At 71.0% G+C, this 52,985-nt stretch carries 66 protein-coding genes and 5 pseudogenes; 42 read left to right on the top strand and 29 right to left on the bottom strand.

All coding sequences use genetic code 11. The features are described 5' to 3' along the window. Positions 1 to 406: 406 nt before the first annotated feature. Positions 407 to 1,108, bottom strand: a pseudogene (locus tag OHA72_RS27390) (alpha/beta fold hydrolase); the annotation flags it as partial. A 265-nt stretch (positions 1,109 to 1,373) separates the two neighbouring features. On the opposite strand from OHA72_RS27390, the gene OHA72_RS27395 reads away from it, so the two are divergent. The 6 genes from OHA72_RS27395 (at position 1,374) to OHA72_RS27420 (ending at position 7,351) form a co-directional block, all read left to right on the top strand. After that, positions 1,374 to 2,657: a cation:proton antiporter gene (locus OHA72_RS27395; RefSeq protein WP_327010668.1), complete on the top strand. Its 1,284-nt coding sequence runs from the start codon at positions 1,374 to 1,376 to the stop codon at positions 2,655 to 2,657. A gap of 166 nt (positions 2,658 to 2,823) precedes the next feature. After that, the gene (nhaA, locus tag OHA72_RS27400; protein ID WP_327010669.1) at positions 2,824 to 4,116 is read left to right on the top strand and encodes a Na+/H+ antiporter NhaA; all 1,293 of its coding nucleotides are present in this window, start codon (positions 2,824 to 2,826) and stop codon (positions 4,114 to 4,116) included. A gap of 2 nt (positions 4,117 to 4,118) precedes the next feature. Next, positions 4,119 to 4,631, top strand: a complete 513-nt coding sequence (locus OHA72_RS27405) for a hypothetical protein (RefSeq protein WP_327010670.1) — start codon at positions 4,119 to 4,121, stop codon at positions 4,629 to 4,631. Positions 4,632 to 4,687: 56 nt separating this feature from the next. Next, positions 4,688 to 5,083 carry a hypothetical protein gene (locus tag OHA72_RS27410; protein ID WP_327010671.1) on the top strand — a complete coding sequence of 132 codons (396 nt, stop codon included), beginning with the start codon at positions 4,688 to 4,690 and terminating at the stop codon, positions 5,081 to 5,083. A gap of 505 nt (positions 5,084 to 5,588) precedes the next feature. After that, a complete protein-coding gene (locus OHA72_RS27415) occupies positions 5,589 to 6,059 on the top strand; it encodes a CBS domain-containing protein (RefSeq protein ID WP_327010672.1) in 471 nt (156 codons plus the stop codon). Beyond that, positions 6,056 to 7,351 (top strand): ArsB/NhaD family transporter, encoded by a 1,296-nt coding sequence (locus tag OHA72_RS27420; protein ID WP_327010673.1) that lies wholly within the window; start codon positions 6,056 to 6,058, stop codon positions 7,349 to 7,351. The genes OHA72_RS27415 and OHA72_RS27420 overlap by 4 nt, the downstream gene beginning before the upstream one ends. Here OHA72_RS27420 and OHA72_RS27425 read toward each other — a convergent pair. Beyond that, the gene (locus OHA72_RS27425) at positions 7,299 to 7,637 is read right to left on the bottom strand and encodes a hypothetical protein (RefSeq protein WP_327010674.1); all 339 of its coding nucleotides are present in this window, start codon (positions 7,635 to 7,637) and stop codon (positions 7,299 to 7,301) included. The genes OHA72_RS27420 and OHA72_RS27425 overlap by 53 nt on opposite strands. A gap of 250 nt (positions 7,638 to 7,887) precedes the next feature. On the opposite strand from OHA72_RS27425, the gene OHA72_RS27430 reads away from it, so the two are divergent. The 6 genes from OHA72_RS27430 to OHA72_RS27455 all read left to right on the top strand — a co-directional run bounded on the left by OHA72_RS27430 (position 7,888) and on the right by OHA72_RS27455 (position 10,872). Further along, positions 7,888 to 8,577 (top strand): IS6 family transposase, encoded by a 690-nt coding sequence (locus OHA72_RS27430; RefSeq protein WP_327011672.1) that lies wholly within the window; start codon positions 7,888 to 7,890, stop codon positions 8,575 to 8,577. Between the two features lie 89 nt (positions 8,578 to 8,666). Further along, complete coding sequence (locus tag OHA72_RS27435; protein ID WP_327010675.1) at positions 8,667 to 9,161, top strand: rhodanese-like domain-containing protein; 495 nt, start codon at positions 8,667 to 8,669, stop codon at positions 9,159 to 9,161. A gap of 1 nt (position 9,162) precedes the next feature. Next, positions 9,163 to 9,609, top strand: coding sequence for a MerR family transcriptional regulator (locus OHA72_RS27440; protein ID WP_327010676.1), 447 nt, complete (start codon positions 9,163 to 9,165; stop codon positions 9,607 to 9,609). A 136-nt stretch (positions 9,610 to 9,745) separates the two neighbouring features. Then, positions 9,746 to 9,946, top strand: a complete 201-nt coding sequence (locus tag OHA72_RS27445) for a hypothetical protein (protein WP_327010677.1) — start codon at positions 9,746 to 9,748, stop codon at positions 9,944 to 9,946. Positions 9,947 to 10,023: 77 nt separating this feature from the next. Then, a complete protein-coding gene (locus OHA72_RS27450; protein WP_327010678.1) occupies positions 10,024 to 10,356 on the top strand; it encodes a YnfA family protein in 333 nt (110 codons plus the stop codon). A gap of 339 nt (positions 10,357 to 10,695) precedes the next feature. Then, entirely contained in the window at positions 10,696 to 10,872 is a 177-nt protein-coding gene (locus tag OHA72_RS27455; RefSeq protein ID WP_327010679.1) for a hypothetical protein, read from the top strand. A gap of 187 nt (positions 10,873 to 11,059) precedes the next feature. On the opposite strand, the gene OHA72_RS27460 is transcribed toward OHA72_RS27455, so the two are convergent. Both OHA72_RS27460 and eno read right to left on the bottom strand, forming a co-directional pair. Beyond that, positions 11,060 to 11,347, bottom strand: a complete 288-nt coding sequence (locus OHA72_RS27460; RefSeq protein WP_327010680.1) for a hypothetical protein — start codon at positions 11,345 to 11,347, stop codon at positions 11,060 to 11,062. Between the two features lie 316 nt (positions 11,348 to 11,663). Then, complete coding sequence (gene eno, locus OHA72_RS27465) at positions 11,664 to 12,923, bottom strand: phosphopyruvate hydratase (RefSeq protein WP_327010681.1); 1,260 nt, start codon at positions 12,921 to 12,923, stop codon at positions 11,664 to 11,666. Positions 12,924 to 13,392: 469 nt separating this feature from the next. Here eno and OHA72_RS27470 point away from each other — a divergent pair, with 469 nt between their 5' ends. After that, a complete protein-coding gene (locus tag OHA72_RS27470) occupies positions 13,393 to 14,058 on the top strand; it encodes a hypothetical protein (protein WP_327010682.1) in 666 nt (221 codons plus the stop codon). Positions 14,059 to 14,079: 21 nt separating this feature from the next. Here the strand turns inward: OHA72_RS27470 and OHA72_RS27475 are convergent, their stop codons facing one another. Genes OHA72_RS27475 through OHA72_RS27490 form a run of 4 tightly spaced genes read right to left on the bottom strand, consistent with a single transcriptional unit; the run spans position 14,080 to position 15,694 of the window. Continuing rightward, entirely contained in the window at positions 14,080 to 14,493 is a 414-nt protein-coding gene (locus OHA72_RS27475; protein WP_327010683.1) for a TSUP family transporter, read from the bottom strand. 6 nt (positions 14,494 to 14,499) lie between these two features. Then, positions 14,500 to 14,862 (bottom strand): fluoride efflux transporter CrcB, encoded by a 363-nt coding sequence (crcB, locus tag OHA72_RS27480; protein WP_327010684.1) that lies wholly within the window; start codon positions 14,860 to 14,862, stop codon positions 14,500 to 14,502. Further along, positions 14,859 to 15,206: a DUF190 domain-containing protein gene (locus OHA72_RS27485; protein ID WP_327010685.1), complete on the bottom strand. Its 348-nt coding sequence runs from the start codon at positions 15,204 to 15,206 to the stop codon at positions 14,859 to 14,861. Before OHA72_RS27485 ends, crcB begins: the two co-directional genes overlap by 4 nt. A gap of 5 nt (positions 15,207 to 15,211) precedes the next feature. Then, entirely contained in the window at positions 15,212 to 15,694 is a 483-nt protein-coding gene (locus OHA72_RS27490) for a fluoride efflux transporter FluC (RefSeq protein ID WP_327010686.1), read from the bottom strand. Positions 15,695 to 16,110: 416 nt separating this feature from the next. Here OHA72_RS27490 and OHA72_RS27495 point away from each other — a divergent pair, with 416 nt between their 5' ends. From OHA72_RS27495 to OHA72_RS64905, 4 genes and pseudogenes are all read left to right on the top strand, one after another. Beyond that, positions 16,111 to 16,407, top strand: a complete 297-nt coding sequence (locus OHA72_RS27495) for an ArsR/SmtB family transcription factor (RefSeq protein ID WP_327010687.1) — start codon at positions 16,111 to 16,113, stop codon at positions 16,405 to 16,407. Next, a complete protein-coding gene (locus OHA72_RS27500) occupies positions 16,404 to 17,468 on the top strand; it encodes a permease (RefSeq protein WP_327010688.1) in 1,065 nt (354 codons plus the stop codon). The genes OHA72_RS27495 and OHA72_RS27500 overlap by 4 nt, the downstream gene beginning before the upstream one ends. Positions 17,469 to 17,479: 11 nt before the next feature. Next, positions 17,480 to 17,569, top strand: a pseudogene (locus OHA72_RS64900) (thioredoxin family protein); the annotation flags it as partial. Positions 17,570 to 17,642: 73 nt separating this feature from the next. Next, positions 17,643 to 17,717 carry a thioredoxin domain-containing protein gene (locus OHA72_RS64905; RefSeq protein WP_442788746.1) on the top strand — a complete coding sequence of 25 codons (75 nt, stop codon included), beginning with the start codon at positions 17,643 to 17,645 and terminating at the stop codon, positions 17,715 to 17,717. Positions 17,718 to 17,742: 25 nt separating this feature from the next. Here OHA72_RS64905 and OHA72_RS27505 read toward each other — a convergent pair whose 3' ends face one another. Next, the gene (locus OHA72_RS27505) at positions 17,743 to 18,954 is read right to left on the bottom strand and encodes an NAD(P)/FAD-dependent oxidoreductase (RefSeq protein WP_327010689.1); all 1,212 of its coding nucleotides are present in this window, start codon (positions 18,952 to 18,954) and stop codon (positions 17,743 to 17,745) included. A gap of 147 nt (positions 18,955 to 19,101) precedes the next feature. Beyond that, positions 19,102 to 20,487 carry an MBL fold metallo-hydrolase gene (locus OHA72_RS27510; protein WP_327010690.1) on the bottom strand — a complete coding sequence of 462 codons (1,386 nt, stop codon included), beginning with the start codon at positions 20,485 to 20,487 and terminating at the stop codon, positions 19,102 to 19,104. Between the two features lie 269 nt (positions 20,488 to 20,756). Here OHA72_RS27510 and OHA72_RS27515 point away from each other — a divergent pair, with 269 nt between their 5' ends. Next, positions 20,757 to 21,482, top strand: coding sequence for an SLAC1 anion channel family protein (locus OHA72_RS27515; protein ID WP_327010691.1), 726 nt, complete (start codon positions 20,757 to 20,759; stop codon positions 21,480 to 21,482). A gap of 245 nt (positions 21,483 to 21,727) precedes the next feature. On the opposite strand, the gene OHA72_RS27520 is transcribed toward OHA72_RS27515, so the two are convergent. Further along, positions 21,728 to 22,339: a TetR/AcrR family transcriptional regulator gene (locus OHA72_RS27520; protein ID WP_327010692.1), complete on the bottom strand. Its 612-nt coding sequence runs from the start codon at positions 22,337 to 22,339 to the stop codon at positions 21,728 to 21,730. 66 nt (positions 22,340 to 22,405) lie between these two features. Between OHA72_RS27520 and OHA72_RS27525 the strand changes: the two genes are divergently transcribed. After that, complete coding sequence (locus OHA72_RS27525) at positions 22,406 to 22,825, top strand: hypothetical protein (RefSeq protein WP_327010693.1); 420 nt, start codon at positions 22,406 to 22,408, stop codon at positions 22,823 to 22,825. Between the two features lie 104 nt (positions 22,826 to 22,929). On the opposite strand, the gene OHA72_RS27530 is transcribed toward OHA72_RS27525, so the two are convergent. The 5 genes and pseudogenes from OHA72_RS27530 to OHA72_RS27550 form a co-directional block, all read right to left on the bottom strand. Continuing rightward, positions 22,930 to 23,628, bottom strand: a complete 699-nt coding sequence (locus OHA72_RS27530) for a peroxiredoxin (RefSeq protein ID WP_327010694.1) — start codon at positions 23,626 to 23,628, stop codon at positions 22,930 to 22,932. Between the two features lie 98 nt (positions 23,629 to 23,726). Continuing rightward, positions 23,727 to 24,614 (bottom strand): annotated as a pseudogene (locus OHA72_RS27535) (sulfite exporter TauE/SafE family protein); the annotation flags it as partial. Then, a complete protein-coding gene (locus OHA72_RS27540) occupies positions 24,611 to 25,216 on the bottom strand; it encodes a rhodanese-like domain-containing protein (RefSeq protein WP_327010695.1) in 606 nt (201 codons plus the stop codon). The pseudogene OHA72_RS27535 and the gene OHA72_RS27540, both read right to left, overlap by 4 nt. A gap of 89 nt (positions 25,217 to 25,305) precedes the next feature. Continuing rightward, complete coding sequence (locus OHA72_RS27545; protein ID WP_442788683.1) at positions 25,306 to 26,688, bottom strand: rhodanese-like domain-containing protein; 1,383 nt, start codon at positions 26,686 to 26,688, stop codon at positions 25,306 to 25,308. Between the two features lie 37 nt (positions 26,689 to 26,725). Continuing rightward, positions 26,726 to 27,046, bottom strand: a complete 321-nt coding sequence (locus OHA72_RS27550) for a rhodanese-like domain-containing protein (RefSeq protein WP_327010696.1) — start codon at positions 27,044 to 27,046, stop codon at positions 26,726 to 26,728. Between the two features lie 202 nt (positions 27,047 to 27,248). Here OHA72_RS27550 and trxA point away from each other — a divergent pair, with 202 nt between their 5' ends. The 3 genes from trxA (at position 27,249) to OHA72_RS27565 (ending at position 28,558) form a co-directional block, all read left to right on the top strand. Beyond that, positions 27,249 to 27,614: a thioredoxin gene (gene trxA / locus OHA72_RS27555; RefSeq protein WP_327010697.1), complete on the top strand. Its 366-nt coding sequence runs from the start codon at positions 27,249 to 27,251 to the stop codon at positions 27,612 to 27,614. Positions 27,615 to 27,717: 103 nt separating this feature from the next. Next, entirely contained in the window at positions 27,718 to 27,987 is a 270-nt protein-coding gene (locus OHA72_RS27560; RefSeq protein WP_327010698.1) for a metal-sensitive transcriptional regulator, read from the top strand. A gap of 88 nt (positions 27,988 to 28,075) precedes the next feature. After that, a complete protein-coding gene (locus tag OHA72_RS27565; RefSeq protein ID WP_327010699.1) occupies positions 28,076 to 28,558 on the top strand; it encodes a methyltransferase family protein in 483 nt (160 codons plus the stop codon). A gap of 17 nt (positions 28,559 to 28,575) precedes the next feature. Here the strand turns inward: OHA72_RS27565 and OHA72_RS27570 are convergent, their stop codons facing one another. The 5 genes from OHA72_RS27570 to OHA72_RS27590 all read right to left on the bottom strand — a co-directional run bounded on the left by OHA72_RS27570 (position 28,576) and on the right by OHA72_RS27590 (position 32,294). Then, complete coding sequence (locus tag OHA72_RS27570; protein WP_327010700.1) at positions 28,576 to 28,911, bottom strand: DUF202 domain-containing protein; 336 nt, start codon at positions 28,909 to 28,911, stop codon at positions 28,576 to 28,578. A gap of 1 nt (position 28,912) precedes the next feature. After that, positions 28,913 to 29,341 carry a YidH family protein gene (locus OHA72_RS27575; protein ID WP_327010701.1) on the bottom strand — a complete coding sequence of 143 codons (429 nt, stop codon included), beginning with the start codon at positions 29,339 to 29,341 and terminating at the stop codon, positions 28,913 to 28,915. Positions 29,342 to 29,429: 88 nt separating this feature from the next. Further along, positions 29,430 to 30,803, bottom strand: a complete 1,374-nt coding sequence (locus OHA72_RS27580; RefSeq protein WP_327010702.1) for a HAMP domain-containing sensor histidine kinase — start codon at positions 30,801 to 30,803, stop codon at positions 29,430 to 29,432. Next, positions 30,793 to 31,485 (bottom strand): response regulator transcription factor, encoded by a 693-nt coding sequence (locus OHA72_RS27585; protein WP_327010703.1) that lies wholly within the window; start codon positions 31,483 to 31,485, stop codon positions 30,793 to 30,795. Before OHA72_RS27585 ends, OHA72_RS27580 begins: the two co-directional genes overlap by 11 nt. Before the next feature lie 143 nt (positions 31,486 to 31,628). Beyond that, positions 31,629 to 32,294 carry a DUF2202 domain-containing protein gene (locus OHA72_RS27590; RefSeq protein ID WP_327010704.1) on the bottom strand — a complete coding sequence of 222 codons (666 nt, stop codon included), beginning with the start codon at positions 32,292 to 32,294 and terminating at the stop codon, positions 31,629 to 31,631. 306 nt (positions 32,295 to 32,600) lie between these two features. Here OHA72_RS27590 and lgt point away from each other — a divergent pair. The 3 genes and pseudogenes from lgt to OHA72_RS27600 all read left to right on the top strand — a co-directional run. Continuing rightward, positions 32,601 to 33,383: pseudogene (gene lgt, locus OHA72_RS27595) on the top strand (prolipoprotein diacylglyceryl transferase); the annotation flags it as partial. Between the two features lie 227 nt (positions 33,384 to 33,610). Beyond that, positions 33,611 to 33,961, top strand: a complete 351-nt coding sequence (locus tag OHA72_RS64910) for a Wadjet anti-phage system protein JetD domain-containing protein (RefSeq protein ID WP_442788747.1) — start codon at positions 33,611 to 33,613, stop codon at positions 33,959 to 33,961. Next, positions 33,958 to 35,586 carry an FAD-dependent oxidoreductase gene (locus OHA72_RS27600; protein WP_327010705.1) on the top strand — a complete coding sequence of 543 codons (1,629 nt, stop codon included), beginning with the start codon at positions 33,958 to 33,960 and terminating at the stop codon, positions 35,584 to 35,586. The genes OHA72_RS64910 and OHA72_RS27600 overlap by 4 nt, the downstream gene beginning before the upstream one ends. A 496-nt stretch (positions 35,587 to 36,082) precedes the next feature. On the opposite strand, the gene OHA72_RS27605 is transcribed toward OHA72_RS27600, so the two are convergent. Continuing rightward, a complete protein-coding gene (locus OHA72_RS27605) occupies positions 36,083 to 36,391 on the bottom strand; it encodes a hypothetical protein (protein WP_327011998.1) in 309 nt (102 codons plus the stop codon). 169 nt (positions 36,392 to 36,560) lie between these two features. Here OHA72_RS27605 and OHA72_RS27610 point away from each other — a divergent pair, with 169 nt between their 5' ends. The 4 genes from OHA72_RS27610 to arsM all read left to right on the top strand — a co-directional run bounded on the left by OHA72_RS27610 (position 36,561) and on the right by arsM (position 39,130). Next, positions 36,561 to 36,926 carry an ArsR/SmtB family transcription factor gene (locus OHA72_RS27610; RefSeq protein WP_327010706.1) on the top strand — a complete coding sequence of 122 codons (366 nt, stop codon included), beginning with the start codon at positions 36,561 to 36,563 and terminating at the stop codon, positions 36,924 to 36,926. A gap of 92 nt (positions 36,927 to 37,018) precedes the next feature. Beyond that, positions 37,019 to 38,071 (top strand): ACR3 family arsenite efflux transporter, encoded by a 1,053-nt coding sequence (gene arsB / locus OHA72_RS27615; protein ID WP_442788684.1) that lies wholly within the window; start codon positions 37,019 to 37,021, stop codon positions 38,069 to 38,071. Continuing rightward, positions 38,068 to 38,331 carry a DUF2180 family protein gene (locus OHA72_RS27620; RefSeq protein ID WP_327010708.1) on the top strand — a complete coding sequence of 88 codons (264 nt, stop codon included), beginning with the start codon at positions 38,068 to 38,070 and terminating at the stop codon, positions 38,329 to 38,331. Before arsB ends, OHA72_RS27620 begins: the two co-directional genes overlap by 4 nt. A 31-nt stretch (positions 38,332 to 38,362) precedes the next feature. Beyond that, the gene (arsM, locus tag OHA72_RS27625; RefSeq protein ID WP_327010709.1) at positions 38,363 to 39,130 is read left to right on the top strand and encodes an arsenite methyltransferase; all 768 of its coding nucleotides are present in this window, start codon (positions 38,363 to 38,365) and stop codon (positions 39,128 to 39,130) included. A gap of 182 nt (positions 39,131 to 39,312) precedes the next feature. On the opposite strand, the gene OHA72_RS27630 is transcribed toward arsM, so the two are convergent. Further along, the gene (locus OHA72_RS27630) at positions 39,313 to 39,498 is read right to left on the bottom strand and encodes a hypothetical protein (protein ID WP_327010710.1); all 186 of its coding nucleotides are present in this window, start codon (positions 39,496 to 39,498) and stop codon (positions 39,313 to 39,315) included. Positions 39,499 to 39,516: 18 nt separating this feature from the next. Between OHA72_RS27630 and OHA72_RS27635 the strand changes: the two genes are divergently transcribed. From OHA72_RS27635 to OHA72_RS27650, 4 genes are read left to right on the top strand one after another with little or no spacing between them, the layout of a single operon-like run. Next, the gene (locus OHA72_RS27635) at positions 39,517 to 40,230 is read left to right on the top strand and encodes an arsenate reductase/protein-tyrosine-phosphatase family protein (RefSeq protein ID WP_327010711.1); all 714 of its coding nucleotides are present in this window, start codon (positions 39,517 to 39,519) and stop codon (positions 40,228 to 40,230) included. Next, entirely contained in the window at positions 40,223 to 40,882 is a 660-nt protein-coding gene (locus OHA72_RS27640) for an arsenate reductase ArsC (RefSeq protein ID WP_327010712.1), read from the top strand. The genes OHA72_RS27635 and OHA72_RS27640 overlap by 8 nt, the downstream gene beginning before the upstream one ends. Positions 40,883 to 40,922: 40 nt before the next feature. After that, positions 40,923 to 41,666 carry an aquaporin gene (locus tag OHA72_RS27645; protein WP_327010713.1) on the top strand — a complete coding sequence of 248 codons (744 nt, stop codon included), beginning with the start codon at positions 40,923 to 40,925 and terminating at the stop codon, positions 41,664 to 41,666. 54 nt (positions 41,667 to 41,720) lie between these two features. Further along, entirely contained in the window at positions 41,721 to 42,131 is a 411-nt protein-coding gene (locus OHA72_RS27650; RefSeq protein WP_327010714.1) for an arsenate reductase ArsC, read from the top strand. A gap of 334 nt (positions 42,132 to 42,465) precedes the next feature. Here OHA72_RS27650 and OHA72_RS27655 read toward each other — a convergent pair whose 3' ends face one another. Beyond that, on the bottom strand, positions 42,466 to 43,041 hold the full coding sequence (locus tag OHA72_RS27655; protein ID WP_327010715.1) for a hypothetical protein: 576 nt from the start codon (positions 43,039 to 43,041) through the stop codon (positions 42,466 to 42,468). After that, a complete protein-coding gene (locus OHA72_RS27660; protein WP_327010716.1) occupies positions 43,023 to 43,367 on the bottom strand; it encodes a PadR family transcriptional regulator in 345 nt (114 codons plus the stop codon). The genes OHA72_RS27655 and OHA72_RS27660 overlap by 19 nt, the downstream gene beginning before the upstream one ends. A gap of 125 nt (positions 43,368 to 43,492) precedes the next feature. Here OHA72_RS27660 and OHA72_RS27665 point away from each other — a divergent pair, with 125 nt between their 5' ends. After that, complete coding sequence (locus OHA72_RS27665) at positions 43,493 to 44,035, top strand: hypothetical protein (RefSeq protein WP_327010717.1); 543 nt, start codon at positions 43,493 to 43,495, stop codon at positions 44,033 to 44,035. A gap of 22 nt (positions 44,036 to 44,057) precedes the next feature. Here the strand turns inward: OHA72_RS27665 and OHA72_RS27670 are convergent, their stop codons facing one another. Further along, positions 44,058 to 44,438 (bottom strand): ArsR/SmtB family transcription factor, encoded by a 381-nt coding sequence (locus tag OHA72_RS27670; protein WP_327010718.1) that lies wholly within the window; start codon positions 44,436 to 44,438, stop codon positions 44,058 to 44,060. 90 nt (positions 44,439 to 44,528) lie between these two features. Between OHA72_RS27670 and OHA72_RS27675 the strand changes: the two genes are divergently transcribed. The 7 genes and pseudogenes from OHA72_RS27675 to OHA72_RS27705 all read left to right on the top strand — a co-directional run bounded on the left by OHA72_RS27675 (position 44,529) and on the right by OHA72_RS27705 (position 49,896). Further along, positions 44,529 to 44,675, top strand: a complete 147-nt coding sequence (locus OHA72_RS27675; protein ID WP_327010719.1) for a hypothetical protein — start codon at positions 44,529 to 44,531, stop codon at positions 44,673 to 44,675. A 64-nt stretch (positions 44,676 to 44,739) separates the two neighbouring features. Next, positions 44,740 to 44,988 carry a hypothetical protein gene (locus OHA72_RS27680; RefSeq protein ID WP_327010720.1) on the top strand — a complete coding sequence of 83 codons (249 nt, stop codon included), beginning with the start codon at positions 44,740 to 44,742 and terminating at the stop codon, positions 44,986 to 44,988. Continuing rightward, a complete protein-coding gene (locus tag OHA72_RS27685) occupies positions 44,985 to 46,238 on the top strand; it encodes a M28 family metallopeptidase (protein ID WP_327010721.1) in 1,254 nt (417 codons plus the stop codon). Before OHA72_RS27680 ends, OHA72_RS27685 begins: the two co-directional genes overlap by 4 nt. Positions 46,239 to 46,247: 9 nt before the next feature. Continuing rightward, entirely contained in the window at positions 46,248 to 46,580 is a 333-nt protein-coding gene (locus tag OHA72_RS27690; protein WP_327010722.1) for an ArsR/SmtB family transcription factor, read from the top strand. Continuing rightward, the gene (locus OHA72_RS27695) at positions 46,577 to 47,083 is read left to right on the top strand and encodes a GNAT family N-acetyltransferase (protein ID WP_327010723.1); all 507 of its coding nucleotides are present in this window, start codon (positions 46,577 to 46,579) and stop codon (positions 47,081 to 47,083) included. Before OHA72_RS27690 ends, OHA72_RS27695 begins: the two co-directional genes overlap by 4 nt. A 74-nt stretch (positions 47,084 to 47,157) precedes the next feature. Beyond that, positions 47,158 to 48,582 (top strand): FAD-dependent oxidoreductase, encoded by a 1,425-nt coding sequence (locus OHA72_RS27700; protein ID WP_327010724.1) that lies wholly within the window; start codon positions 47,158 to 47,160, stop codon positions 48,580 to 48,582. Positions 48,583 to 48,736: 154 nt separating this feature from the next. Continuing rightward, a pseudogene (locus tag OHA72_RS27705) lies at positions 48,737 to 49,896 on the top strand (MFS transporter). Here the strand turns inward: OHA72_RS27705 and OHA72_RS27710 are convergent. From OHA72_RS27710 to OHA72_RS27720, 3 genes are read right to left on the bottom strand one after another with little or no spacing between them, the layout of a single operon-like run. Then, positions 49,836 to 50,645, bottom strand: coding sequence for a hypothetical protein (locus OHA72_RS27710; protein ID WP_327010725.1), 810 nt, complete (start codon positions 50,643 to 50,645; stop codon positions 49,836 to 49,838). The pseudogene OHA72_RS27705 and the gene OHA72_RS27710 sit on opposite strands and share 61 nt — an antisense overlap. Then, positions 50,642 to 51,019: an NAD(P)/FAD-dependent oxidoreductase gene (locus OHA72_RS27715; protein ID WP_327010726.1), complete on the bottom strand. Its 378-nt coding sequence runs from the start codon at positions 51,017 to 51,019 to the stop codon at positions 50,642 to 50,644. The genes OHA72_RS27710 and OHA72_RS27715 overlap by 4 nt, the downstream gene beginning before the upstream one ends. Then, a complete protein-coding gene (locus OHA72_RS27720) occupies positions 51,010 to 52,476 on the bottom strand; it encodes an NB-ARC domain-containing protein (RefSeq protein WP_327010727.1) in 1,467 nt (488 codons plus the stop codon). Before OHA72_RS27720 ends, OHA72_RS27715 begins: the two co-directional genes overlap by 10 nt. Before the next feature lie 226 nt (positions 52,477 to 52,702). Here OHA72_RS27720 and OHA72_RS27725 point away from each other — a divergent pair, with 226 nt between their 5' ends. Next, a complete protein-coding gene (locus OHA72_RS27725) occupies positions 52,703 to 52,846 on the top strand; it encodes a hypothetical protein (protein ID WP_327010728.1) in 144 nt (47 codons plus the stop codon). Positions 52,847 to 52,985 lie beyond the last annotated feature (139 nt).

Raw genomic sequence — 52,985 nt, forward strand, 5'->3', positions numbered from 1 at the left:
CGCCGTAACTTCCGTCCGGCCGGCAGCGGACATCGCCGTCGCTCATGGGGTGCCGGCCAGCACCGCGCACCGTTGGGTGAAGGAAGCTCGACGGCGTGGCCTGCTCCCGCCAGGGCACCCGGGCCGCAGCGGGTAACTGACCGCAACTCTGTGGAGGCCGCTCGGCAACGGGCAGCGAGTCACAGTCCGCTCGTGGAATTGCCTGGCGACGCGACGCCTGGGCATCGGGTGACGGACCGGCGGGGACGGGCGGAGCGGCGCGGAGAAAGGTCTCGACTCGCCCCGCGATGGTCGGCCAGTCGGCGGCGAGCCAGACGAAGTGGCTGTGGGCGCGGCTTTCGATGAGGTTGGCGTGGACGATGGCGGCGGCGAGTGCCTCGGCGTGGACGAACGGGACACCGGCGTCGGTGCGGGAGGCGATCACGAGGGTCGGCTGGCCGATCCGGGCGGTGACGTCGGGCGTGGAGCGCAGGTCGTTGAGGAATCCTCCGCCGGAACGCATCTGTGTGAAGAGGGCGAGCAGGAAATCACGGTCCTGCGCGTGCAATGCGGCGACGACCTCGTCGACCGGCACGGTGGACAGGCTGCGCAGCATGAGTCGAAGACATACGTCGGGTGCCCGGCGCGCCAGCGTATGCACCAATGCCCAGGTCAGGCGTTCGGTCCTGCTATTGAATGCGAGGTGCGTGCCGAGCCGGGTCCAGCGTCCGGGGTAGGGCAGCCATCCGACGGCGCTGATGAGGATCAGACGTTCGATGAGGTCGGTGTGGCGCGCCGCGAGGGTGGCGGCGGTGGGTCCGCCGCCGGAGATGCCGACGGCAGCGGCGACCCGGGTGATGCCCAGATGGGCGCATAACTGGCGGATCACGTGGGCGAACCCTTCGACCGAGGTGCCGGTCGACAGCGGGGTCCGGCCGTAACCGGGCCGTGACGGCACGAGGACCGTGTGCCCGGCGGCGGCGAAGACCTCCTCGCCCAGAGCGAGCCCGGCCCGTACATGCCCGCCGTGGCACAGGATGACGACCGTGTCGCCGCGGCGGTCCAGCCGGTATTCGACCTGCCCCGCCGGCAGGCAGGCCACCGCCGTCGGCCGAACGAGTTCGAGCATCCGCCCGCCTCCAGACAACGGGCCGGGCCCGTTGCCCCTGTTATAGCAGTCCGACGGGCTCGCCACGTCGCCGTTGCCGCCGCCCCCTGGTAGCGGCGCGCCGGCCACGCCCCGGTAGGCATGTCGCCCCCAGACAGTCCGGCAGCAGCCTGTCCATGATCGTCAACGTGGCGGCAGTGCGGTAGAGTGCTGGCCGGTGTGCCGGGAAGTCTGGTCGGCGGTCCCTTGACCACGCCCTCGCCGGGCCCACCGACAGGACACCGCGTTGACGCTACTGCTCGTATTCGCCGCTGTGCTGCTGCTGGCGGTGCTGCTGTCCGCCCTTGCCCACCGCACCGTGCTGTCCACCGCGGTCGTGTTCCTCCTCGCCGGTTTCCTCGTCGGCGACGGCGTCTTCGGAGTCGTGCACGTCACCGCCCAGTCGCCGGTGGTGTCGTCATTGGCCGAACTGGCGTTGTTCGCGGTGCTGTTCACCGACGGCATGCGGGTCGGCTGGGCAGACCTTCGCATCGCGTGGAAGCTGCCAGGCCGGGCCCTGGGTCTCGGGCTGCCGCTCACGCTGCTGGTCACCGCGGTCCTGGCGCATTACGTCGCCGGCCTCGGCTGGGTCGAGTCGCTGCTCATCGGTGCGATCCTCGCCCCGACCGACCCGGTCTTCGCCGCAGCGCTCGTCGGCAACGACAAGGTCCCCGGCCGGCTCCGGCACCTGCTCAACGTCGAGTCCGGCGTCAACGACGGCCTCGCCCTGCCGTTCGTGGTGGTGCTCCTCGCGGTCGTCGCCCACGAGGACGACCTGCACCTGGCAACGATCGGCTGGGAACTGCTGCTCGGCATCGCCATCGGCATCGCCGTGCCGTGGATCGCGATCCGGCTCGAGCGCACCCGCTGGTTCGCCGTCTCGGCGCAGTACGCACCGCTCAACGCCGTCGCGATCGGCCTGCTGGTCCTCGCACTCGGCAAAGCCACACATGGCAACTTGTTCCTGGCAGCGTTCGCCGCCGGGATCACCGTGGCCACCATCGGACACAAGGAACGCGATGCGTTCGAACACTTCGGCGAGCTGATCGCCGAGATTTTCAAACTTGCCGCCCTGCTGGTGTTCGGCGCGCTGCTCACCCCACGGTTCTTCGGCGACATCGGCTGGACCGGCTGGATCTTCGCCATCCTCGCCCTTGTCGTGGCCCGTCCGGTCGCGCTGTGGCTGTCGTTCCTCCGCTCGAAACTCGGCACCCGCGAACAGCTCGCCGCCATGTGGTTCGGACCCAAAGGTTTCGCCTCTGTCGTCTACGGCCTGCTCGTCATCGCCTCCGGCATCCCGGCTGCCGGCAACATCTTCACGCTGGTCGCGCTCACCATCGTGCTCAGCATCGTGCTGCACTCCTCCACCGACATCGTCGTTGCCCGAGGGTTCGACCCGAACCTCATGCCCGCCTGGCAACAACGCCTCGAAAGCCGCGGTCGGCGCATGCTGCGCCTGCCCGGCGCGCACGCTCCGCGGGGACCGTCAACACCACAGCCTGCCGACATCGAGGACCGGCCGGCCGAATAGCGGGCATCCCCTCACCGTCGCTTTGCGTCACGTCGCCAAGCAGGTGTGACCAGCACGCACGTGGCCAGCGGCGGACCGGTCAGGCGGTGCACGTGGCGTAGGGTGGTAGCTGGTGTGCCGGGAAGGCTGGTCGGCGACGTTGCCGTCGACCCCTCCGGAGGTTCCTGTGAGCACCAAATCCCCGCCCGGCCTGTTCGCCCGCGGAAGTTGGACGGAAGCCAGGCGCATCGGCGACGTGCTGCGCACCGAGACGACCGGCGGCGTGTTGCTGCTGGGTGCGGCCGTGCTGGCGCTCGTCTGGGCGAACTCGCCGTGGTCGGGCACGTATCACGACCTGTCGTCGGTGCGGGTCGGTCCGGCCTCGTGGCATCTGGATCTGACGCTGGCCGGGTGGGCGGCCGACGGACTGCTGGCGGTGTTCTTCTTCATCGCCGGCTTGGAACTCAAACGCGAGTTCGTCGCCGGTGACCTCCGCGACCCCAGACGTGCCGCGCTGCCGGTGGCGGCCGCGGTCGGCGGGATGGCGATTCCGGCGGTGGTGTACGTCGCGGTCAACGCCGGCGGCGCACACGGCTCGCTGGCGGGCTGGGCGGTTCCCACCGCTACTGACATAGCGTTCGCGCTTGCGGTGCTCGCGGTGATCAGCACGCATCTGCCGGTGGCGCTGCGGACGTTCCTGCTGGCTCTCGCGGTGGTCGACGACCTCCTCGCCATCGTCGTCATCGCGGTGTTCTACACGGCGTCGCTGTCGCTGGTGCCGTTGCTGATCGCGGTGCTGCCGCTGGCGGCGTTCGGGGTCCTGGTGCAGCGGCGGGTGCGGTCCTGGTGGCTGTTGCTGCCCCTCGCGGCCGCGACGTGGGTGCTGGTGCACGCGTCGGGGGTTCATGCGACGGTCGCCGGTGTGCTGCTGGCGTTCGCGGTGCCGGTGCTTCGCCGCACGGCTGGACCGGGGCCCGGGCTGGCGGAGCACTTCGAGCACCGGTGGCGACCACTGTCCGCGGCGTTCGCTGTGCCGGTGTTCGCGTTCTTCGCCGCCGGGGTGTCGGTGACCGGTGGCGGGACCGCAGCGCTGCGGGACTCGGTGACGATCGGGATCGTTGCTGGTCTGGTCCTGGGCAAGCCGGTCGGGATCATCGCCGCGACGTGGCTGGTGCAGCGGGTCACCAGGGCCCGGCTCGCCGATGGATTGAGCTGGTGGGACGTGTCCGGGCTGGGGTTGCTGGCCGGCGTCGGTTTCACGGTGTCGCTGCTGATCGGCGAGCTGGCGTTCGGGATGGGCAGCGTCCGCGACGGCAATGCCAAGGTGGGCATCCTGCTCGGTTCGGTGATCGCGGCGGTCCTGGCGGCGGTCGTGCTGCGGGTGCGCAACGCGCACTATCGGCGGCTGTGCGCAGAGGAGTCGGTGGACGCCGACGCCGACGGCGTACCCGATGTGTACCAGCGGCGAGGCGGTGTGTAACCATGCCGGGCCGACGGCTGCGGGACTGGCGGCAGTTGCCGTATGCCGGGCGTGCGGCGACGGTTGGCCTGCCGGTGGTGATGTGGGACCTTGGTGCGCAGGTGTTGCTGGACGAGGCCGCCGATTCTCACGGTCCGCTGTGGCTGGTGTACGGCGACTGTCTCGGCCGGGGTCATCCCATGCTGGACACGGCGATGGTGTTGTGCCTCACGGATGCCGTGCGCATTCCGGATGACGGACTGCTGCAGGTACAGGGGGTGATGACCTCCGGCCGTCGGGCGCTGCAGGTCGAGGCATCGGACGCTGCACCGGCGATCGTGGCGGTGCTGCTCGCGATCCGCGCTCGTACCGGGTTGATACCGCATCTGTCGTGTGCATGGCGAGGCCGACATCCCGTCCTCGAGCTGACCGACGCCATCTTGGGTCTCCGGTCCGGTTCCGCGCAGCGGATACGATGGCTGGTGCGCCGGGTCGAACCCGACCGCGCCCGCCGGCCCACCGTGCACGTCTGGTAGAGCCCAGACGTGCCGGTTTACGCATGCCCCCGCGTGTCCTGGCTGCCGTGCCGTCAATGCCGCTGAGCGAAGGGAAACTACCGATGCCCGGGCTCCACCAGCCCACATGGTTGTGGTGGGGGCTGCACGCGTCCTACGGCGGTTACCTGCTCGTGACGGTCGCTGTCGTCGATGGCACGATCCTGGCCCCCGATCATGTGGTCGTGCAGATGCTGACCATGGCCGTAACTGTCGGAGTATGCGCCGCACGGATAGCCGACCCTCGAGAGGTCGTCGCAGTTTCCCTGGCCGGACTGGTCGTGACGGCGGCGCTGCTGGTCACCCGGGATGCGGTGACCGGTGGAGCGGTCATCGGGTGGCTGGTACCGGTGGGTTTCAGCGCGCTGCTCGGCCGTGGCCAGCGGTGGATGCGGGATCCCGACCCCGAGACCTGTGACCCTTGGCCCCCGTGACACGGCAACGGCGTATCCAAGACAGTGTTGTCGCCGCGGTCGGGACACCCCATGCAGCGGCTGGCTGCAGCACCGTGGCAATGCCCGCGGCCGCGACGGCCAGAGCCAACACGCGCACGAACCGCATTGGGGTCCTCCATTCGTCGGGTGCCCCTGAGGATGCGGTCCGGGCGCTGCAGGCCGGGTCGAGGATGGGTGCGGTCGGGTTGCGCCAACCGCCGCCCTCGGTCGCCGACGGCCGTGCCATCGGCGCGGGTCCGCTGGGCGGCGGTGTTCGAGGTTCGCGGACCTTCGTCCGGGCGTCACCGGCCTTCAGATTCCGGAAAACGCCTCGGACGCATCCTGCGCCGCCGCGACGAGCACCGACCCGGCGCGGGGCTGTCCGCAGCCGGACTGCCGGCTGTGAACGACCGGCAGAATAGGGGCGCCGCGTTCCTTCCCGGATGCGGGTGCGCTACGTTGATCAGCAGGTGTGCCGGGAAGTCTGGTCGGCGACAGCTTCGCCATGACCAACTTGAGGAGCCGCACCGTGCGCGCCGGAGATCTCGCAGCGCCCTACCCCACTGTCCAGCTCGACACACCGGCGATCGAGGCCGCCCGTCTCCTCGCCGGGCAGGACCTTCCGGGACTCATCGTCCTGGACGCCAAGGGCTACCCGTTCACCGTCCTGGCCGGCACCCAGGTGCTGCGGATGGCGATCCCGCAGTACTGCCAGGACGACCCCGCCCTCGCCCGGGTCATCGACGAACAGGCCGCCGACCTGTTCCTGCGCGAACTCGGGGACCGGACCGTCGCGCAGACCCTGCCCGGCCACAACCGCGACCTCGCCGTCGTCGCCTCCGACGCCACGGCGCTGGAGATGGCGGCGCTGATGGCCCGTACCGGTGTCCCGCTCGTCGCCGTCGTCGACAAGCTCAAGACCCTGGTCGGTGCGGTCACCCTCGACGCGCTGCTGGATCGGCTGCTCGCCGAATGACCGCGACCGCCTGGATCGCGGTGGCCGTGTTCACAGTCGCGTACGTCCTGATCGCCACCGAGAAGATCCACCGGGTCGCAGCCGCGCTCGGCGGTGCCGTCGTCATGCTCCTCATCGGCGTCACCGACGCCCACCACGCGTTCTTCGCCGAAGACACCGGCATCGACTGGAACGTCATCTTCCTGCTGCTGGGCATGATGCTCATCGTCGCGGTCCTCAAACGCACCGGCGCGTTCGAGTACCTCGCGATCTGGGCCGTCAAACGCGCCAAGGGCCGGCCGTTCCGGGTCATGACGATCCTGGTCCTTGTCACCGCCGTCGCATCAGCGATGCTCGACAACGTCACCACGGTGCTGCTCATCGCGCCCGTCACGTTCCTGGTCTGCGACCGCCTCGCCGTACCGGTCGCGCCGTTCCTCATCGCCGAGGCCCTCGCCAGCAACATCGGCGGCACCTCCACCCTCGTCGGCGACCCACCGAACATCATCATCGGCAGCCGCGGCGGGCTCACATACAACGACTTCCTTGTGCACCTCACCCCGATCGTCGTGCTGCTCATCGTGGTATTCGTCGGGCTGAGCCGCATCCTGTTCCGTCGAGCGTTCCGCACCGACCCCGAGCGGGTCGCGACGGTCATGACACTTCGGGAACGTGACGCCATCCGCGACCCGCGGCTGCTCGCCCTCAGCGGCGCCGTCCTGGCACTGGTGACCGTTGCGTTCGCCCTGCACAGCGTCGTGGACCTGGAGCCGTCCGTGGTCGCACTCATCGGCGGTCTCGCGCTGCTGGCCTTCTCCCGCCTCGACGCCACCGAGGTCGCCAAGGACGTCGAATGGCCCACCCTGGCGTTCTTCGCCGGGCTGTTCGTCATGATCGGCGGCCTTGTCCAGACCGGCGTCATCGGCACCTTGTCCAAGGCCCTCGCCGACGCGGTCGAGGGCAAACTGCTCCTGGCCTCCATGGTCCTGCTGTGGGGCTCCGCCGCCCTGTCCGCGATCGTCGACAACATCCCCTACGTCGCCACGATGAGCCCGATCGTCGCCGACCTCGTCCATGCCGACGGCAACACCAGCCAGTCCCACGTCCTGTGGTGGGCCCTCGCCCTCGGCGCCGACCTCGGCGGCAACGCCACCGCCGTCGGCGCGTCGGCCAATGTCGTCATCCTCGGCCTCGCCGAACGCGCCGGCAAACCCATCAGCTTCTGGGAATTCACCAAATACGGGCTCATCGTCGCCGCCGTCACCGTCGCCGTCTGCGTGCCCTACCTCTGGCTGCGGTACTTCGTATTCTGATGTGTCGCGCGGCAGGGCGGCCGGTCGGGGCAGGGGTCAGCACCCCGAAGAGCAGCAGCACGGCGCCGGGCAGCAGCGCCACGCTGGGGAACCGCACCGTGCACAGCCAGGCACCGCATAGCAGGGTCGCGAAGGCGCCGACCTGCACGACGACGGCGACACCTGTGGTGGCGGCCCGGCGCAGACGGCTCGGCGCAGGTCCGGCACGAACCTGCCGGCGGGCCCGCCGCTGCAGCCGCACGTCGAGCCATCGCCAGCCGATGATGCCGTCTGCGTTGTCCGTCACGCATAAAGTATGTGCCGAAGCCGTTCACCAGCGCCGTCCCTGGCCCGCGATCGCGGTGCACGTCGATGCGCCTGGCATCGCGGTGCCGGGTGGCGGCGGTCATGGCCGGCCATAGCGATAGTTCAATATGACTCCGCTGGCGCGGCCGCTGACCTTCCTGGAGACGCGCCCTCGCGGCTCCGTTGCGTTGAGCGTTGCCCTGGTCGGGCACTCTTGAGTCGTGAATGTCTCCAACCGCTGGCGTCTGACTCTGCCGACACGGTCGGCGTTCTCCGGGTTCCGGTTCCCGCCGGACGTGATCGTGGTCGCGGTCCGGCTGTACCTGCGGTACAACCTGTCTTACCGCGACGTTGAGGAGTTGTTGATCGAGCGTGGTGTCGAGGTCGATCACGTCTCCGTCTTCCGGTGGGTGCAACGCTTCACGCCGCTGCTCGCCGATGCGGCCCGGTGGTGCCGGCATGCACCTGGTGACAGGTGGTTCGTCGACGAGACCTATGTGAAGGTCGGCGGTGTCTGGCGGTACGTGTACCGGGCTGTGGACCAGCACGGCCAGGTCATCGACGTGCTTGTCTCCGCCCGCCGCGACGCTGCTGCGGCACGCCGGTTCTTAAGCCGGGCGATGACCGTGTTGAAGGTGCGACCCACCGAGGTGATCACCGACGCGGCGCCGGTGTACCCGGCGGTCCTGGACGAGGTGGTCCCGTCGGCGCGGCATCACGTTGAACGCCACGCCAACAACCGGGTCGAGGCCGACCATAGTCAGCTCAAACAGCGACTCAGACCGATGCGTGGTCTACGCACCGAACGGACTGCACAGACGATCATCGGCGGGCATGCCTTCATGCAGAACCTGCGCCGCGGACACTACGAGCTCGGACTCGACGCCCCGCGGGGGCTCCGCGTCGCCGCGGCGTTTACCGAACTCGCCACCGTCATCTGAAGACCGGCCGGCACTCGCTTCAACGCGTCCTCCGATCGGCCAGCGCAACAGCGCCCTTCAGCTTCACCCTCACCGCCAGCGGCGCCGGGGTGCGGCTCGAGGTTCGCGCCCCCCGGGAGGCGGCCGAGGTCCTCACCGCCGTCTTCGGCCACGCCGAACCGGCAACCGTCCCGGCCGGCGAACTGGCACCGGCGCAGCTGGCCGCAGCGGCAACCCAAGCGGCGCCGGTGGCTCCGGCGCCGGTGCAGCGCATTGACCGTGACGGGCTTCGGGCGCTGCGCGATGGCGGCGGGGTCGTGCTGGTGGAGGCGTTGCCGCAGGCGCAGTACGACGCCGAGCACCTCCCCGGCGCCGTCAACGTGCCAGGCGACCTCACCGCCGACGCCGCCGCCCGCCTCGTTCCGGACACCGGCACCACCGTGGTCGTGTACTGCTCCGGATCCGGCTGCACCCGCTCGAAGACGACCGCGGCGGCGTTCGCTCGCCTCGGCTACACCGATGTGCACGTCTACCCCGGCGGGAAAGCCGACTGGGCCGAGGCCGGGCTGCCGTTCGAAGGTGCCCGCGCCACTGTGACGGCCTGACATGCACGACCCACACCGCTCCACCCGGGGTCTGCGGACCGGGCAGGCCGCCGAACAGGCCGGCGTCAACATCCAGACCCTGCGCTACTACGAACGCCGCGGCCTGCTCGCCGAACCCGACCGCAGCCCCGGCGGGCACCGCACCTATCCCGCCGACACCGTCGCCCTGCTCACCGTCATCAAAGCCGCCCAACGGCTCGGGTTCACCCTCGACGAGGTCGCCGACCTCCTCGACACCGGCCGCCGCCTCCATCCCACCGCCGACCTGCGGCACCGCGCCCGCACCAAACTCACCGAGATCGACCACAAGATCGCCCACCTGCAGGCGATCCGCGAAACCCTCACCCAGGTCGTCGCAGCCGAATGCGACAGCCTCACCAACTGCACCTGCCCAGCCTGCCCACTGCCGTACACCACGCTCACCGACCCGAACGGAGCCACCACATAACGCTGCAGAGCAACCACCGCACCGACCTGCCGATCACCCCGGCGAACGGCCACGTGCACAGCACCCCGACCGTCGACAACGCACCACCCACCCGCAGCAAGGTCGCCGGCATCCTCGCCGGCGTCGCCTGCGCCGCGTGCTGCGCGATCCCGCTGCTCATCGCCGCCGGGGTCCTCACCGGCACCGCGCCGCGATCATGGAGAAGACCCTGTACGCCGTCGCCGCGGGCTTCGTCGTCGTGGCTTTGGGCATGTGGTGGCTGCACCGCCGCAACTCCGCCCGCAAAGCCGCCGCCGCGGGCACCGGCGGCTGCGGCAGCGGCAACTGCGGCTGCTGACCCGGCCGGGGGTGGGTCCGCCAAGAGCGGCGGACCCGCCGGACCCCGCCCGGGAACGCTCTGCTGCGATACCCCTCATGACGATCATCCGTTCCGTCCTGCTGTTTGTACTCGCCGCCGTCGCCGAGATAGGCGGGGCCTGGCTCATCTGGCAGGGCGTCCGCGAGCACAAGGGTCTGCTGTGGGTCGGCGCCGGCATCGCCGCACTCGGCGCCTACGGGTTCGTCGCCACCCTCCAACCGGATGCGAACTTCGGCCGCATCCTCGCCGCCTACGGCGGGGTGTTCGTCGCCGGATCGCTGGGCTGGGCCATGGCCTTCGACAAGTTCCGGCCCGACCGCTACGACATCGCCGGCGCCGTCATCTGCCTCATCGGCGTCGCCGTCATCATGTACGCCCCACGCACCTGAACCCACCGCCACCCACGAGACCCGGTCGTGGCGGCGGCGGTGATACCCGCATACCGCCCACACCGGAAGAGGACCCAGTGACCGTCACCGAAACGCGCACCCGCCACAGAACGCGCACCCGCACTCAGCGCACTGCTGCTCACCGCCTCGACCGCGCTCTTCGCGATCGGCGCCCTCTGGGAACACCGCACCGGCACCGGCGGCGAACAAGCCGAACACGCCACCGGAGAAGCCGGCGAGCAGTCCTTCCTGGAACTCCTCGAATCACCCGCGGCCGTTGTCGCCGCGATCATCGTCGGGCTGCTGCTCGCCGTCGTCGTCTGGCGCCGGCCGGGCATCGTGTCGCTCCTGGCCGTCGCGGCCTTCTCCATCGGCGCCGCTGTCTTCGACGCCCTCGAAACGGCGCACCATCTCGACGACGGCCACACCACACTGACCGCCCTCGCCGCCCTGGTCACCATCACCCGTCTCGGCGCCGCCGGCACCGCACTGACCGCCCTCGCCAAACGCTGCTGACGCTGGGGATGCTGGATTGGGCCTGCGGCGGGCGTGGTCACGGCGCCAGCGTGCGGGCCAGCCACACCGCGACCCGGCACCGACAGCAGGTACATCACCAGGCTGTAGGCCGTCACCGTCACCGTCACCGGCGCCCCGGCGGGTGCGGCGTCGAACAACGCCAGGGTCAGGTTCCGCACCGCGGTCATCATCGCCACCGCCCGCCGCGCCGCGTGATGACCCCATATCGGCACCGCCACGGTCGCCAGGCAGACGCCACCAGCAGCGCCGCCACCGCGAGCGGCGCGCAACCGAGTTCCGGCAGCCGCCGGCCGGCCGTGACGGCGAAGTAGACGACCAGGGCGGCCAGCACCACGTCGGCGACACGGCGGGCGAGCCGATGTGCCCGCTGCGCGGTGACCGGCCGCCGGTGCCGCGACCACATCCCGACCGCCAACGGCACCTCCTGACCGACGAACCCGCCACCGACCAGCAACACACCACCCCGACGTCGTATCCGGCCACGGCCGCCCACACCGGCACGGCGACCAGCCCGACCGGCGCCAGCCCGCCCTGCAACCCGGCACTGAAGGTCACCTCGCCGCGGGCGTGCAGCGTCAGCAGCGCACCCGTTCCGCCGCCGGGCGCCACGGCGGCCACGACGATCCCCGAGCGTCGCCGCAACCAGCAGACCCGCCGCAGTGCACGCGGCGACAGCGAGGCCGGGCACCACCGCCGCGTTGAGCACGACGATCAGCAAACAGCGCGTGGATCGCGATCGCGTTGTGTGCTGCCCGCGGCGCCGTGGGTGGCTACGCCGGGCCGTAGGGCAGGCGGTGGTGGGCTTCGATCTCCATGAGTCGGTTGTACTTGGCGACGCGTTCACCTCGGGCAGGTGCGCCGGTCTTGAGCTGGCCGCAGCCGGTGCCTGTGGCGAGGTCGGCGATGAAGGTGTCTTCGGTTTCGCCGGAGCGGTGGGAGACCATCTGGGTCCAGCCGGCCTGTCGGCAGAGCCGCATGGCGTCGAGGGTCTCGGTGACGGTGCCGATCTGGTTGAGTTTGATCAGCGCCGAGTTGGCGATCTTGCGGTCGATGGCTTCGGCGATGATGGCCGGGTTGGTGACGAGGATGTCGTCGCCGACGAGTTGCACCTGGTGGCCGAGGTGCTGGTTGAGGCGGGCCCAGCCGTCCCAGTCGGATTCGGCGAGGCCGTCCTCGATGCTCCAGACCGGGAACCGGGTGATCATCTCGTCGTATCGGGTGATCATGTCGTCGGTGGTGAGGGTTTGTCCCGCCACGTGGTAGTGCCCGTCGCGGTGGAATTCGCTGGCGGCCGGGTCCAGGGCGATCGCGATGCCGTCGCGGCCGGGGGTGTATCCGGCGTCGGTGATCGCGGCGACGAGTTCGGCCAGGACGTCTTCGGGGGCGGTGATGTCGGGCGCGAAGCCGCCTTCGTCGCCCAGGCCGGTGGCGTGCCCGGCGGCGCCGAGGCGGCGGCGTAGGGCGGCGTAGATCTCGGCGCCGGCGCGGACGGCTTCGGCGAGACCGGGTGCCCCGATCGGCGCGATCATGAACTCCTGGAAGTCCAGGGTGTTGGGGGCGTGGACGCCACCGTTGACCACGTTGAAGTGCGGCACCGGCAGCCGTGGCTGCACTCCGGCCGGGGTGAGGTACCGCCACAGCGGCAGCCTGGCCGCGGTGGCGAAGACGCGGGCGGCGGCCATGGACACCCCGACGATGGCGTTGGCGCCGAGGCGGGACTTGGTGGCGGTGCCGTCCAGGTCGATCAGGACCCGGTCGACGTCGGTCAGGTCGGTGAAGGTGTGGCCGGCGAGCGCCTGGTTGATTTCGTCGTTGACGTGTCCGACCGCGCCTAGGACGCCGTTGCCGCCGTACCGGGTCGGGTCGCCGTCACGCAGTTCGACCGCTTCACGGGTGCCGGTGGAGGCGCCGGACGGTACACCGGCCCGTACCGTCGAACCGTCGGCCGTGGTCAGTGTCACGGCCAGGGTGGGTCGGGAGCGTGAGTCCAGGATCTCGACCGCGCGTACCGACGTGATCTGCAGTTCCATGCTGTGCTCCTCGATCGGGTCAGCGGACACTGGTCCTTGCTCACGCTGCCATCGCGGGGCGTGCAGCGCCCGGGTCTTTCGGCACCACCTCACCCGGCAACCTGCCCGGCCGCTGTGTCCGGACGGCGCCGCAGATCTGGCGAGATCGACCCGGTGGGTCGCACCGCGACCGCCGCCCGGCACCCGTACCGACTGCCTTGGTCTTGCCGTCGAGTACATCGTGCCGTCGGCAACGTCGTCCGGGGTCGCGGGCGTGGGTGTGACCGCGCCGCCCGGCTGACCGGCGAGCTCCGATCTGTCCTGTCGGTGCCGGCCGGCGGGCGCGCAGGTCCCGGCCGGGGTGGACACTGAAGGCATGGAGACGCTCTCGCGCGCAGGTCGGCGGCGGGGATGGTCGACGGCCCATACCTGCGACGCACGGGTGCTGCGGCGGGGGTCGCACGGGCATCCGTCGCGGGGGGCGTGCCTGGTGGAGGTGACCGCCGCCCTGGCCGGGGGCCGGTGGACCGATCACCCCGACGCCGTTGATCCGATGCTTGCCGCGGTGGCGCGGGCGGTCAACGACGCCAGCAGCGACGCTGGCCGCAATGCGCTGCTGCCGATCGCGCCCTGGCTGGTCATCCACCCGCGGGCCGGGGCACAGGCGACCGCGGCGGCAGTCGTCGCCCTGGCCGGGCGGACCACGCTCGGCGCGGCCACCGGCAGGCACGCCGACCGGCTGGCCCGCGAGTTGGCCGCCGTGTCGGCACCGCCGGGGCAGCGGCAACGGTCCGGGTGGCAGCGGCACCGCCGGCACCGCCGCGCCGTGCGCGTGATGCGCCGCGCGGTCGCGCTGCTCGGCCGGCAGGGCGACGGGGACGGGTTGCTCCGCGCCTTGCTGGTCGAGGCGGTCAACGCCGTCCGCCTGCTCGACGCGCTGCCGCCGGTACCGCTGAGCGCACTGCGACCGGTCGACGTCGCCACCCTGCCGATCCGGGTCCAGATCCACACCCCGGACGGTTCCGAGTCGATGCACTACCACGTCGCCGTCGTGCTCGATCGGTGGCCTGTACCCCTGGTGCAGGCGTGGACCGCCCGGACCGCGGAGCTGCGCGGTAGCGGCGGTGACGTCACCCAGCCGGCTGCAGCCGGGTGAACTACGGCCCGGCGGTGTGCGCTACGTACCGACGAGGAGGAGCGCTGCCGCCGCCACCAGACTCGCCTCGACGAACAGGATGAACCACCGGTCGCTGACCTGCCCGAGCGTCTTCTGCCCAGCCACGCCCCGCCCACGGCCGCCGGGGTCAGCGCGGCGCCGAGGAGTAGCAGCCGCGCGGTTGAGCAGTGCACCCACGCCGTAGGCGGCGAGTTTGCTGACGTGTACGACCAGCGCGCACGCGGCTTCAGTGCCGATGTAGGCGCCGCTGGTCAGCCCGGCGGCGAGGAAGAGCGGGGCGGTCAGCGGCCCGACCGACCCGAGGAACGCCGACCCCAACCCGGACGTCGCACCGATGACGGTGAACGCCCGCGACCGTGGTGGGCGCGGATTCGGACGCCGCGAGGGACGCGGCCGTGAGGACCACGGCTGCATCGCTGGTCAGCTGGTGCATGCCTGAGCGATGAGCAGCCCACAGTAGGCGGCGCCGAGGCCGGCGACGATGCTGGCGGCGATGTTCGCCGCAGCGTAGAACCGTGCCCCATCCTGCGCCAGGCGCAGCGTCTCGTAGCTGAACGTCGAATACGTCGTCAGCGCCCCGCAGAACCCGGTCCCGACCAGCGCTGCCACCGCATGCCCGGCCGGGAGTCCGGTCAGGAACCCCAGCAGCAGCGACCCGACCACGTTGACGCTCAACGTGCCCCACGGGAACACCGAGTCGTGCCGGGCCTGGATCGCCCGGTCGGTCAGGTACCGCAACGGTGCGCCGACCGCCGCGCCCAACGCCACCAGCAGCACCGTCACCGCGGCTCCTTCGCCCGCCCGACGTAGCGGATGACCTCAACCGGGTCGACGATGACGAGTCCCTGCCCGATCAGTTCCTCCAGCTGCGGCAGGAACCCCCGGATCCGCTCCTCGGCGTCCACGATGACGATCACGACCGGCAGGTCCTCCGACAGCGACAGCAGCCGGGTGGTGTGGACCCGGTTCGACGCCCCGTAGCCCTCGACCCCGCGCAGCACCGTCGCACCCGCCAACCCGGCGGCATGCGCCCGGTGCACGATCTCGGTGTACAACGGCTTGTGCCGCCACAGGTCCGACTCACCGATGAAGATCGTCAACCGCAACGCCGCACCGTTCAGTTCCATCGCGTTCACCCGTCCTGTCCCGGCCGCCGGGCCCGTACCGCCCACGCGGTGACCGTGGTACCGGCCCAGACCGCCGCGACGGCCCCGAGGAGCGTGGCCCCCAGATACAGCAGCGCCACCCCCGCGGCGCCGTGACCGGCGGCCTGCTGCACATCGACGACCGACGTCGAGAACGTCGTGTACCCGCCCAGCACCCCGACCCCGAGGAACGGGCGCAGCAGCCGGCGCCCGACCCACACCTCGGAGATCAACACCATCAGCACCCCGATGAACAGGCAACCCGACACGTTGACCAACCAGGTCGACCAGGCGAACCCAGCCGCATCGTGCGGCCACGCCACCGACATCGCATACCGGGCCAACGCCCCGACCACACCACCGGCGGAGATCGCCGCGATGACCGGAACCGCACTGGGTCGCAACTCCAGCCGCTCCGCAGGAACGTGCAGATCGACATCGGCGTCGAGCGACGATCCGGGATCTGCCATCCAGCCCTCCTACCAGCATGAGACAGCGCACTGGCAGGGACCGTTGGCGGCCAGACGGCCACAGTTCACCCCTCATCGAGGTCGTCGGGCCCCACCGCCGGAACCGGTCACGGCCTTCGCCCAGGTTAGCGCGCCCGAGGTGCCCACGCACTCGCGGCGCCTGGCCGCCATGGACAGTGCACGACGTGGCGCTGTACCACCGGGAGTGTCCAGGCGGTCCTCGGTGCGAACGCAGGCTGACCCTTACGGATGACTCGCACCGGAACCCCATCCGGCGTACTGATGACGCGCCGGTCGGCGAGGTCGCTCGAGCTGATGGCGGCGACTTCCGTTACGGATGCCGCCGTGCCCGTCGTCCCTGGCTCGTGGGCCTTTCGGCCCTGAACGGAACCAGGCGGCGCGCGCACGCTCATGGTATGGACACTTCAACCGCAGTTGCTGCAGTTGGGCTTGAAGCGCCGGAGTTGCTGGCCGTGGTGGCCGATCCGGTGCGGTGGCGGCTGCTGGCGCACCTCGCCGACGGGGGCACCCGCTGCGTGTGTGACCTGCAGCCGGTGGCGGCAGTCGCCGCGAACCTGTTGTCCTACCACCTGAAGGTGCTGCGTGAGGCGGGCCTGGTGCGTGCGTCGCGGCGGGGTCGGTGGATCGACTACACGATCGCTGCCGACGCGGCCGACCGGCTGCACGCCGCGCTCCCGGCCGGTGCGTCATGACCTCGATCAACGCTGACCGGCCGACCTCCGCCGGAAGGCGCGGCCGACTGCGGCATGCCGCGCTGCTGGCCGTCGCCGGCCTCGGTTGGCTGGCGCTGTACCTGGTCAACGAACCGTTCTGGAATCTGATCGTCTACCGGCTGGCAGGCCAGGATCAGGCGTCGCGGCTGGGCAGCGGCCTGCACTTCTTCGGCTACGACACCGTGAAGATCGTCCTGCTGCTCGTGGGGATCATCTTCGTGGTCACGGTGGCCCGGTCGTTCCTCAGCCTTGAACGCGCCCGTGCGCTGCTCGGCGGCCGCCGGGAAGGGATGGCGAACGTCGCCGCCGCGGGACTGGGCGTGGCCACCCCGTTCTGCTCCTGCTCGGCGGTCCCGGCCTTCATCGGTTTCGTCGCCGCCGGGGTACCGCTCGGCGTGACGCTGTCGTTCCTCATCGCCAGCCCGCTGATCAACGAGGTCGCGGTGGTCCTGCTGTACGGCATGTTCGGCCTCAAGATCGCCGCACTGTACGTCGGGTCGGGCCTGGTCATCGCCACCGTCGCCGGGTATGTGCTCGGCCGGATCTGCCCGCAGCGGTGGGTCGAGTCGTTCGTCTTCACCAGCACCCTGCACGGCGCACCTGTCGCCGCGGGACAGCGGCTGTCGTGGGCCGACCGCACCGCGATAGGCCGCGAGGAGGTCGTCAAGATCCTTCGGAAGGTGTGGCCGTACCTGCTGGTCGGTATCGGTCTCGGCGCGTTCATCCACGGTTGGGTGCCGGCCGATTTCTTCGTCGCGGTCGCCGGCGCGGACAACCCGTTCGCCCCGCTCGTCGCCGTCGCCATCGGCGTGCCGCTGTACTCCAACGCCGCCGGGATCCTGCCGCTGGTCGAGGTGCTGCACGCCAAAGGCGTCGCGATGGGCACCGTCCTGGCCTTCATGATGAGCGTCGTCGCGCTGTCGCTGCCCGAGCTGATCCTGCTACGCCGCGTACTGCGACCACCGCTGCTGGCCACCTTCGTCGGCGTCGTCGCCACCGGCATCATCGCCACCGGCTACCTGTTCAACGCCATCCTGTGAAGGAGCACACCATGCACATCAAGATCCTCGGCCCCGGCTGCGGCAACTGCCACACCCTGGAACACTGCACCCGCGAAGCCCTCACCGAACTCGGCCTCACCGCCGAGATCACCGCCGTCACCGACTACCCCACCATCGCCGGCTACGGCGTCATGAACACCCCCCGCCCTCGTCATCGACGACCACGTCGTCCTCACCGGCCGCGTACCCACCATCGCCCGCATCCGGGAACTGCTCACATCGGGGTGACCGGGCACGACCGCATCCGTCGGGTTCAGGCCCGGCCGCGGAGCAGGCCGTGCCAGTACAGGGCGGGCAGTCCGTACCGTTTGAGCAGCCACATGTCGTAGCGCGGTTTCATGGTGTTGAGCATCGGGAAGGTGGGGCGTGGGGTGAGGGTGTAGTCGAACTCGGCGAGCAGCATGCGGTTGTGGGCGGTGACGACGGGGCAGGAGGTGTAGCCGTCGTAGCGGGCGGTCGGTGGCCGGCCCTGCTGGGCGGCGAGCACGTTGGCGGTGACGACGGGCGCCTGCTTGCGGATCGCGGCGCCGGTCTTGGAGTTGGGCAGGTTGGCGGCGTCGCCGAGGGCGAAGACGTTCGGCCAGGTCGGGTGTTGCAGGGTGTACTGGTCGACCTGGGCGTAGCCGTACGGGCTGGCGGGGTTGGCGAGCGGGCTGGTCTTGAGCCAGTCGGGGGCGCTCTGCGGTGGGGTCGCGTGCAGCATGGCGAAGTCGATCGTTTCTTTGATGCCGGAGGCGGTGTCGAGCAGGACCGCGCGGTGGGCCGGGCCGTCGACCTCGATGAGCTGGGTGTCGTGGCGGACCTCGATGTCGTATCCGGCGGCGATGCCGGTGAGGACCTTGGCCCAGTCGGGTTGGCTGAACATGGCGGCGGTCGGCAGGACGAGGATCATGCGGATCTGGTTGAGGCGGCCGTGCCGGCGCCACCAGTCGGCGGCCAGGTAGGCGATTTTCTGCGGTGCGCCGGCGCATTTGATCGGTCCGGGTGGCATGGTGAACAGGGCTGTGCCGCTGCTGGTCTGCTGGATGAACTCCCATGTGCGTGGTGCGAGGTCGGCGCGGTAGTTGCTGGACACGCCGTGCTGTCCGATCGTCTCGGCGAGGCCGGTGACGGCGTCGAAGTGCAGCTGGAGTCCGGGTGCGACCACGAGCTGGTCGTAGGTGAGGGTGCCACGATTGAGCGTCACGGTCCGCATGTCGGGGTCGATGCCGGTGGCCTGGTCGCGGATCCAGGTGACGCCCTTGGGCATGACGCGTGCTTCGGGGCGTTCGGTGCTGCGGATGTCGGCGAGTCCGGCGCCGACGAGTGTCCACAGTGGTTGGTAGTAGTGCCGGTCGGACGGTTCCACGACCGCGACGTCTGGCACGCCTGCGCGGCGCAGTCGGGCGGCCACGCTGATTCCGGCCGTTCCGCCGCCGATGACGGCGACCTGGTGGTGGGTGGGTGCCGGACGGGGCTGACTCATCGGGGTGCTCTCCTGTCGTGACGCCAACGGCTGGGTTGGCCTGATCGGCGATGGCGCTGGAATGTCTGCAGCGGCGGTGGCGGTCACCTCTGCCCGGTCCGTGTTGCCGCCCGGGTGGGCGTGGGCGGCAACACCGGTCTGCCAGGTTCAGGCGGCGATAGGAGGGTGGGAGATCCTCCATGCCTCGTAGCCGCCGATGAGGTCGGAGACGTCGGCCCAGCCGGCCCGGCGCAGCAGGCTGGCCGCCACCGACGAGCGGTACCCGCCGGCGCAGCAGACGACGAGCGGTCGGCCGGCCGGTACCTCGTCCAAGCGCTGGGGCAGCTGTGCCAGCGGGATGTGGATCGAGCCGTCGATGGCGCCGGTCTCGACCTCGCCGGGGTTGCGCACATCGAGCAGCACCGGCGCGTCCTCGCGGGCGAGCGCGGCCCGCAGGTCGGTGACGGTCAGCCGGCTGGCGCGGTCGACCTGAGTGGGCATGTCGAGGAGGGCGCCGTCAGGTTCGCGCAGGTATCCGGCCACGTGGTCCAGGCCGATGCGGGCCAGGCGGGTGACGATCTCCTCTTCTCGGTCCGGTGCCGCGATCACGAGGATCCGCTCGTCGGGTTTGACGACCATGCCTGTGGTCTCGGCGAACCGGCCGTCGGCCGGCACGTTCAGCGCACCGTGCACGTGACCGGCGGCGAAGTCCTGCGGGTCGCGGGTGTCCAGCACCACGGCCCCGGCACCGCGCTGCGCGAAGAATTCCGCGCCGGTCAGCGCGGCCGGCGTGGTGGCAGCGTCGAACAGTTCGTGCTGCCTGCGGTTGAGCACCGCGTCGTGCACGAAGTAGCCGGGTGCGGCGGGCTGCCCGGCGGTGACCAGGGCGAGGAAGTCCTCCTGCGACATGGGCGCGCAGGCGTAGTTGGTGGCGCGCTGGGCACCGATCGTGGACGCCCGCTCGGTGGACAGGTTCTTGCCACACGCCGACCCGGCGCCGTGGGCGGGGAACACCCGCACCGCGTCGGGCAGTCCCATGAGTTTGTGCTGGACGCTGTCGTACAGCATCGCGCCGAGCTGTTCGGCGGTGTGCCCGAGCGAGGCGAGCAGGTCCGGACGCCCGACGTCACCGATGAACAGCGCGTCGCCGGTGAGCACCGCGTAGGGCACGGTGTCGGCGGCGTGCTCGTACACCAGGACGCTGATGGATTCAGGGGTATGGCCCGGGGTCTCCATGATCTGCAACGTCACATCACCCAGGCGGATCCGCTCGCCGTCGGTGAGCTTGCGGATCGGATAGTCGGCGTCCGCGCGCTGCCCGTAGCCGATCCACGCCCCGGCCTGCGCGGCGAGTTCCAGGTGCCCGGCGATGAAGTCGGCGTGGAAATGCGTGTTGATGACGCCCTCGATCGTCACGCCCTGGGCCACCGCGTCGGCCAGGTACTCCGACACGTCCCGGCGCGGATCGACGACGACGGCCCGCCCGGTGTGCTCGTCGGCGATGAGGTACGACGCCTGCGACAGGCAGTCCAGGTAGTACTGGGTGAACAGCATTGTGCCTCCATGAGCGAACTTCGCGACGCCTCCAAGATACCCCCTGGGGTATCGAACGCAAGCATACCCCCGGGGGTATATTGCGAGCATGGGGCGGAAGCCCGAGCGATTGGGAATGGAGATGCGTCATGTCGAGCGTCGCGGCGACAACCAAGAGCCCGCAGGACGGCCAACCGCCGACTGGCGGATCAAGCGCGGGCCGGGCGGTACCGTTGGCGTCGGGACGGCTGCCGCAGGTGCCGGTGACGTGTTTCGCCGTCGCTATGGGCGTGGCCGGCACGGCGGTGGCGTGGCAGCGCGCGGCCGAGGTCACCGGCCGCCTCTATGTCGCCGGCACGTTCCTGAGCTGGTCCGCGGCGGTCCTCTACGGCGTGATCGGGCTGGCCTACCTGGCCAAGGCCGTCCGGCATCCGGCCGCTGCCCGCGCCGAGTGGCGAGACCCGGTAAGGGTCGCGTTCCTGCCACTGGCCTCCGTCGGCCTGATGCTGACCGCGCTCGCCGTGGTCGCCGACGCCCCACGACTGTCCGCCGTGCTGTGGTGGAGCGGCGCCGTCGCCCACCTCGGGTTGACGCTGTGGATCCTTGACACCTGGACTCGCGGCGAACGCTTCCGGCCCGCCCACGTCCACCCCGCATGGTTCATCCCGGCGGTCGGCAACCTCGTCGCGCCGCTGGCCGGGACCCACCACGCTCCGCACGACATGCTGTGGTTCCTCTTCGCCGTCGGCATCGTCTACTGGCTGGGCCTGCTGCCGATCATCCTGGGCCGGCTCCTCTTCGCTGGACCGCTGCCCGCTCCGCTGCCCGCTCCGCTGCAGCCGACGCTGGCCATCATGATCGCGCCCCCGGCGGTCGGCTACCTGTCCTACGTCGCGCTCGGCGGCGAGATCGGCGACCCGTTCGCACGGGTGTTGCTGGCAGTGGCGGTGTTCCAGACGCTGCTGCTGGCCGTGCGCGCGCCGCACCTGCGTCGGGTGCTGTTCTCCCTGTCCTAGTGGGCGACAACGTTCCCGATCGCGGCGCTGGCCGCCGCACTGCTCGTCACCGCACGGCACCACGGCGGCGAGAGCTACCAGTGGGTTGGTATCACCGCGCTGGCGTTGGTCAGTGCCCTGGTCGCCGGGCTGACAGCGCGGAGCGCGGTCGCGATGTGGCGCGGCGAAATCTGCCGATAGGACCGGGTCGGCGCATGCCGCCGGGTTCCCGCTGCCGTTCGAGAACGAGCAAGCGCGCATCGAGATCAGTCGGCCTCGGTGATCGGCCGGTTGAGGACGAGCCGCAGAACACTGTCGCGGTAGGCCGCTCCGGCCTCGTCCGGACCCATCCGGCCAGCGGTGACCTCCTGGCCGGCGGCGTGGCCGAGCGCGATGGTGACGGTGATGATCCAGCTCTCGCCGTGGCGGGCGTCGAAGACGCCGGCCTGACGACCGCGACGGACCAGTGCATCGAGTTGTGCGGTGACGGGTCGGTGCCGGTCGTGCTCGTCGGCCGGTGGTACAGCGTCGGCGATGAGCGGGCTGAGCAGGACCGGGTACCGCAGCACGACGGCCCAGCTGGCCTCCAGCCAACGGCGTAGCGCCTCGTCCGGAGGCGGCGTGGTCAGGTCGAGCGCGTCCAGCGCACGCGCGCTCTCGGCGGTGAGGTGCTCGACCACGGCACCGATCAGGGCCGTGCGGGACGGGAAGTGCGCGTAGACCGTCTGCCGGACGACCCCGGCGACCGCGGCGATGTCCTCGATACTGGCGTCAACCTGCCGACCCAGCACGGCGATCGCCGCGTCCAGCACCGCGGCGCGGCTGCGCTTCGCGTCCAGCCGCCGCTTCCGGCTTCGCTGAGCAACGGGTTCGGCCACGTTGCCAAGGTTACGGCTCCAGCTTATCTTGGACACAAGTGTCTAAGATAAGCTGGAGGAGTGCTAATGGGTCAGCCACTGTCCCGTACACCCGGCGATGATCTGATCGGATACCTGACCCGGTACCCGCATGAGCTCACGTTCGGGGACGAGGAACCCGCAGTCGTGTTCGGTCGCTATCACACCGACGACTTCGTGCTCCGCAACGACGGCATCCCCCTCGACAAGCAGCGACTCCTCGACCATGTCAAGGTCGGCCGCCGCAACGCCGCGCAGATCGACGTCGAGGTGCACGACGCGCTGATCTCCGGCGGGCAGGTCGCCGCCCGGTACACGCTGACCGCCGTGATGCGTCGCGGACAGGTGATCGCGACAGAGATCCACATGTTCGGTCAGCTCACCACGGACGGCCGTCTCCTCAGGGTGGAACAGCTCTCGCGGGACGTCTCACGGAAAGGCTCGATCGACGCCGAGCCAACGGCGTAAAAGAGGGGTTGAGGCCGTCCGGGTGGGGTCGCGTCAGACCGCCGGCGCCACCCAAGTTCACCGCAGCCACCTGCCGCCGACCGGCAGCAGCGCTGCGCGGCGGGTCAGGACCGGCCGTCGCGGGGCTGGCCGGGTTTGGTGGCCAGGTACCAGTCGGTCAGTTTGACGGTGGTGTCGGTGAGGCGGGTGTCGAGTTCGGCCTCGGTTCTGGGTGCGCCGATGACGACGTCGTCGCCGGGTCGCCAGTTGGCGGGGCAGGAGACGGTGTCGCGGTCGGAGGTCTGCAGGGCGTCGATGAGGCGGAGGAGTTCCGGGATACTCCGGCCGGCGTTCATCGGGTAGTAGAGCACGGCGCGGACGGTCTGGTCCGGGTCGATGACGAACACGGCGCGGACGGCGGCGGTGTGTGAGGTGTTCGGGTGCAGCATGCCGTAGGCGCGGGAGACCCGGGTGTCGAGGTCGGCGATGATCGGGAACGGGATGCGGATGCCGAGCTTGTCGTGGATGGCGTGGGTCCAGGCGAGGTGGCTGTAGACGGAGTCGATCGAGTTGCCCAGCAGGGCGACGTTGCGGGCGGTGAACTCGTCGGCGAGTTCCGCGAACGCGACGAACTCGGTGGTGCAGACGGGGGTGAAGTCGGCGGGGTGGCTGAAGAGGACCAGCCACCGGCCGGCGTAGTCGGTCAGGTTGATGCGGCCGTGGGTGCTGTCGGCGTCGAACGGCGGTGCCGGGTCACCGATCAGTGGCAGGTGGGCGGGCGTTGCGGGGTCGCCGGTGGGCGGTGGCGTGGTGGTGACGGTCATGGCGTTGCCTCCTGGTTGTTGATGGTGTGCCTGGTGGTGCCGTTCACGCTCGGGGCAGCGCTGCGGCGTGCGGCACCGTTCACGGGTGCGCCCGGCTGTGGCGCCGATCGGCCTCGATTCGCCGGGGGGACGGGCGCGCTGTGGTGCCGTCGACGCCGGACGACGATGGTCGCGGCCGCTGCGACGGCGACGGCCGCGGTGGCGGCCCAGAGCGCGGGGCTGGTGCGCCATTGCGTGGGGAGTTGCTGGGCGAGGACGAAGACGCCCATGACGACGACGAACCAGCCGAAGGACTTGCGCAGGATGTCGGCGGGGATGCGTCCGGCGAGTTTGGCGCCGATGAGGCTGCCGGCGACGGCGGCGAGGGTGACGGCGGTGGCGAGGCCCCAGTTGATGGTGACGGTGGAGAGATAGCCGGCGAACCCGGCGAAGGACTTCATCGCGATGACGACGAGGGACGTGCCGACCGCGACCGGCATGGGCAGGCCGCCGAGCAGGGCGAGGGCGGGCACGACGAGGAAACCGCCGCCGGCGCCGACCAGACCGGTGACCAGGCCGACCACGACGCCGTCGACAACGACGCGGAAGACCGGCAGTTCGTGCGGCACCGGCTTGTCCTCGCCGCCGCGCCGGCCGCGGATCATCGCGGCGGCGGTGGCGAGCATCATCACCGCGAACGCGGTGAGCAGGACCCCGCCAGGGATGTACGCGGCGAGACGGCCGCCGGTGTAGGCGCCGGTCATGCCGGCGAGGCCGAAGATGAGACCGGTGCGCCAGCGGACCCGCCCGGCGCGCAGGTGCGGGACAACGGCGACGGCGCTGGTGGCGCCGACGACGAGCAGCGAGGTGGCGATCGCCTCCTTGGCCGGTAGCCCGGCGACGTAGATGAGCAGCGGGACGGCGAGGATGGATCCGCCGCCGCCGAGCAGGCCGAGGCTGACGCCGATGACGGTGGCCAGGGCGACGGTCAGGACCAGGCCACTCACGGCTTGCCGCCGGTGGGTGCGGTGTCGCGGAGCTGCCCGACGATGGTGTCCAGGTCGCAGCTGGCGCCGCGGTTGTAGGGCAGTTTGGACAGCAGCATGCCCATGGCGCAGGTGTTGGTGAGCGCGGCGACGGTGAGCCCGGCGCCCATCACGGCGGCGACCCATTGCGCGCCGGGCACCGCGACGGAGGTCAGGACGGCGGCGAGGACGATGCTGCCGGCGACGAGGCGGACCTGCCGTTCGAGGTCCCAGCGGGGCTTGCCGTGGTTGATCGGTGCGTTGGCGGCCTGCCAGGCGAGGATGCCGCCATCAAGGACCTTCAGGTTGGGCAGGCCGGCCTCGGCGAGGGTGTGTTCGGCCTGGGTGGCGCGGGCGCCGGAGCGGCACACGAGCACCACGTCGTCGTCGAGGTGGGCGAGCAGTTCGGCGCGGTGTTCCCGGAGCAGGTCGAGGGGCACGTTGTAGGCGCCGGGGATGTGGCTGGTCTCGAACTCCCCGGGGGTGCGCACGTCCAGGATCCGCGGCGCGTGCCCGGCGTCGAGCAGTTGGCGCAGGGTGGCGGCGTCGAGGGTGGCGGGACCTGTGGGGTCGGTTGGGCTCATGGCTCCTCGTCGGGTGGGTCTGTTTCGGGCGTGCGGGGGCGGCCGTGCGGGGTCGGACGTCCCGGACGGCGTGGCGGCAACGCCGGGTGTCAGCGGTCGGACATGGCCGGTTCGTGCGTCGCGGCGGTGATGGGCAGTCCGGCGGCGGTGGCCTGGTCGAAGGCGTCGTCGACGGCGACGACGTGGCGGCCGGCTGCGGCGAGGATGGAAGCGGCGATCGAGGCCCGGTAGCCGGCGGCGCAGTGCACCCACACTTCACCGTCGGGGACCTCGTCGAGGCGGCCAAGGAGTTCGTGGAGCGGGATGTGCACGGCGCCGTCGATGCGGGCGGCGGCGGTTTCGGGGTTGCGGCGGGTGTCCAGGACGGTGACCGGCCGGTGGTGGCGGACCTGGGCGAGGTCGGCGAACGTGGCCCTCGGCATGGTCGCCGGCCGGCCGTTGGCCCAGTCGGCGGGCGCTCCGGTGGCGTGGGCGGCGGGCCGGTCGATGCCGATGCGGACGAGTTCGCGTTGCGCGTCGGCGATCTGTTCGGGGGTTTCGGCGAGCAGGGTGAGTGGGGTGCCCCAGGGGATGAGCCAGCCGATGTAGGTGGCGAAGCTGCCGTCGTGGCCGAAGTTGAGGGTTCCGGCGACGTGCCCGGCGGCGAACGCGACCCGGTTGCGCAGGTCGACGACCCATTCGCCGGCGGCGAGGCGGCCGCGGATCTGCTCGGCGTCGGCGCGTTCGGGTGTGCTCAGGTCCGGTGCGGCGGGTCCGGCGGTGTTGGCGGGGCCCATGTGGGCGTAGTAGGCGGGCCAGGCGTCCAGGCCGGCGAGGAGTTCCTCGACGAAGGTCTGCTCGTCGCCGGTGAGGACCGGGTTGGTGCGTTTCTCGTCGCCGATGGTGGAGGCGGTGGCGTCGCTCTGGGTGGCGGAGCAGAAGCTGCCGAAGCCGTGTGTCGGGTAGAGCGCGGCGGTGTCGGGCAGGTCGGTGGCGAGGCGGTGGGCGGAGGCGTACTGGTGATGGACCAGGTCGTGGGTGTGTGCCGGGCCGAGCAGGTCGGGCCGGCCGACGGAGCCGTACAGCAGGGCGCCGCCGGAGAAGACCGCCACCGGCTCGTCGTGCTCGCGCAGGGCGTAGGACAGGTGGGTGAACGTGTGTCCGGGGGTGGCGAGGACCTGGACGGTCATCGAATCGCCGACGGTGACGACATCGCCGTCGCGAACTGCGACGCGGTCGAAGGTGACCGGGTCGTCGGCGTTGACGTGGTAGGCGGCGCCGGTGTGTGCGGCGAGGGCCAGGCCGCCGGTGACGTAGTCGTTGTGGATGTGGGTCTCGAACACGTGGGTGATGGTCACGCCGGCGGCGGCGGCGAGGTCCAGGACGCGGTCGATGTCGCGTTGCGGGTCGACCACGAACGCGACCCGCCCGTCGTGGACGAGGTAGCTGCGGTCGCCGAGGGTCGGCGTGTCGATCGGCACGATCTGAAGCACGGGAGGGTTCCTTTCGTACAGCGGATGCTGAGAACGCTCAGGCGGTGACGCGGGTACCGCGGAGCACCGGATGACCGGCGCGGATCCAGGCGCTGGTGCCGCCCGCGACCGACCAGGCGTCGACACCGGCGCGGGCCAGGTAGTCCGCAGCGGCGAGGCTGCGGTTGCCGCTGGCGCAGATCACGTAGACCGGCGCGGTGCGGGGCAGCTCGGCCAGCCGGTCGGGCAGCTGGCCCATCGGGACCGGCCGGGCGCCGGGCACGTGCCCGGCCACGTACTCCGCCGGCTCGCGGACATCGATCACCATGGCACCGCCGCGGTGGGCTGCGGTGAAGGTGGTCATATCGACTTCACGCATATGGGAAACCTCCGGATTCGTATACCCCTGGGGGTATCTGCACTTCCACCATAGCGTGGATGCCGAGGCTGCCGTCAACGAGTTCTGGGCGCGGCACATCTCACGCGCACATCGGGGACGTATACCCCCAGGGGTATGCTAATGATGGTGGGAGAGTCCTGACGGACCGGCGCGCGCCAACCCGACAGCGAGGGAGACGGACATGGCAACCGTGGCACTGACGGCGGAGACCTTCGACCAGACCGTGATCGGGGACGGGATCGTCCTGGTGGACTTCTGGGCCGCCTGGTGCGGGCCGTGCCGGCGATTCGGGCCGGTGTTCGAGCGCGCCAGCCAGCAGCACCCGGACGTCGTGTTCGGCAAGGTCGACACCGAGGCCGAGCAGGCCATCGCCGGGGCCCTGGGGATTTCCTCGATCCCCACCCTGATGGCGTTCCGCGACGGTGTGCTGGTCTTCTCCCAGCCCGGTGCGCTGCCCCCGGCCGCGCTGGAGGAAGTGATCTCCGCGGTCCGCGGCCTCGACATGGAGGTCGTCCGGACGAAGGTCGCTGAGCGCAGCGGCACCTGAACCGTGCTGCTCGGCCCGTGGTCCGGCCGTTCGCCTGACCAGTGCCGGTGTACCCCCGGGGGTACACTGGCGGTGCAATGAACTGACACGCGAGGGGACATCCGTGGAGATCGAGAAGGACGCCGTCGGCGACGTCATCAAACGGCTGCGGCGAGCCGAAGGCCAGATCCGCGGCGTGATCGCCATGCTGGAGGACGGCCGGGACTGCGCCGACGTCGTCACCCAACTCGCCGCGGTGTCCAAAGCCCTGGACCGGGCCGGCTTCAAAATCATCGCCACCGGGCTCCGGCAATGCGTCACCGCCGAGGAACAGGGCAAGGAACCGACGCTCGACGTGGCGAAACTGGAGAAACTGTTCCTGTCCCTGGCCTGACCCGAGCCTGACCCCGGGCTTCGGCGGTACGGAGGAAGCTGTGCGTCGTGGCGCCGTGAGCCGGGCACACCCGCCAGGCAGGCATGCGTTGGCCTGGTCGCTGGTGGCCGCCCAGGGGTTCCTGCTGGCGGCGCTGGTACTGCTGCCCGGCGGCCGTGGCTGGCCGACGCCCTGGTGGCTGGTCGCCGGATCGGCGGCGATGATCATCGCGGCGGTGTTCCTGGCGCTCGCCGGGGCACTGCGGCTGGGCGCGGGCCTGACCGCATCCCCGCTGCCGTCGGATGCGGCGCGGTTGCGCACCGGCGGGGTGTACGCCTACGTGCGGCATCCGATCTACACCGCGCTGCTGCTCGGCGGCGCCGGCGTGGTCCTGCTCGCCGCCCGCCCGGCACGGATCTGGGTATGGCTGGCGCTGCTCGCCCTGCTGTGGTCCAAGACCATCCTGGAGGAGCGGGCCCTGACCGCACGGTTCCCCGACTACCCGGCATACGCCGCACGCACCCCACGACTGGTCCCCGACGTGCTGCGCCGCCGGCGGAACCGCGCCGGTCTGCGCGGGCCGCGGATCTGAACCGCTGCCAGGTCGCCTCAGTGGTGCCCGCCTGCGGGGGACAGCACGGCCAGGATCAGGGCAATGATCGCCGTGACGGTGGTCGCGACGGTGATGAGCCGCACGATGCGCCGCCGTTCGGCGCGGCGCGTGCGGTTGGCGGACAGGGCCGACAGGTGCCCCAGGAGCCACACCGTCACCCCGGCGGAGATGACCAGCGCACCCGCGATCGCGTTGGTGCGCAGCATCCCGGTGCCCAGGGCGAGGAACGAGACGGCGGTCCGCGTCCAGGCCAGATCGGTGCGTTCCCGGGCCAGTCCCGGGTCGCGGTCTTCGATGTCCTCGGCCGGTACGGCACGGCTCGGCTCGGGCACCTCAGCTCCCGGACCCGGGTGCCAGCAGCGAGAGCGTCGCCGCGGCAAGGGCCAGGACGGTGATCGTGATGGCGAGGATCTTGGGCAGCTTCGAGGTGCCCATCGGTTCGCCGCGGCGCAACGCGCGCTGATGGCGAGTCCATTCGAGGTAGCTTGCCACGGACAGCACCCCACCCAGCACGATGAGGGGCACCGCGAGCAGGTGCCGCCCGATCGGTACGCCGGGGAACGGCGGCAGGAACTGCACGATCGCCAGCCCCGCGACCACGAGCGCGAGCGCGGTACGGTGCCACGCGAGGAACGTGCGTTCGTTGGCGAACGTGAACCTGGCGTCGGGCTCCGTGTCGGTCCCGTCGGGTTCGGTGGACGGCGGTCGGCCGCCAGCGGGTTCCTGCGGATCGGCCACCGGTCCCGGGTTGTCGCTCGGCATTCGTGTCGTCCTCCTGTCGATCGTGCAGGTGGCACGTCGGCCCCGACACGCATTGCACCAGAGCTTCCTGAGGGGTTGCGCCGGTTCGTCATACCCGCCGGGTCTGCTGCGTTGTGGCCAGGGGCAGTCTGATGGTGAAGGTGGTGCCGTGGCCGGGTCGTGAGGTGGCGTGGATCGTGCCGCCGTGGGCGGTGACGAGTTCGCGGACCACGGCCAGCCCGATGCCGGCTCCGGCGACCGACCGGGTGCCGGCGCCGCGCCAAAGGCGGTCGAACACGTGCGGGAGATCGGCCGGTCCGATGCCGGGTCCGGTGTCGGTGATCTGGATGCGTGCCTGCCCGTCGACGGCGTCGACGTGGATGTGGACCTGGTCGCCTGGGCGGCAGTAGCGGGTGGCGTTGGTGAACAGGTTCGTGACGGCCTGGTGCAGCCGGTCGGGGTCGGCGTGGACGATCACCGGTGGGTGCAGGTCGCGGTGCACGTGCAGGCCGGCGCTGCGCAGGTGCGGTTCTTGCCCGTCGACGGCCCGGGCGACGACGGTGGTGACGTCGACGTCGGCCGGCCGTAGTGACAGTGCGGCGGACTCCGCGGCGGACAGTTCGGCGAGGTCCTCGACCACCCGCCCCAGTCGGAGGCTCTGGTCGTGCAGGCCGGCGAGCCGGGCCGGGTCGGCCGGTTGCAGGCCGTCGCGGAGCTCTTCGAGGCCGGCCTGCAGCGCGGCGAGCGGGGTGCGTAGTTCGTGGGCGATGTCGGCGGCGTGTTGGCGGCGTACCTGTTCGGTGTGGACGACCTGGTCGGCCATGGCGTCGACGGCGTCGCCGAGTTCGCCGAGTTCACCAACGGCGTCGAGGCGGGCGCGGGCGGTCCGGTCGCCGCCGGTGAAGGTGCGGGCGGCCCGGGTCACCGCGACGAGCGGCACGTTGAGCCGCCAGACGACGTAGCCGCCGACGGAGACGGCGACCAGCAGCGCGACGGCGCCGGCGGCGGCGACCCACTGCCAGGCCACGGCCCGGCCGTCCGTGGTGGGTGCGGTGCCGAAGACCAGGCTGACGGTGCCGACGGTGCGACCGGCGACGAGCACCGGCGCGCTCACGGCACTGCCGGTGGCGGACTGGCCGCCGTGTCCCATGCCGGCGCCGGCCGGTGCCCGACCGGGCCAGACCATCGCGCCCGTCGAATCCCGGATCATCAGCTGCGCGCCGGCAGCATCGGCGAGTGCCCGCGCGGCGGTCAGATCCGCGCCGACCCAGCCGCCATCGACCGGGTACCCGTGGGCGGCGGCGTCGGCCACCCGCGCGGCGGTCTGCTGCCGGGAGGCACGCTCCGCGGTAGCCAGTCCGCGGTCGGTGCCGATGAGCGCCGCGACGGTCAGCGTGAGCACGGACGACAACGCGACCACGATGAACGCGCCGAGCAGCCGCCGGCCCAGCGGCCCGAACGCCGGCGGCCGGCTACGGGTCACGGTGCAGTGCCATCCGGTAGCCGACACCGAGCACGGTGGCGATGATGTCGCCGTGGTCACCGACCTTGCGGCGCAGATTCTTGACGTGGGAGTCGATCGTGCGTTCATAGCCGGCGAACTCATAGCCGCGGACCCGGTTGACCAGCTCGTAGCGGGAGAACACCCGTCCTTGTGCGCCGGCCATGGCGGTCAGCAGCCCCCACTCGGTCGGAGTCAGTTCCACCAACTGCCCGGACACCTCGACCTGATGCCGGGTCTCGTCGATGCGCAGGCGGCCACGCCCGTACGAGACCGGGCCCGGCGAGTCGCTGTCGGTGCCGTGCAGGCGGTGCAGCACGGCCTGCACCCGCAGCACCAGCTCGGTGGGGCTGAACGGCTTGGTGACGTAGTCGTCGGCGCCGTGCCGCAGACCGCGGATGCGGTCGTCCACGCCGCTGCGGGCGGTCAGCACCACGGTCGGTACGCCCCCGGCCGCGCGGGCGGCGGCCAGCACGTCCAGACCGTCCACGTCCGGCAGCCCGAGGTCCAGGACGACCAGGTCGACGCCGCCCTCGCCCAGCAGCCGGATCGCTTCCGCACCCGACGGGGTGGTCCGGGCCGTGAGTCCGGCCCGCTCCAGGTAGCGGCGCAGCAGGTCCCGGATCTCCCGCTCGTCCTCGACGATCAGCACCGCGCCCGTCATACCCTCACCTCATCGTGTCCGGCGACCCCCCGGGTAGGGTCCTGCGACCCGACCTGTGGGGTCACCACGCCATGAGCATACCCCGTGGGGTATAGGGGATGCCCGGCCTCGCCTTCGAGCGGGGCCGGGCACATGGCGGACGGCTACCGGGTCGCCCAGGTGGAAAACGCGGTCAGGTGCTGCCGTGAGGCGGCCAGCAGATGCTGGTACACCTGCGTCACGTCCGCGGCGTCCAGCCCGTTCAACGCCTGCTGCAGATCGGCGATGTCCGTGCGTTCGACCTGCTGCGCCACGCCGATCGCGGCGCTCTGACTGCCCTTTCCCTGGGCCAGCAGCCGGTCGTAGGTAGCCTGGACGGTGGCGTCGGCGAACTGCCCGGCCGGCTTGCCCTCCGTCGGGTCGCTGATGCCGTACCGGGCCAGCAGCGTCCGCACCGCGGTCAGATGCTGATCCTCCGCCGCAGCGATCCGGTCGAAGACCGCCACCGGGTACTGGGCAGCGAACGCCCGGTACAGGTCACCGGCCAGCTTCTCCTCCTGCGCCATCGCGGCCAGGGCGGTCTTCTGCTGCTCGTTCAGCACCCCGGCCGGCGCGCTGGTCGAGGGCAGGCAACTGCCGTCCTGCGCATGGCGGCCCATGCCGCCGCCGGCCATCCCGGAACCCGCACCCTGCCCGGCCCACGAGGCAGCCGACGACGGATTGCCGAACGGCCCCGCCCCGGCGACCGCCGGCACGGCCACCGCCACCGCGCCCGCCGCGAACACGCCACCGGTCACCAACATCGCGGCCAGTCGAGCCTTGCTGTTCATGGCTTCCTCCTTCACTCACGTCGAACACCTTCACCATCACGCACGCCGATGCAGGCTCGATGGCGCCGGTATGCAGACGGCGTGGAGGAAACCCCTGCCGCCGCCGGGCGCGCCACGTCGCCGGCCGTGTCCGGGCCGGTGTCGTCGACGTGAGGGACGAGCACGACGAGGGAAGCGCTCGCGTCCGTACCAGCAGCCCGGCCGAACCGATCGACTTGGCCTGGATTAACGCCGCAGTGACCGGGCTGGCAAGGTGGAGTGAACCCAGTGCCCAGACCGAACGAGTCACCGGAGCGTGCACCCCTCATGCTGTTGAGCTACCTGCCGAGCCCCGCCAGGGGAGTCTGGCACCTCGGTCCCCTGCCGATCCGCGCCTACGCCCTGTGCATCCTGGCCGGCATCGTCATCGCGGCGCTGCTCACGCAGCGGCGGTGGGCCGCCCGCGGCGGACGGGCCGAGCAGGTCCTGGACGTGGCGATGTGGGCCGTGCCGTTCGGCATCGCCGGCGGGCGGCTCTACCACGTCATCACCGACCCGGAGCTGTACTTCACCGCCGGCCGCGACCCGGTCCGCGCCCTCTACATCTGGGACGGCGGCCTCGGCATCTGGGGCGCCGTCGCCCTCGGCGCGCTCGGCGCCTGGATCGGCTGCCGCCGCGCCGGCATCCCGCTGCCGGCCTTCGCCGACGCGCTCGCCCCCGGCCTGCTCGTCGCCCAGGCCATCGGCCGCCTCGGCAACTACTTCAACCAGGAACTCTACGGCGGGCCGACGACCCTGCCCTGGGCACTGCGCATCGACCCGGCCCACCGACCGGCCGACACCCCGGACATCGGCCTCTACCACCCGACCTTCCTGTACGAGGCGCTCTGGTGCCTCGCCGCCGCCGCCCTGCTCCTCTGGGCCGAACGACGCTTCAACCTCACCCGCGGGCGGCTCTTCGCCCTCTGCGTCGCCGCCTACACCCTCGGCCGGGTGCGGATCGAAGCACTGCGCGTGGACCACGCCAACCACATCCTCGGCCTGCGGCTCAACACCTGGACCTGCCTCGTGGTGTTCCTCGCCGCGACCGCCTACCTCCTGCGCGCCCGGCGTACCAACGCCACCGACCACGCAGCCCCTGGTCCTCCGCACGACCAGGTGGCGAACAGCAACTGACTGCGTCGCCGGCACGCCCGGGTGGGGCCGCAGGCGTGCCGCGCGGCACCAGCGCCTCGGGGCCGGGCGCAGACGACCCACGGCGGATGTGCGGATGCGGCTGATCCGCACGGTTCCCCGTCGACACCCAGGGTTTCGCCATCCTCAGCCGCCTCCGCCAACTGTTTCCCGCGACCCGGTCCATGCTCATGGACCGGGCAACCCTCCCGGCGCACCAGACCCGATGGGTACGCGAGCCGACGCCCGCGTCCGCGCACCTTCCCGCGCTCGACGACCGCGAGGCTGACCTGTACCTCGAACTCGTGGAGGACGGTCCTCGGCCCCTCCATACGCCTGGAGCAGGAACGGGTCCGCCGCTCCGCCGTCCGTGCGACGATGCACGACGGCCTTCCACCCGCCGCTGGCCTGCCTGCCGGCGGAGGTCTTTCGGCCCTGCCCCACGTATACCCCCCTGGGTATGGTCGGAGCGTGGTTGCCGCCAGGCGGCCCAGGAGCGGGGGAGAGTCGGATGAAGACCGTCGTCGTGGGTGCTGTGGCCGGTGGGATGTCGGCGGCGACGCGGCTGCGCCGGCTCGACCCCACGGCTGAGATCGTGGTGTTCGAGCGTGGCGAGCACGTCTCGTACGCCAACTGTGGCCTGCCGTACCACGTCGGAGGGGTGATCGCCGACCGCGAATCCCTGCTGCTGCATACCCCTGACAGCCTGCGCGCCCGCTTCGACCTCGACGTCCGGGTGCGCGCCGAGGTCGTCGCGATCGACCGCGCCCGGCAGGTCGTGCGGGTGCGTGAGATCGCCGGCGGTGGCGAGTATGAGGAGCGCTATGACCGGCTGGTCCTCAGCCCGGGAGCGGCACCGTTCGTGCCGGACCTGCCCGGCATCGAACGCGCGATGACGCTGCGGTCGGTCACCGACGCTGACCGGCTCACCGCCCTGCTGGCCGAACGGCAACCACGTATCGCCGTGGTGGCCGGCGGCGGGTTCATCGGGCTGGAGACCGCGGCGAACCTGCGACACCGGGGACTGGCCGTCAGCCTGGTCGAACTCGACCGGCAGGTCCTCGCGCCGCTGGACCCGGAGATGGTCCCCGCGGTCCACACCGAACTACGCCGCCACGGCGTCACCCTGCACCTCGGCGCGGCCCTCACCAAGGTGCTGCCCGACGCGGTCGCGCTCGCCGACGGGCGGCTCCTCGCCGCCGACCTCGTCGTGCTCGCCATCGGGGTACGCCCGGAGGTCGGCCTGGCCAGGGCGGCCGGGCTGGCCATCGGCCCGCGCGGGGGCATCGCCGTCGACGACACCATGCGCACCCGTGACCCGAACATCTACGCGGTCGGCGACGCGGTCGAGAAGACCGACCGCCTCAGCGGCGACACCGCGCTGATCCCGCTGGCCAACACCGCCAACCGGCAGGGACGCCTGGTCGCCGACGCGATCGCCGGCCGCCCCGTGCGCCTGGACGGGCGACTCGGCACCGCGATCGTGCAGATCTTCGACCTGACCGTGGCCGTCACCGGCTGGAACGAGAAACGGCTCCGCGCCGCCGGCCGCCCGTACCAGGCGATCCACACCCACCCGGCCTCCCACGCCGGCTACTACCCGGGCGCCGAGCCCATGTCGCTCAAACTGCTGTTCGACCCCGCTGACGGGCGGATCCTCGGCGCCCAGGCCGTCGGCGGAGCGGGCGTGGACAAACGCATCGACGTCCTGGCCACCGCGATGCGCGCCGGCCTGACCGCCGGCGAACTCGCCGACCTGGAACTCGCCTACGCCCCCGCATTTGGATCGGCCAAGGACCCAATCAACATGCTCGGCTACATCGCCGACAACCTACGCACCGACGGCCAGCGCACCGTCCAGTGGCATGAACTCGACGACGCCGTCACCGCCGGCGCCACCCTGGTCGACGTGCGCACCGCAGCCGAACACACCGCCGGCCACATCCCGGGCTCGATCAACCTGCCGCTCGACGAGCTCCGCGCCCGCCTCGGCGAGCTGCCCGACGGCGACCTCATCCTCTACTGCCAGGTCGGCCAGCGCGGCCACACCGCCACCGCCCTGCTGACCGGCCTCGACCGCCGGACCGCCAACCTCGACGGCGGCTACCGCACCTGGCACGCCGCCACCACCGGCGGATAGGCATTGGGCCCGGCCACTGGCCTGTTTTACCCCGTGCCCACTGGACAGCGGACGCAAATCCGCACACTGCATCGGCGCAGCGTCAGCGCGGCCTCTACCAGTTGCGAGAAGTCCGTCGGGGCGCTGCTGTCCAGGGCGGGTTGGCTGTCGGCTTCCCTCGCCTCGGAGCCTCCGCTCGACTTCGACTTCAGATCGCTGATCAGCCCTTGAATTGTGGCGCGGCCTGGCGGTGGCAACGATCCCTCCGACGGCGACGGCCCCTGCCGCCAAGCCGATTCGGCAAGCCCTTCACGCCACACCGCAGTGCTGCGACTCAACCGTGTTCAAGGCTGTGCTGGGCCACCCAGCCGCGGTCGACGGGCTGCGCGAGCGGGTGCGCCTGGCCGGACACGTGGTGCGCCGTGACGACCTGGTAGTGGGTGGCAATGGGCAGGCTGGGTCATTGGCTGTCGATGAGGGTGGCTGGGAGATGGGTGACAACCCGGGCAATGTTGGTCTATTGGCATCTTGGCTCGATCAGGCACGCCCCGCCGGGCAGGCTCGCCGTCGACGGCCGGGTGAAGTAGGTGGCTTGCGGTTCGCGTTCTACGGGCGGGTGTCGACGGCGGATTTTCAGGAGCGGGCGTCGTCGAGGCGGTGGCAGCGGGATGCGGCCGAGGAACTCGTCGCGGGTCATGGTGCGATCGTGGCGGAGTTCTTCGACTCGGATCGCAGTCGGCGGTTGCCGTGGCGGGATCCTGGGGGAGTACAGGTCGATGACGGTGGCGAGGTAGAGCTTGCCCTCGCCGGTGACGATCTCGGTCATGTCGCCGCACCAGGCGACATCCGGCGCCGGCGCGGTGAACACCCGCTTGATCGGGTCCAGCGGTCCTGCCGGAGTGTGGGCGGCCTGCGTCCGTCGGGTGACGTCCGGCCCGTGGTGCAGGGCCTTTCGGCCTTCACTGGTCGGTGGGGTGGCGGCGCACTGTTGAGGCGTGAGCGCTGCAACGCTGATTGAAGCAACGGAGATTGAACCGGCCGGTCTGCTCAGTGTGATCGCCGACCCGGTGCGGTGGCGGCTGCTGGCCCACCTGGCCGACGGGGCCACCCGGTGCGTGTGTGAGCTGCAGCCGGTGGCGGCGGTGCCCGGGAACTTGCTGTCGTATCACCTCAGGGTGCTGCGCGAGGCCGGGCTGGTGAAGGCCGCGCGGCGCGGGCGGTGGGTGGACTACACGATCGCCGCCGACGCCCTCGACCGACTGCACGCCGCCCTCCCCGCGGCGTACACAGCCGAGTCCGGGCCGGCTTCCGGCGGACCCGAAGCCGCTGACCGGAGGAGCACAGGAGGTCGCAGGCGATGAACCGACCCAGACCACGCCCCGGTGCACCAACCTCGCCCGCCGAACCCCATGTGGCCGGCATGACGCCGGGTGGTCGTCATCCTGATACCGGTGTGATTGTTGGGCGCCTGTCGACCACCGATCGGTTCCTGCCGGTGTGGATCGCTGCGGCGATGGCGGCCGGGTTGCTGCTCGGCCGGTTGGTGCCGGGCCTCGACGGCGCTCTGAACGCGGTGAAGATCGGCCAGACGTCGTTGCCGATCGCGCTGGGGCTGCTGCTGATGATGTACCCGGTGCTGGCGAAGGTCCGCTACCGCGAGATCGGCCTCGTCGCCGCGGACAAGCGGATGATGGCGGCGAGCCTGCTGCTGAACTGGGTCGCCGGCCCTGTGGTGATGTTCGCCCTTGCCTGGCTGCTGCTACCGGACCAGCCCGCCTACCGCACCGGGGTGATCCTGGTCGGACTGGCCCGCTGTATCGCCATGGTGCTCATCTGGAACGACCTGGCCGGTGGGGATCGGGAGATGGCGGCGGTACTGGTCGCGCTCAACGCGGTGTTCCAGGTGCTGTCCTACGCCGCGCTGGCCTACTTCTATCTGCAGATCCTGCCCGGCTGGCTCGGACTTTCCACCGTCGGTCTGGACGTGTCGATGTGGGACATCGCCAAGACGGTGCTGATCTTCCTCGGCATCCCGCTGGTCGCCGGCTACCTGACCCGCACCCTCGGCGAACGCCGCCGTGGCCAGCAGTGGTACGAGACGACACTGCTGCCGAGGATCGCACCCGTCGCCCTGTACGGGCTGCTGTTCACCGTCGTGGTGCTGTTCGCGCTGCAGGGCCGGACCATCACCGCGCAGCCGTGGGACGTCGCGCGGATCGCGCTGCCACTGCTCGGCTACTTCGCCGTCATGTGGTTCGGTGCCGTCGTCATCGCCTGGCGGCTCCGTCTGACCTACCCGCGCACCGCCGCGCTGGCGTTCTCCGCGGCGAGCAACGACTTCGAACTGGCCATCGCGGTGGCGATCGGCGTCTTCGGCGCCACCAGCGGCCAGGCCCTCGCGGGGGTGGTGGGACCGCTCATCGAGGTCCCCGTGCTCGTCGGCCTGGTCTACGTCGCCCTGTGGGCACGACGTCACCTGTACCCATCCGAGGAGGGCAAGCCATGAACTGCTACGACTGCGCCGCGCTCGGCCGTACCGCGGCGGCCGTCGCCGTCTGCACCGGCTGCGGCGCCGCCGTGTGCGGCGACCACGCCCATGTCACCGCCCGGTGGCTGACCACCACGATGGCCGTCAACCGGATCGTCACCGTGGACCGCCCCGCCCGCAGCATCCGCTGCACGGTATGTCAGGCCGCGCACGACGCCGATCCGGCCATCAACGTCGCCGCAAGCCACGCCCCGACCGGCCGGTTCCGGAACCGGTGACGAGCCGGTCCGTCTTCTACGGAGGTACACCATGACCGACGAACGTCAAGCCGACCACATCGCCCTGCGCGAGCAGGTACGGTCCCGCTACGCCAAGGCAGCGCTGACGGTCCTGTTCGGGCCGGCGTCCAGCTGCTGCGAACCCGCCGACGCCGACGCGGACCGGCGGTTCGGTGCCGAACTGTATGACCCCGGCGTCCGGGCGCAGGTGCCGCCCGGCGCGGCGGCCGCGAGCCTGGGCTGCGGCAACCCGATCGCGGTGACCGATCTGCGGCCGGGCGAGACGGTGCTGGACCTCGGCTCGGGCGGTGGGATCGACGTGCTGCTGTCGGCCCGGCGGGTGGGTCCCACCGGCAAGGCGTACGGGCTGGACATGACCGATGAGATGCTCCAACTCGCCGCCCGCAATGCCGCCGAGGCCGGGGTGTCGAACGTGGAGTTCGTGAAAGGCCACATCGAGGACATCCCGATGCCGGCCGGCAGCGTTGACGTGGTCATCTCCAATTGTGTGGTCAACCTGTCGGTGGACAAGCCGGCCGTGTTCGCGTCGGTCTATCGGGTCCTGCGCCCCGGTGGGCGCCTGGGTGTGTCCGACGTCGTCGCCGAGGACCACCTGTCGGCGGCGGATCGGGCGCGCCGGGGCGGTTGGGCCGGCTGCGTGGCCGGCGCATTGTCCACCGGCGAGTACCGGGCCGGGCTTGCCGCCGCCGGATTCGCCGATATTGAGATCGAACCGACCCACCAGGTTGCCGACGGCATGCACGCGGCGATCATCCGAGCGGTCAAACCGGCGCTGTGACCGTCGAGCCGGGACGATGACGCGGCGAGACCGGCGGGTCGACCAGCGCATCGCCGCATGGTGAACGCCTCCGCGCTGTTGCCGCCGCCCCGCACGAGACTTCGCTGAACGAGATCTTCACCGCTGGTAGGGAACGACGCAAGTCCAGGCCGATCGACTCGCCGGCAGGAAGGCCCCGCTGATCAGAGCCGGGCCGGGCAGCGCCGCACGCGCACCATCCGGCACAACGCAACGAACGTGACGTGCTCGACCACGCCAGCGGGCGGTTCGTCGTCGATCAGCTGGCAGGCCATGACGGCCAGTCTGCCGAACCGGCCGGTCTTTGGTGGGTTCGACATCTGGTGTTCATTTGACGTCGGCAAGAACACTCGTCCATCATTGAGTCAATGAACGCTGAGCTTTCTTCGATACAGCGGCGCGCCCGGATTCACGCCGCTCTCGGTGACCCGGCACGCCTGGCCATCGTGGACACGCTCACCCTCGGCGACGCCTCACCCGGCGAGATCGCCCGCAGCCTCGACCTGCCCACCAACCTCGTTGCCCACCACCTGAAGGTCCTGCAGGAAGCCGGCGTCCTCGTCCGGACCCGGTCGGAAGGCGACCGCCGCCGCACCTACCTCCGCCTGGAACCTGCTGCCCTCGCATCGCTCACGTCCCCGCCCCTGCCGGACGTGACACGGGTGGTGTTCGTCTGCACCCACAACTCGGCCCGCTCGCAGCTCGCCGCGGCGCTGTGGGCGCAACGCACCAGCATCCCGGCCACGTCGGCTGGCACGCAGCCCGCTGACCGGGTCCACCCACGTGCCGTTGCCGTCGCGGGCCGGCACGGGCTGCTCATCAACGCCACCGGCACCGCGCACGTCGCCGACGTCGTCCACGACACGGACCTGATCGTGGCGGTGTGCGACAACGCGCACGAGGACCTCACCGGCGGTGTCCGGCCCCGCCTGCACTGGTCGGTCCCGGCACCGGCGGACACCGACGCCGCATTCGAGGCAACGTTCGCCGAGCTCGCCGCCCGCGTCGACCGCCTCGCACCAGCGCTCACACCCGACCCCGGGCCAACGCCCGCCCAGCGCACCGGAGCCAACCATGACTGAAGCGACCACCGGCTACCAGCAGCTCTCCGTCGACCAGCAACTCGCGCTGCGCACCGCCGCAGCCCGCCTCGCCGGTGAGTTCGACGGCATGTACGGCAGGGAGACCATCGAACGGTTCCTGCACACCAGCTACGACCAGTTCGCGACGTTGAGCAGTGTGCCGAACTTCCTGCCGCTGCTCGCCGAACGCTTCGCCCGGCAGCGCCTGCAGGCCCTGGCCCGCGTCGAAGGGCACCAGCGCGACGGCAAGCCGGTCGTGCTGTTCCTGTGCACGCACAACGCCGGCCGGTCCCAGATCGCGCTCGGATTCTTCGCCCACCTCACCGGCGACCGTGCCGTGGCCTGGTCCGGCGGCTCCGAGCCCGGCATCGAGATCAACCCCGCTGCCGTCGCGGCGATGGCCGAACGCGGCATCGACATCACCAGCGAGTACCCGAAGCCGTGGACCGACGAGGTCGTCCGTGCCGCCGACGTCGTGGTCACGATGGGCTGCGGCGACGCCTGCCCGGTGTTCCCCGGCACCCGCTACGAGAACTGGGACCTCGACGACCCGGCCGGTTGGGACGTCGAGGGCGTCCGGCCGTTGCGGGACGAGATCGAGCGCCGCGTTCGTCGCCTCATCGACCAGCTGAACATCCCGCTGTCCGCATAACCCGTCCAGGCCCGTGTCCGTAGAGCAGGAGCAACACTCGATGACCCAACCCGCACCGTGGCGACGGTTCCTCGCCGAGTTCGTCGGCACCGCGCTGCTCGTCACCGCCGTCGTCGGGTCCGGCGTCATGGCGACCACCCTGTCGCCGGACGACGTCGGCCTTCAACTCCTGGAGAACTCGGTCGCGACCGCGTTCGCGCTCGGAGCGCTGATCCTGACGTTCGGCCCGGTGTCGGGGGCGCATTTCAATCCGGTGGTGTCGGCCGCCGACTGGTTCCTCGGCCGCCGGTCCCGGACCGGGCTCACCGCTGCCGATCTCGGTGGATACGTTGTGGCGCAGGCCGCGGGAGCGGTCGGCGGGTCGATCCTGGCGAACCTCATGTTCGACCTCGCCGCCGTCGACTTCTCTGCCAAGGACCGGTCCGCCGGACACCTGTGGCTGGGTGAGGTCGTGGCTACCAGTGGGCTGATCCTGCTCATCTTCGCCCTCGCCCGCTCCGGTCGCGCCCCCGTCGCGCCGGCCGCGGTCGGCGCCTACATCGGTGCCGCGTACTGGTTCACGTCCTCGACGAGTTTCGCCAACCCCGCCGTCACGATCGGCAGGGCCTTCACCGATACCTTCGCAGGGATCGCACCTGCCTCGGTGCCCGGCTTCGTCGTCGCGCAGCTCTTCGGTCTGCTCGTTGGTGTCGGACTGCTGCTCGCCCTGTACCCCGACGCGGGCCGGACCGCCGACGAGGTCGTCTCCGGACGCCCGGATGTCGAGCGCCGAGTCCGCTCCTGAACACCGACCCAGCCCGATCGTTGCCACACGAAAGCACGGAGGAACCGAACCCTTATGAGTGACAAGCCCAGCGTCCTGTTCGTGTGCGTGCACAACGCCGGCCGCTCCCAGATGGCCGCCGGCTGGCTGCGGCACCTCGCCGGCGACACCGTCGAGGTCCGCTCCGCCGGCTCGGAACCGGCCAACCAGATCAACCCGGTCGCCGTCGAAGCGATGCGCGAGGTGGGCATCGACATCACCGCGAACGTTCCACGCAAGCTCGACTACGAGACCGCCGAGGCGTCCGACGTGCTGATCACGATGGGCTGCGGCGACGTCTGCCCCGTCTTCCCCGGCAAACGGTACCTCGACTGGAAGCTTGACGACCCGGCCGGGCAGGGCATCGACGCCGTCCGCCCGATCCGCGACGCCATCAAGGCCCGCGTCGAGCAGCTGCTCACCGAATTGCCCGTCAAGACCGGTTGACTCGGGCCGGCCAGTAGCTCCGCCGCCGGTTGGTCAGGCCGGCGGCGGTTCCACCATGGAGAGTTGCTCATGCGTCTGCTCGTCATCGGAGGCAGCGACGCCGGTATCAGCGCCGGCCTCCGGCGTCCCCAACTGGCGCAACCTCGCGCACCCCACCAGCGCCAACCTCGAGGCGGCGGGTCTGCAGCTACGCCCGGGCCACCGCGCCGTCGACGTCGACGCACACACTGTCACCATCGCACCCCTGACGGCTCCGCGGCGACGTTCGACTACGACAAACCACCACCATGCGCATATTCGCGCGGCCGGCGACCTGACGTGGTGGGCGACGAGGTCAGCCGGTGAACAGGCGAGGCAAGGCGCGGGCCGTCAGGACCAGTCGGGTGAGGCTGGCCGCCGTGGCGACGGCCAGTGGCCAGGTGAACGCGAGGGGCAGGAGGGCGACGGCGGCAAGGACGGCGGCGTCGACGGCGATCAGCCCGAGACTGCCGGCGGCAGTCATTCGGGTGAGGCGGTAGCTGTGCCGCGTGGTGGCTGCGAGCGCGAGGGTGGTGACAATCGCCAGGAGACCGAGACCGAATCCCAGCCTCATCGGGGCCGGCACCGGCCAGTTCCAGGCGTGGCTGGTGATCAGCGCTACGCTCCAGCAGCCGCCGACGGCGGGTCCCGAAACGATCAGTGCCTGCGCGACGCGCCGTCCGGGTGCCTGGCGCACGAACGCGGCGATGACCACGTGCGGTTCGCCGAACTCGGCGATCGCCGCGCGGGCGGCGGCATCGGGATGCAGGCCGTCGCAGAGGTGGCGCAGATAGGTCTCGGTCAGGCCGTCTGCGAGCTCGTCGACCGCGTCGGCGGGCAGTTGCCGAGCCAGGGCGCTGACGGCGCTGTCGATCAGCCGGTGGCTGGCCATGGTGGCCTGTCCAGCAGGGTGGTGACGGCGGCGGCGAACTCGCGCCAGTTGACCCGCTCGCCGGCGAGCCTGCGCTGGCCGGCTTCGGTGAGTTGGTAGGTGCGGCGGCGGCGTCCGTCGTGGTGCGACCAGGTGCCATTGATCAGGCCGGCGGCCTCCAGGCGGTGCAGTGCGGGGTAGACCGTGCCGGTGGGCAGGTCGAACCGGCCGTCGCTGCCTTCCCGTAGTGCCTCCTTGACTGCATATCCGTGCTGCGGGCCGCCTTCGAGTGCGGCGAGCAGGAGCACGTCGAGGTGCCCCTTGAGCGTTTGCGCCTCGGCCTTCATCGGCAACCCTCTCGCATAGGTAGCTATGCTACTCTCCAATCATAGGTAGGATAACTACGTAATGGTTCGGAGGCGACCATGCTCCGACGCTCTGGCCCGGCGGGCCCCCTTGATCGGCGTTCGTTGTGAACGCCATCCTCGCTGCTGAAATTGCCGGCCTCGACATCCCCGACGCGGGCCCGCTGTTCCTGACCGCACTCGCCGTGCACATCGCCGCAGGCGTCACCGGCGTGACTGCGGGCGGTCTTGCGGCTGCCGCGGACAAGCGGCCCGGCCGCCACCCGCGGGCCGGTGCCGTCTACCTGTACGCGGTCGGTACCGTGTTCGCGACGGCGACCGTGATGGCCGCGCTGCGCTGGCGGCACGACTGGCATCTGTTCCTGATCGCGGCCGTGGCGTTCGCGCTGGCGATGCTCGGTTGGTGGGCACGCCGTCGGCGGCCCGTTCGATGGACGGCATGGCACGGTTCGGCCATGGCCGGCTCGTATGTCGCCCTGCTGACCGGCTTCTACGTCGACAACGGCCCGCAACTGCCGCTGTGGGATCGCCTGCCGCCGCTGGCGTACTGGCTGCTGCCGGCAGCTGTGGGCATCCCGGTCACGTGGCGCGCGCTGCGGCGCAACGGCGCGCTGCCCGACCGGCGGCCAACGACGTCGGCGTCGAGCTGAGGGCGCCCGGAGTGCGTGCGGGTCAGCCGACCGCCGCGGTGTCGTCGACCGTGAGCAGGGCGGCGAGCTGGCGCATGATGCCGGGCCGGGCGCGGTAGTAGACCCAGGTTCCGCGCCGGTCGGAGTCGACGAGTCCGGCCTCGCGGAGGGTCTTGAGGTGGTGGGAGATCGTCGGCCCGGACAGCTCGAACGCCGGAGTCAGGTCGCAGACGCACATCTCGCCGTCCGGCGCGGACGCGATCATCGACATGAGCTGGAGTCGGACCGGGTCGCCGAGGGCCTTGAACGCGGGCGCGAGCACGGCGGCGGTCTCCGCGGGGATGCGGCGCTGCGCGATGGGCGGGCAGCACGGGGTGTCCGCGTTGAGGTCCGTGAGGGTGAGCACCGCCGCTTGTTTTGACATGCCTCTAGGTTGACAGATCTCGAATCAGCGTGCAACTGTTTGATTCGACAGACGTCAAGACAGCCCGCACCGCACGATGAGGAGACCGTCATGTTCCGCTTCCCCCGCCGCTCGACCCCCCAGGCCGGCGTCCGGTTCTGCGACAGCTGCGCCGAGGTCAGCACCACCGCCGAGCGCGCCCAACGCCGCGTCGAGCGCACCCGCGCCGACCTCACCGCCCTGGCCGGCCCCCGCTAGTTCGGCGGCGCAACCGACCTGATCCACAGCCGTCCATCCACCGATCGTTGAAGGAGACATGACCATGACCGATACCCAGAACCAGGGCGGTTTCACCGGCGACCCGGCCGCGGCCCTCGACGTGGCCGGCACCAGCGGCTGCTGCGGCAACCCGCCCCAGGCGACCCTCACCCTGCCCGACCCCGGACAGTCCGCGGCGGCCGGTACGTCCCCGTGTTGCGGCACCACGGCCGAAGCGACCGAGGCGGGTGCCTGCTGCGGGACGTCCGCGAAGGCCGAGGCAGTCGCCTCCGGCGCGGGCTGCTGCGGATGAGCGCCGCCGGCCGGCCGACCGCTGCGGATGCGCTCGGCGGGCTGCTCGACGCGGTGTCCGGCGAGCGGATGGCCGCCACGGTCGCCGCCCTCGCCGGCGCGCCGTTCACCGGTCGCCGGGTCGGTTCGGCCGGCGGCGCCGCAGCCCGCGCCTGGCTCGCCCAGCACCTCGCCGACCTCGGCGCGACCGTGACCCTGGAACCGTTCGCGGTCCGGTTCGTCCCAGAGGTCTACACCACTCCGGACGTGCAGTGGTACGACGGCGGCACCGTGCGGCGCCTCGCCTTCGGCCGGGACGTCGCGGTCCACCTCGCCTCCGCCGACCAGCCCCTCATCCGCCGCGGCGACCTCGCGGTCGCCGGTTCGGGGGACCCGACCGGCCGGTGGCTGGTCGTGCCGCCCGGGATGACGCTGTTCGGCGCCTACGGCCACGCCAACGGCGCCATCGGGCTGCTGTTCGGCCGGGGCGTGGACGCCGACGGCTGGCATTACACGATGCTCGCCGGACCGAACCCCGGCCCGTTGCCGATCCTCACCCTCGACGCCGCGACCCACGCCGCGCTGCACGCCGTGGCAGAGAGTGGCGGCTGGCTGGCCGGGAACGCGCCGATCCGCCGGCTCGACGTCGCGGGCACCAACCTGCACGGCACGTGGCACGCCGGCACGGGTGTGGAGGTCTTGCTGACCGCGCACTACGACGGCGTCGGCGATCATCCGGGCCTGCGGCAGCCGGCGGCAGCGGACAACGGCAGCGGTGTCGCCGTCGTGCTCGAGGCGGCCCGGGTCCTCGCTCGGCACCTGCCGGACAACACGCGGCTGTCGGTCGCGTTGCTCGACGGCGAGGAGGCGGGTGCGCTCGGTTCCGCGCACCACGCGGCGCAGCTACGCACGACCGGCGCGACGCCCCTCGTGATCAACGTCGACGGCGCCGGCAACCTGCACCAGGCCGCCGCGGTCGAAGCCGGCGGGCCGGCGCACGCGCTCCTGGCCGCGCTGGACCAGGCCGGAAGGCACACCGGGCTGCCGCTCGTCGCCGGCCCGGTCGCCTCGGACAACCGCCGCTACGCGGCTGTCGGCTTTCCGGCGGTCGGGATCGGCGCCGGGATGGCCGGCTATCACAGCCCCGCTGACACCGCCGACCGCGTCGAAACCAGCACCCTGGCCGCCGTTGCGAGACTCGTCGTCGCGACCGGCTGGCTGGCGACCGCCGACCCGGCTACACTTCAATCGTTGATCGGCGATAAACGATGAAGTTGGTGCATGGTGAGCGAACTGCTCGATCGGGGAACGGCCGAGACGTACGCGTCCTGGTTCCGGGCCCTGGCCGACCCTTCCCGGGTGCAGATCGTGGAGTACCTCGCGCGGCAGGGCAAACCGATGAGCGTGGGGGACCTCGTCACCGCGGTCGGGCTCGCACAGTCCACGGTGTCGCAGCACTTGAAGATCCTGACCGAGGTCCGGTTCGTGCTCGTGGAGGCGGTCGGCACCGCCCGGCACTACCGGATCAACACCGACTGCATCGCGTGCTTCCCGTCCGCCGCCGACGTCGTGATGGGCAAACCCGCGCCCAGCCCGATCGGCGGCTGCGCATGACCGACATCGCGATCCGGGCGATGACCGCCGCCGACGCCCGGACGGTCCTGGCGATCTACCAGGCGGGCATGGACGCCGGCAACGCCAGCTTCGAGCACGCCGCTCCCACCTGGGAGGCGTTTGACGCCGGTAAGGTGCCCGCCCACCGGTATGTCGCGGTGGACCCCGACGGCGTCGTCCTGGGCTGGGTCGCCGTGTCCCAGGTGTCGGCGCGGCAGGTGTACGCCGGGGTGGTCGAACACTCCGTCTACGTCGACCCCTCCGCGCACGGCCGCGGTGTGGGCCGGGCGCTGCTCGACACGCTGATCGCCTCGACCGAGGCGGCCGGGATCTGGACCATCCAGTCCGGGATCTTCCCGGAGAACACCGCCAGCCGCGCCCTGCACCGCGCCGCCGGCTTCCGCGAACTCGGCGTCCGGGAACGCATCGGCCGCCACGCCAGCCAGGGCAACCGGTGGCGCGACGTCGTCTTCATCGAACGCCGCAGCCCGCACGTCGCCTGACCCCGTACCCGCATCGCCGCAGAACCGCAGTCCACCTTCGTATTTCGAAGACTGTCAAGACATAGGAGTGAGTCGTGAGCAACCTTCTGGAAGACCTGCCCGTCGTCGTCATCGGGGCCGGCCCGGTCGGCCTGGCCGCCGCCGCGCACCTGAACGAGCGTGGCCTGGCATTCGTTGTTCTCGAGGCCGGTGACCGTCCGGCCGCCGCGATCGGGCAGTGGGCGCACGTGCGGCTGTTCTCGCCGTGGCGGTACAACATCGACGCCGCGGCCCGGAGGCTCCTTGCCGACGCGGGCTGGGTCGAGCCCGACGCCGAGCGGCTGCCCACCGGCGGACAGCTGGTCGCGGACTACCTGCTGCCCTTGGCGGACCTGCCCGCGCTCAAGCCCAACGTGCGTTACGGCGCCAGGGCCGTGGCGGTGAGCCGGGTCGGCCTGGACCGGTTGCGGACCGCTGGCCGCGAGTCCACGCCGTTCCTGGTCCGGCTCGCCGACGGCACCGACCTCCTCGCGCGGGCCGTGATCGACGCGTCGGGCACCTGGTCCACCCCGAACGTCCTCGGCGCGTCCGGCATCGCCGCGCACGGTGAGGCCGACGCCGCCGCGTTCATCGAGCACGCCCTGCCTGACGTGCTGGGCGTGGACCGGGACCGGTTCGCCGGCAATCGAACCCTGGTCGTCGGCGCCGGGCACTCCGCCGCGAACACCCTGCTCGTCCTAGCCGAGCTGGCCGAACAGGTCCCCGGCACGAAGGTCACGTGGGCGATCCGGGCCGCGACGCCCGCCCGCACCTATGGCGGCGAGACCGCCGACGCCCTGCCGGCCCGTGGCGCGATCGGCACCCGGCTCCGCGAGCACGTCGAGGCCGGCCGGATCGACCTCATCAGCGGGTTCTCCGCCGAGACACTCACCGTGCTGGCCGACGGCGGGGTGGAGGTGTCCAACGGTGTCCGGGCCGTCGTAGTGGACCGAATCGTGTCCGCGACCGGGTTCCGCCCCGACCACGGCTTCGTCTCCGAACTGCGCCTCGACCTCGACCCGATCCTGGGCTCAACCCGGGCCCTGGCACCGCTCATCGACCCGAACGAGCACTCCTGCGGCACCGTCCCGCCGCACGGCGCCGACGAGCTCACCCACCCCGAACCCGGTTTCTACGCCATCGGCGTGAAGAGCTACGGCCGCGCCCCGACATTCCTCCTGGCCACCGGCTACGAGCAGGCCCGCTCCGTCGTCGCCGCCCTCGCAGGGGACTGGGACGCCGCCCGCGACGTCCAGCTCAACCTGCCGGAGACCGGGGTGTGCAACAGCAACCCGGTCGTCGGCGAGGACACCGTCGACGCGGCCGGTGGTGGCTGCTGCGGCGCGCCCGCCGTCGAGGCTGTGCCGGCCAGTCGCGGCCTGGCCACGGGCATCGCCGGTGGGCTGCTGTCCACCCCGCTGACCCTGGTCAGCGCCTCGACGCCGACGACCGGTGAAGCGTCCGGCAGCTGCTGCGGCTGACTTCGTGAACGCTGCTGTCACGGTGGCCGCCGACTCCGATGTCGGCGGCCACCGGCCCGTCTTTCACGGCTGGCGGATCGTCGCGGCGCTCGCGGTCACGCAGACCGTCGGCTACGGCACCTTGTATTACGCCTTCGCCGTGCTCCTGCAACCCATGGCCACGACCCTGCACACCTCGACCACCACCGTCACCGGTGCCCTGACCGCGTCGATCCTCGCCGGGGCGGTCATGGCCGTCCCGGTCGGAAGGTGGCTGGACCGCCACGGCGGCCGGGCCCCGATGACCGTCGGCTCGATCGCCGCGACCGGCCTGCTCGTGGCCTGGTCACAGGTGTCCAACGTGCTGCAGCTGTACGGCGTGCTCATCGGCGTCGGGCTCACGTCGGCGATGGTGCAGTACGAACCAGCGTTCGCCGTCGTGGTCTCCTGGTTCGACCCGCAACGGCGGGCGAAGGCACTGCTGGCGATCACCATCGTCGCCGGCTTCGCCAGCGCCATCTTCCTGCCCCTGACCGGAGCCCTGGTTCAACGCTACGGCTGGCAACACACCCTGCTCATCCTCGCGGCCCTGCACGGAATCATCACCATCCCGCTGCACGGCCTTGTCCTGCGCAGCCCGCCGCACACCACCACCGCCACGCGGGGGGCCGGCACCCGGCGGCACGGCAGGCGATGGTTGCCGCCGTCCTGCGCGACGGCCGGTTCTGGGCCCTCGCGGTCGCGTTCGTCGCGCACGGCGCGGCGATGACCACGATGACCGTCCACCTCGTCGGATTCCTCACCGGCAAAGGACACCCGGTCACGTTCGCGGCCACGATCGCCGGCCTGCTCGGCGTGCTCTCCGTGACCGGACGTCTCGTCCTCACCGGCGCGCAACGCCGGATCCGGATCACCACCGTCGTCGCGGCGATCTACTCCGTTCAGGCCGCTGCCGCGCTGTCGCTGCTGGTGATCGGTGGCAGCCGGGTCGGCGCGGTCTGCGGCGTCATCGCGTTCGGGCTCGGGTTCGGCATCTCCAGCCTGGCGTCGCCGGCGCTGCTCGCCGACCGGTACGGCACCGTCGCCTACGCCACAATCGCCGGGATCCTCGCCGTCCCCATCACGCTGTCCCGGGCAGGGGCACCACTGGGCGCCGCGGCGCTGCACACCGCCGGCGGTTACGTCCCCGTCCTTTCCGCTGTCGGCGTCGCCTGCCTGATCGCCGCAACCGGCATCGTCACGAAGGCCTCGACACCGTCACCCGCGCCCGTTGCTCATGCCGATGGCGGGGCAGGCCTCGCCAACAGCACCGCCACCGGCACCGACAAGCCGTAAGCCAGCAAAGCCAGCACCACCACCGTCGAGGCGGTGGAGGCGACAAACAGCGCCAGTGAGAGGTTCCGTACCGCGGTCGTCATCGCGACCGCCCGTCGCGTCGGTCCCGGCCCGAGCCACGGCACCTGACTCGACGCCAGGCAGCCTGCCACCACCACTGCGATGACACCGACGGCGGCCCACCCCGCCTCGGGCAGGCGTCCGGCGCCGGTCACGACGAAGTACGCCACCAACCCGACCAGCAGTAGGTCCGCGCAGCGTCGCGCGATCCCGTGCACCCGCCGTGCGGCGCCCGGGCGCCGGCGTAACAGCAGCATGCCCGCACCGAGCGGCACGAGCTGGCCCAGCAGCCCGCCCGCGACGAGCGCCAGCCCACCGGCGTCAGCGGGGATGACGTCGTGCCCGGCGGCCGCCCACACCGGGACGCTGACCAGCCCCAGCGGGGCGTGGATGCCCTTCAGGGCCGCGCTGACCGCGAGGTCACCCCGGGCGTACAGGGTCAGCAGCGCACCGGTGCCGCCGCCGGGCGCTGCCGCAGCCAGTACGACACCGAGCATCGCGTCCTGGCCGAGCCCGGCCAGCCGACCCAGCATCACGGTGAGTGCCGGCACCAGGACGACGTTCACCGCGACCGAGACGAGCAGCACGCTCCGGCTGCGGCCCAGCGCGCGGAAATCGGCGACCGTCAACGCCGTACCGACCGCGAGCATCGAGGCAACGAGCAGCAACGCGACCGCGACGGTGCTCACCGGGCGACGTGGGCGCGCCGCGACGGTTGCCGCTGCAGCGCCTCGAGGACGTGCGCGGCGTCGCGGCCGACGCCACGCAACGTCGCCGACGCGAAGCTGCGCTGCCGCTCCAGACCGACGTAACCCAACCCAGGCACCGTGCGCGACACCCCGCCGTCGTGCAGCGGCGCGCCCGTGCCGTCCAGCGCGCCGGTGCCGTCCAGGTACCGCAGATCCGGGCGGTATCCGGTCGCCAGGACCACCGTGTCGACCCGCTCCCGCGTACCGTCGGCCCACACCACGCAGTTGCCGTCGAGCCGGCTGAACAACGGGCGGTGATCCGGCCGTCCCGCGCGGACCGCCGCCCGGTACCGGCCGTCGCCGATCACAGGCACCGTGCCCTTCGCGAGCAGCGGAGGCTGCGTGCAGCTCGATGCAGCACTGCGTGGGTATCAGGCGACAGCAGCGCGTCGCCGCCATGTCGGTAGACAGCGGCGCTGTTGTCACGGAGCCTCTGGCCGAGATTGGAATCATGCTCCACGAACGGCCAGACTTCAACGAGTGCATCGGCTGCGGCCCAGGCCAAGTCGACGAGCCGGTCCTTTGTCAGCTCGTCGCGAGTGACGCGTTGGACCAGGCCATGGATGCCAACCGTCTCGTCGGCGAAGGTGATCAGGTTGAGTCGATGCAGACGCCGCAGTCCAGATGTGATCGTCTCGACCGTCAAGTCGGCAGCATCGATGTCATCGGGCGCGCCTCGGGCGTAGGTCAGCCAGTTGCGAGCCGCGGTCGTAGTGAACACCGACGATGGTACACCGGCTGGGTGCAACACGCTCGCCAGGTCGAGCAGTGGACTGGCCAGGCCGACGGGTCGGGCACGATTAGCGGCCCGGACGGACAAGGCCACCGTTTCGGCGATGGTCTTGGTGTAGTCATCAGGCAGCTCATCGGTGGACGGCGCGAGATCGTCGAGACGGCGGCCGCTCTCGGCGAGGCGCCGCTGGTACTCCGAGCAGGGAACGTCTTCGTCGATCATGTAGGCGGTGGCGTGGGCCAGAGCCAGGGGCAGGTGATACAGGGCCGCGGCGAGACCCTCGATGTCGTCGGCCAAACGAGAGTGGTCGGTGAGCCGGTCCTGCAGGTATGCAACGGCCTCGGCAGGGGCAAACACCCCGACCGGGATCAGGTGACGACCCGGCCCGGCCAGGGCGTGTCCCCGCAGTCGTGTGGTAACCACTGTCCGCCCGACAGGGCGGGCTGGGGGCCACAGCTCTTTCAGGTCGGCGGCGGTGCCCACGTCGTCCAGGACGACCAGCCAACGTTGCTCAGTTGTGGCCAGCCAGGCGTGGAACCGTGCCGCATCACGGCCGGTATCGCTGCCATCGGCGCCGGTCAAGGCAAGATCGACCGCTGCCTGGGCGTAGCCGGCGGTGATCGCCTCGCGAGACGTGGCCGTGATCCACACCAGCAGATCCAGTTGTCCGGTGTCATACAGGCGATGAGCGAGGTCGACGGCAAGTTGGGTCTTGCCAACCCCGCCCATGCCCGACAACAGTCGGGTTGAAGCCACCGGACTCGCTGGGTCGGACCCGGCCAGGACGGCGGTGCCGCCATCGTCGGTGGCATCGGCAAGGTCGGCGACCAGGGTACGGGTCTGGAAGCAGTCCGCCAGCCCAGGCAAGATTCCAACACGTCGGGGCCACGATTCCGACGGCACCTTCCGGTGCGTGTCGTAGTGATTGATCTGGGTGTTGTGGTCACCGATCTGTACACCCTGCGACAACCGAGCATCCACGTCGGTTTTCTCGGTATACGGCAGCCCTTCAGGATCAGATGGCGTTGTCGTGGTCACCGAACTGCACATCCCCTGCCTACCAGAGCCGTCTCGTCCATCAATTCGGTCACGAAGGCCACCATCTTCGATGGCCAAACTTTGATGGTGTCACGACTCGCCAATGGATCGTCACCGGTGGACGTTCAGCAACTCAGTACTGACGGACCGCCCCGGCCGGCGGATATTGAGCGGTTGTTCGACGGAGCCAAGCCGACGAGCGGGCGTATCAGCCGCGGTACACGCGGTGCTCGGCAAGGAGAGCGCGAGCGAGAACCCGGTCATCGCGACCGCGGCGACGAGGCTCATCGAATTCGTCGAGGACATCAGACTCGCCGCGCACAGCCTGCCGCCGAACGGGAGGACGAGCCAGGTCTCGCCGAGGCGCTGAAGATCTCGATCGAGGACCTGGCGAAGTACCTGGACGCCGAGAGCGGAACCGAACCGTCGCCCGGAGCACCCGCCGGCATACGGCCGACGTTCCCGTGCGGTGGCGACGACCTGGAGATGGTGCACTCCTTCCGCCAGAC

Origin of the sequence: Dactylosporangium sp. NBC_01737 (genome assembly GCF_035963215.1) — a bacterium.
In the GTDB taxonomy this organism is placed as follows: Bacteria; Actinomycetota; Actinomycetes; order Mycobacteriales; family Micromonosporaceae; genus Dactylosporangium.

Coding starts and splice junctions, on each gene's coding strand:
- OHA72_RS27405 (WP_327010670.1), top strand. CDS start 4,119: ATGCCGGGCCGACGGCTGCGGGACTGGCGGCAGTTGCCGTATGCCGGG.
- OHA72_RS27410 (WP_327010671.1), top strand. CDS start 4,688: ATGCCGCTGAGCGAAGGGAAACTACCGATGCCCGGGCTCCACCAGCCC.
- OHA72_RS27415 (WP_327010672.1), top strand. CDS start 5,589: ATGACCAACTTGAGGAGCCGCACCGTGCGCGCCGGAGATCTCGCAGCG.
- OHA72_RS27420 (WP_327010673.1), top strand. CDS start 6,056: ATGACCGCGACCGCCTGGATCGCGGTGGCCGTGTTCACAGTCGCGTAC.
- OHA72_RS27440 (WP_327010676.1), top strand. CDS start 9,163: ATGCACGACCCACACCGCTCCACCCGGGGTCTGCGGACCGGGCAGGCC.
- OHA72_RS27450 (WP_327010678.1), top strand. CDS start 10,024: ATGACGATCATCCGTTCCGTCCTGCTGTTTGTACTCGCCGCCGTCGCC.
- eno (WP_327010681.1), bottom strand. CDS start 12,923: ATGGAACTGCAGATCACGTCGGTACGCGCGGTCGAGATCCTGGACTCA.
- OHA72_RS27475 (WP_327010683.1), bottom strand. CDS start 14,493: ATGCAGCCGTGGTCCTCACGGCCGCGTCCCTCGCGGCGTCCGAATCCG.
- OHA72_RS27485 (WP_327010685.1), bottom strand. CDS start 15,206: ATGGAACTGAACGGTGCGGCGTTGCGGTTGACGATCTTCATCGGTGAG.
- OHA72_RS27490 (WP_327010686.1), bottom strand. CDS start 15,694: ATGGCAGATCCCGGATCGTCGCTCGACGCCGATGTCGATCTGCACGTT.
- OHA72_RS27495 (WP_327010687.1), top strand. CDS start 16,111: ATGGACACTTCAACCGCAGTTGCTGCAGTTGGGCTTGAAGCGCCGGAG.
- OHA72_RS27500 (WP_327010688.1), top strand. CDS start 16,404: ATGACCTCGATCAACGCTGACCGGCCGACCTCCGCCGGAAGGCGCGGC.
- OHA72_RS27505 (WP_327010689.1), bottom strand. CDS start 18,954: ATGAGTCAGCCCCGTCCGGCACCCACCCACCACCAGGTCGCCGTCATC.
- OHA72_RS27510 (WP_327010690.1), bottom strand. CDS start 20,487: ATGCTGTTCACCCAGTACTACCTGGACTGCCTGTCGCAGGCGTCGTAC.
- OHA72_RS27525 (WP_327010693.1), top strand. CDS start 22,406: ATGGGTCAGCCACTGTCCCGTACACCCGGCGATGATCTGATCGGATAC.
- OHA72_RS27530 (WP_327010694.1), bottom strand. CDS start 23,628: ATGACCGTCACCACCACGCCACCGCCCACCGGCGACCCCGCAACGCCC.
- OHA72_RS27540 (WP_327010695.1), bottom strand. CDS start 25,216: ATGAGCCCAACCGACCCCACAGGTCCCGCCACCCTCGACGCCGCCACC.
- OHA72_RS27550 (WP_327010696.1), bottom strand. CDS start 27,046: ATGCGTGAAGTCGATATGACCACCTTCACCGCAGCCCACCGCGGCGGT.
- trxA (WP_327010697.1), top strand. CDS start 27,249: ATGGCAACCGTGGCACTGACGGCGGAGACCTTCGACCAGACCGTGATC.
- OHA72_RS27575 (WP_327010701.1), bottom strand. CDS start 29,341: ATGCCGAGCGACAACCCGGGACCGGTGGCCGATCCGCAGGAACCCGCT.
- OHA72_RS27585 (WP_327010703.1), bottom strand. CDS start 31,485: ATGACGGGCGCGGTGCTGATCGTCGAGGACGAGCGGGAGATCCGGGAC.
- OHA72_RS27590 (WP_327010704.1), bottom strand. CDS start 32,294: ATGAACAGCAAGGCTCGACTGGCCGCGATGTTGGTGACCGGTGGCGTG.
- OHA72_RS27600 (WP_327010705.1), top strand. CDS start 33,958: ATGAAGACCGTCGTCGTGGGTGCTGTGGCCGGTGGGATGTCGGCGGCG.
- OHA72_RS27605 (WP_327011998.1), bottom strand. CDS start 36,391: ATGACCGAGATCGTCACCGGCGAGGGCAAGCTCTACCTCGCCACCGTC.
- OHA72_RS27620 (WP_327010708.1), top strand. CDS start 38,068: ATGAACTGCTACGACTGCGCCGCGCTCGGCCGTACCGCGGCGGCCGTC.
- arsM (WP_327010709.1), top strand. CDS start 38,363: ATGACCGACGAACGTCAAGCCGACCACATCGCCCTGCGCGAGCAGGTA.
- OHA72_RS27635 (WP_327010711.1), top strand. CDS start 39,517: ATGAACGCTGAGCTTTCTTCGATACAGCGGCGCGCCCGGATTCACGCC.
- OHA72_RS27640 (WP_327010712.1), top strand. CDS start 40,223: ATGACTGAAGCGACCACCGGCTACCAGCAGCTCTCCGTCGACCAGCAA.
- OHA72_RS27645 (WP_327010713.1), top strand. CDS start 40,923: ATGACCCAACCCGCACCGTGGCGACGGTTCCTCGCCGAGTTCGTCGGC.
- OHA72_RS27650 (WP_327010714.1), top strand. CDS start 41,721: ATGAGTGACAAGCCCAGCGTCCTGTTCGTGTGCGTGCACAACGCCGGC.
- OHA72_RS27655 (WP_327010715.1), bottom strand. CDS start 43,041: ATGGCCAGCCACCGGCTGATCGACAGCGCCGTCAGCGCCCTGGCTCGG.
- OHA72_RS27660 (WP_327010716.1), bottom strand. CDS start 43,367: ATGAAGGCCGAGGCGCAAACGCTCAAGGGGCACCTCGACGTGCTCCTG.
- OHA72_RS27670 (WP_327010718.1), bottom strand. CDS start 44,438: ATGTCAAAACAAGCGGCGGTGCTCACCCTCACGGACCTCAACGCGGAC.
- OHA72_RS27675 (WP_327010719.1), top strand. CDS start 44,529: ATGTTCCGCTTCCCCCGCCGCTCGACCCCCCAGGCCGGCGTCCGGTTC.
- OHA72_RS27680 (WP_327010720.1), top strand. CDS start 44,740: ATGACCGATACCCAGAACCAGGGCGGTTTCACCGGCGACCCGGCCGCG.
- OHA72_RS27685 (WP_327010721.1), top strand. CDS start 44,985: ATGAGCGCCGCCGGCCGGCCGACCGCTGCGGATGCGCTCGGCGGGCTG.
- OHA72_RS27690 (WP_327010722.1), top strand. CDS start 46,248: ATGGTGAGCGAACTGCTCGATCGGGGAACGGCCGAGACGTACGCGTCC.
- OHA72_RS27695 (WP_327010723.1), top strand. CDS start 46,577: ATGACCGACATCGCGATCCGGGCGATGACCGCCGCCGACGCCCGGACG.